The sequence below is a fragment of the Vibrio sp. 10N.222.51.C5 genome, from assembly GCF_041474575.1.
GTDB classification, from domain to species: domain Bacteria; phylum Pseudomonadota; class Gammaproteobacteria; order Enterobacterales; family Vibrionaceae; genus Vibrio; species Vibrio crassostreae_C.
Map to the genome: position 1 here is coordinate 1 of NZ_JBFRUJ010000028.1, position 44,908 is coordinate 44,908.

The window sequence follows — 44,908 nt, forward strand, 5'->3', positions numbered from 1 at the left end:
ATCCGCGATGAACCTTTTTTTTGCCTGATTATCACCCTTTATGCCCATCGATTCTCCGTGATTGACACAGTTAATCAACAGTCCGTTTAACTGTCAGTCACCCCTTATTTTTCGTACTCTAATTGCCATTGCAGCGCTATAAGAAACTGATATCATTGCCATACCTCAGCTTACGAGATAAAACCTTGCCAGATCCACTCAACTCCATACATCGTTCTTTATTCGAACAACTTCCAGGCTGCTGGGGCTGCAAAGATACTGACTCGGTCTTCGTGTATGCCAACCTTGCTTACAACCAATTGATTGGCTTAAAACCCAATGAGACTTGTACTGGCTTGACCGACTTCGACATGCCCAGTCAAACCACTGAGTGCGCACAAGATTTCAGGGCTCAAGACAAACATGTAATGGATACACGCAGTACCCTTAAGATTCTCGATATTCACCCCTATCCAGACGGACGCTGGCACGCCCATATCTTTACCAAAACCCCTTGGCTTGATGATGACGACAACGTCCAAGGCACCATCTTCTATGGCCAAGAGCTTACCGATACCGCGATCTTAGAGGTTGGTCATTGGGTTTGTCAGGCCACAGGAACAAAAGGCAATCAGGCATCGCTTGCGGGGTCAGAGCCGCGTGTGTCTAAACTGCAAAAGCGGCTGACTTCGAGAGAATCAGAGGTGCTGTTCTTACTGCTTTTCGGCAAGAAACCACAGTACATCGCGTCGACGTTAAACATTTCAATCAAAACGGTCGAAGGTCATGTCGCCAGATTGAAACAGAAGTTTGATGCACGCAGTAAAAGCCAATTGATTGAGTATGCGTTGGATTCAGGATTGGGCTCAGTGATCCCAGAAACTCTGCTCAAAAAACAGATCTCCGTTGTTCTGCACAGTAACTGATTGACTGTTCATCTGAAAATGCAGACAAAAAAATGCCGTTGATTTGATAAGTCTAATCAACGGCATTTTTAGATCTGTTAAGCAGCTAAGCGATCAAAAAGCCTAAGGCGCTAGGCGATCAATATCCCAACTGTTGTCTTGGCGAGAGAACAAGAAACGGTCGTGCAAGCGGTGTTCACCACCTTGCCAAAACTCAATGCTATCTACACGTACACGGAAACCACCCCAGAAAGAAGGCACGGGAATCTCGCCTTTGGCAAACTTCTGTTTAAGCTCTAGATACTTACCTTCTAAAATCCCGCGCGCTGAGATGCGGCTACTCTGCTTACTTGCAATCGCGGCCAATTGGCTCTCTTTTGGACGTGACGAGAAGTACTTCATATTTTCCATAGCCGTTAGCTTTTCAGCCGTGCCCGTAATATGAACTTGTCGCTCAAGTGGATGCCAAGGAAAGTGCAAACTGATTTTGCTGTTGTGCTCAAGCTGGTGCGCTTTACGGCTACCTAGGTTAGTGTAAAAAACGAACCCGTCTTTATCAACATTCTTCAGCAGAACAATGCGTTGGAATGGCTGACCATTTTCATCAACCGTAGCAACTGTCATGGCAGTAGGGTCCGTCAACTTCGCTTCAATGGCTTGCTCTAGCCATAGGTTGAATTGCTCAATCGGGTCTGCGGCCAAGTCTTTACGTCTCAATCCACCCTTAGCGTATTCGCGACGAATATCTGTCAGTTCCATTTGCTTGCTCCTTTAAATTTTTTTGTGATTTTGCGCCGTAATCCTTTGAAACACAAGTCTAAGCCATGGTTTTGTCTCACAGAAGGTGCTCTGTGTTAACAAGATCTCGGTACTCTCTCCATCATATTGATAATCTTTATACAAACCGATGACAAGCTGAGATCCGAGTGACCAAAATACTGCCTAACCTAATGACACCCTTTGTTTTATTCTCATTGTTATTGGGAGCTGCAGGGCTGACCGCAACCCACTTTATGGCAGTGCAATTCCAAGAAAAAATCGTCACTCAGCAACTCGATGAAGCAGCAAGTAAAGCCAATCTACAAATCGACTCTGAATTGGATAAATTCAAACAGATCCCGGATTTGCTCAGCCATGACCCGCGCTTGCTCTCTTATTTTGACTCAACACAACGAGCAGACAAGATTTCCGCTGCGCAGCTCAATCAATTGCTGTTTGAATGGTCGAATCAAAGCCAAGCCGACACCATCTATATTCATGACCCGAGTGGTACTGTGGTCGCTTCCAGTAATTACCAAAAACCTCGTACCTTTGTGGGTGAGAACTTCTCGTTTCGTCCCTACTTTGCTTCTGCCATTCAAGGTAACAACACACAATATGTCGCGCTAGGCGCTCGTTCGAACGTACGCGGTTATTTTCTGTCTTCACCTCTGTATATCGACAAGGAAATTGTTGGCGTTATCACCGTAAAAGTGAGCTTAGAAAATCTCGAAAACATCCTAACCAGCGACGATTTTGAGATTGTAGTACTCGACTCTAACCAAGTGGTCTTTCTATCAAGCCAAGCTCCATGGCTTTACCATTCATTGTTGCCACTAACTCAGCAACAACAAACGGATATCGCACTTCAACGCCAATACGGTCAAAGCGAAATTTCGATCATCGAAGCCTTTCGCTCTTCAAGCTCTCAATCAGAAACTAGCAACGCCAATCAATCTAGCAACCTTCAATCCAATGAAATCCGAAAAGAGCTCACCGCCAACCAGTTATTCAAGCTTGGTGCATTTAATCTTTACCCCGCTACCATCAGCAACAATCAGTACCAAGTTGTTGCCCTAAAAGAGACCAGAGCTGAACTTATTAAAATCTTGCAGATCGATGTCATCTTCGTGGTGATTTACAGCTTGGTGATGCTCATCGCTTGGTCGTGGCGCCAGACTTATCTCGCGAAAGTGGCGTTGACCCGACTCAACCAAAACCTAGAGCAAACCGTTGATAAACGCACTCACTACTTGAAGCAATCCAATCAACAGCTGCAACAAACCCTTTTTCAATACCAAGAGTCGCAGTCGAAGTTGAAACAGACAGAACAAGAGCTGACACAAACCGCGAAACTAGCGGTACTCGGTGAGCTGTCAGCCAGCATTAACCACGAAATCAACCAACCACTTGCAGCACTGCGAACCTACAGTGAAAACAGCTTAAAGCTACTGGAAATGGAACGAACCGATTTAGTGAAAAGCAATCTTGAGAAAATGATTGGCCTCAACAACACCATTACCGACATCATCGCGCGACTCAAAGTCTTTACTCGCAAGGTCACTAAACAAGAGCATCATGTGGCGAACCTGCACCAAGCGGTCAACAACGCCACCAGTATTCTCAGTGCGCTGATGATCAAGCAAGGAATTACGCTAAGGCTAAGCACGGTGCCAGATGACATCAATATTGCGATTCATCCAACCGAACTCGAGCAAGTACTGGTGAATCTGATTCACAACGCGACTCAAGCGCTGCAACATCAAGCTCTTGAACAGAAAATCTTGCAGGAGCAACAAAACCTGGAAAGCGTTGACCAACAGGCTAGCCCACAGATAGGCATCGAATGGCAACTGCATCATGACTCTTGTCAGCTGATCATTTGGGATAACGGAATTGGCATGCCGAACGATAAGCTAGAACAGCTGTTCGACCCGTTTTTTACCACCAAACCGGAAGGTTTAGGGCTAGGGCTTTCAATATCGAAACGGATTATTGAAGCGTATCACGGCACGATCAGCGCGAACCGGTTAGAGCCTTCAGGCATGGTATTCTCGCTAAACATCCCGTTATATAACGATAAGCGCTAACACGCCGTTGTTATTGTTAACGAAAAACGAATTTCACATTACTGCTAATCTCACCTACAGCTAAGGAATCGGCTTTTGCACTCTATGCCTAAACTCTATTTTGTCGACGATGAACCCGCCATTCGAGACTCGGTAGAACAAGCCATGCTCATTGAAGGTATCGATATCGTCGGCTTTCCCAATGCTATTGAGGCATTAAAGAAAATAGATACCACGCAAGCCGGAATTGTCATCACCGATATTCACATGCCGGTAATGGATGGCATTCAATTAACGCAAAAGTTGCTGAGCCAAAATCCTCATTTTCAGGTCATCGTACTTACCGGACATGGTGACGTGCAAACCGCGGTATCAGCGATGAAAGCCGGTGCTTACGATTTTCTGGAAAAGCCATTTGTGGTCGATGCCCTACTCACTGCCGTTAAAAAAGCCGCGGATAAGCTCGCACTGGTTGAAGAGAACAACCTACTGCGTAAAGAGTTGGCAATGCAAAATCAGGTTGGCCCGAAACTGATTGGTCAATCACCATCAATGCAGGCATTACGCCGAGAATTGATCACCCTAGATACCAAAACCAACCCACTTCTATTGTTTGTTGGTGATTTAGGGACGGGGAAAAGGGTCACTGCACAATACACCCATGATTTACACAGTCATCAAACCGCAGAGCTTTGCCCTGTCGCGGCGTTTAATTTGCCACGCAGTGACGAAGCGACATTCCATCAGTTTATTTTGCAACTGTTCTTGAAGCATCAAGGTGGAACACTCTATATCCATGAAACAGAAGCGTTAACTTCGCAGCAATGGCTATGGTTAGCCGCTCTAAAACCCACTCTACTTCGTGAAAACTCATGCAAGACCAATGCAACTTGTATCATTATCGCAACTACAGTAGTTCCTACTACAATTACAGGTGAACTGCGCCGATTTAATTTACTACCCTTGGCGCAAAGAACGGAAGATATTGGCTCTTTGTTCAAACACTTTGCTCGTGGTGCAGCCAGTCGCTATCAACTGCCGCCACCCGTGATTACAGAAAAAGAGATCCAGAGACTCATTGCAACGCATTGGACGGAGAACATTCGTCAGCTTCGCCAACATGCTGAACTCAGAGTGCTGACTCAAATTAAGCAGCCGTCGCTCGACAACGATACTAATGAGCAAAATGAACTCGATATGAGCATTGAAGAGCAACAACAGTCGTTAAACCAACGCACCGATAGCTTTGAACAAATTATCTTGATTGAGGCACTACATCGCCATCAAGGTCGTTTAAAAGAAGTACAACAAGAGCTGCAGGTATCGCGAAAAACACTGTATGACAAACTAAGAAAGCACCAACTCGATAAAACAGATTTCAAGAACCGATAAGTCTTAAAAAATATATAAATTCAAAGATTTAAATGAGCAAAATCTTAACATTTATCAAAAGTAAGAATACACTCAATAGGCTTGCACTTTTATTTAGCGAACAAGGACTGTTATGAGTCAGAAAAATTTCAGCAAATTGAACGAGACCGAGCTTGAGTATGTCGATGATAAAACAGCGGCACTACTCCTCAATACGCCCACCAGTGCGCGAATTATGTTGTGGGTGATCGTTCTGTTTTTTATTGCTGCTATTGGGTGGTCTGCATGGGCAGAGATCGACAAAGTTACCGTTGGCCAAGGCAAAGTGATCCCCTCCTCTCAGATCCAAGTGGTACAAAACCTTGAAGGTGGCTTGGTTAAAGAAATCTTAGTTAAAGAAGGCCAACGCGTTCAAAAAGGTCAACAACTGCTGTTAATCGATGACACACGATTCCGTTCTGACTTCCGCGAACGTGAACAACAAGTCGCGAACTTGACCGCCAACGTGTTAATGCTTTCCGCTTCCCTGACCAGTGTTGTCATCAATGAAGAATTCTCTGAAAAAGAATGGAAGAAAAGTGTCACTCTCGATTATGGCAAGCTTGCGTTCCCACCTAAATTCTATGAACTTCAACCTCAACTGGTTAATCGTCAAAAAGCAGAATACCGTCAAGATCTCAATAATCTGAGAAACCAGCTTTCCGTTTTTGATCAACAAGTTGAACAGAAACAGCAAGACCTAGTTGAGATTAAAGCGCGTGTTCGAAACCTAAAACAGAGCTACCAGTTTGCTCGCCAAGAACTGGATATCACCAAACCTCTCGCCGATGAAGGGGTGGTACCACGAATTGAATTACTTAAACTGCAAAGACAAGTGAACGACACTCGCCGAGAAATGACTTCGAGCGAGCTAAAAATTCCTCTTTTACGCTCAGCAATCAAAGAATCCATGCTCAGCCGTATTGACGCCGCACTGAACTTCCGCTCCGAACAACAAGAAAAACTCAATCAAGCCCAAGACAAGCTCTCTGCAATGACCGAATCTGCCGTTGGCCTAGAAGACAGAGTAAACCGTACCGTGGTGGTTTCTCCTGTAACAGGCACCGTTAAAACATTGGGTATTAATACTGTCGGCGGGGTTATCCAACCGGGTATGGACATCGTTGAGATTGTACCAACAGAAGACTCTCTATTGGTTGAAGCGAAAATCGCCCCGCAAGATATCGCGTTCCTACGCCCAGAATTGACTGCCATCGTTAAATTCAGTGCTTATGACTTCACTAAGTACGGTGGTCTAGAAGGCGTGTTAGAGCACATCAGTGCCGATACCACTCAAGATGAAGAAGGCAATAGCTTCTATATCGTGCGCGTGCGCACCGAAAAACACAATTTTGGACAGAACGAAGAGTTGCCAATCATTCCAGGTATGACCGCCTCTGTCGATATCATCACGGGTAAAAGAACCGTGCTTGAGTACATGTTGAAGCCACTATTAAGCGCTCAAAACAATGCACTAAAAGAGTAATGACGTTTGATGTTTGATAACGCCTTTCAATACACAGCAAATAGACAAGAGCAGAGGCTATGAAGTCTCGGATTTCGCTATTGCTGCTGGTCCTCACCTCTTTCACCTCTGTGGCGCTCAACAAGAGCGACCAACGGTGGATAGATGCAGTGACCAAAACCTACGGCGATAGAGCCGGAAAGCGAGTGGCAACATGGCGCTCAAATATGACGTCATACGACGGATTAAGTGAAAAAGAGAAGCTCAGGTCGGTGAACCAGTTCTTCAACCAGATGTACTTTGTCGATGACAACATACTGTGGGGAAAGAATGATTACTGGGCAACACCACTGGAATTTTTAGGCAGCAACGCCGGTGATTGTGAAGACTTCACAATCGCAAAATACTTCTCTTTGCTTGAACTGGGCGTCCCAGATAAGAAATTACGATTAGTGTACGTAAAAGCACTGGAACTAAACCAGTTCCACATGGTGTTAGCTTACTACTCAACACCGAGTGCAGAGCCATTAATTTTGGACAACTTAAACCCTGAAATTAAACGCGGTTCCAAACGCCCAGATCTAAGACCAATTTACAGTTTTAACGGTAAAAACCTTTGGTTGATCAAGTCGGCAGCAGGCAGCGGCAAGTTGGCAGGGAAATCTTCAAGATTGAGCTTATGGAACGACTTACGTTCACGTGAGCGCTCTCTAAAATTAAACAAACCCATTATCAATTACGATGAGTAGGTACAATGACTTTATATAAACAGCTTGTGGTCGGGATGGTTGCAGTGTTCATACTGCTGATGACGTCAGTTTTTATGATCGAATTCAATACCACCCGTGGATACTTAGAGGAGCAGCAACGCTCTGAGGTAAGTAATACCATTAATACTGTTGGACTGGCTCTCGCCCCTTACCTAGAAGAAAAGGACAAGGTGGCAGTGGAGTCTGTTATCAACGCCCTGTTTGATGGCAGTTCTTACTCAGTCGTTCGATTGATCTTTCTCGATAGCGGTGAAGACATTCTCCGCTCATACCCTGTAAAGCCAACTGGCGTACCAGAGTGGTTTACCAACCTAAACCTGTTCGAGCCTGTTCATGACCGCCGCGTGATCACCAGTGGCTGGATGCAATTGGCCGAGGTCGAGATCGTAAGTCACCCAGGCCCTGCCTACGATCAACTTTGGCAAGCATTCATCCGCTTACTGAGCATATTTGGCACGATCTTCTTGCTCGGTTTGGTGTCTATCTCTTGGATCCTTAAGCGCGCTTTACGCCCGCTCTCGTTGATCATTACCAAGATGGATCAGATCGCCAAGAATCAGTTTGGCGAACCTCTGGCTCGTCCAAAGACAAAAGATCTCACCTTGGTTGTCGATGGTATCAACCACATGTCGACTCAAGTTGAACTGGCATTTAAAAACCAAGCGAAAGAAGCTCAGAAGTTACGTGAAAGAGCATATATCGACCCTGTATCTCAGCTAGGTAACCGTGCTTACTACATGTCTCAGTTAACTCAATGGTTAGAGGAGTCGAGCTTAGGTGGTTTAGCGGTACTTAAAGCGGAGTTTATCAGTGAAGAGTACGATGAAAAGGGCTATCAAGAAGGTGATGCCTTGGTTCATCAACTGGCTGAACAGCTGCAAGCTTCAATTTCATCTCCAGATATCACCATCGCTCGTATTTCTAGTGACGAGTTCGGTTTCATCATGCCAAACATTGATGAGAGCGAACTGAAACTTGTCGCGAGCAGCATCGTAAACTGTATCCAGAGCCTAGGTTCAGACCCAACAGGCACGGCGAATCCACATATTGCTCTTGGTGTGACCTACAGCAACAAGCGTAAAACCAGTACTGAAATCATGTCGCTGGTGGATAACGCACTCTCAAGTGCCAAGGCGAATCGAGAACTTGCTTACGGCTACGTAACCGCAGACGATCACGGCGCAGTGATGGGCAAACAACAATGGCGTATGTTGGTTGAAGAAGCGATCATCAACGACCTCATTACCTTCCGTTTGCAGGCTGCAAACAATGCCTTTGGTAAAACGTATCACCAAGAGGTGTTCTCTGCGATTGAAAAAGATGGCGTGCGTTACGGTGCTAACCAGTATCTATACGCGCTAGAACAGCTTGAAATGAGCCACATTCTCGACCAATACGTTATTGAGAAGATGGTTGAAAAGCTCAATGCAAAAGAAGTAACCAGCCCAGTCGCTATTAATCTCTCGCCAAGCAGTATATCTCAACCAAGCTTCATCCGTTGGATCGGTAAGACGCTTGAACAGAATGCTTCAATCGCTCACCTATTGCACTTTGAGATTCCAGAAAACTGCTTCATCAACGTTCCGCACTACACGGCACTCTTGTGTAACACCATTCGCAACGCTGAAGCGGTGTTTGGTGTCGATAACTATGGGCGTAACTTCCAATCACTGGATTACATCAACGAATACCGCCCAAGTTATGTGAAACTAGATTATCTGTTCACACATAACCTTGATGACGAAAAACAGAAGTTCACCTTAACGTCGATCTCTAGAACCGCTCACAACCTAGGCGTCACCACCATCGCGTCTCGAATAGAAACTCAGACTCAGCTAGATATTCTGTCTGATAACTACGTAGAAGTGTTCCAAGGCTTCATTGTTGATAAATAGTTGTAAGGGTTATATCACATGCAAGATCCACTATTGAACTCACTGATCTACGTTAGCCGGTATTACGGGTTAGCTAACTCGCCCGAAGCGTTGATCAATGGGCTACCACTATCAGACGGAAAGCTAACCCCTTTCCTATTCCCTCGTTCTGCTGAACGAGCAGGATTGGTGGCAAAAGAAAACCGTTCCGACTTAGAAAAGATTCCTCACCTGATACTGCCTGCTGTCTTACTGCTTAAACAAGGCGAGGCGTGCGTTCTCAACAGCATTGATTTAGAGAAGCAAGAAGCGGAAATCATTACTGCAGAAAGCGGAATGGTGCCAATCATCATTCCTGTCGAAGAGCTGAAAGAACAATTCATCGGCCGCTACTTCTTGGTAAAGAAACAGTTCCGCTATGATGAACGTTCACCAGAGGTTCTAAAAACACGTAAAGGGCATTGGTTTTGGAGCACGATTTGGGAATCTAAAAACATCTACCGAGATGTGTTGATCGCCTCGATTCTGATCAACATCTTCGCAATTGCCGCGCCGATGTTCACTCGCTTGGTGTACGACAAAGTAGTCCCTAACCTCGCCTTTGAAACTTTGTGGGTGCTAGCGAGTGGTATCTTTGTCGTGTTCCTATTCGATTTGCTGCTCAAATTGATGCGAAGCTACTTCATTGATGTTGCCGGTAAGAAATCCGATATTCTCATTTCCTCCAAGCTGTTAAGTAAAGTACTGGGGATTCGTATGGAAGCGAAGCCTGCTTCCGTCGGTGCTTTCGCTAAAAACTTGCAAGAGTTCGAATCCATTCGTGAATTCTTTACCTCTGCAACCATTGGCTCGTTAATCGACTTACCGTTCGCACTGATGTTCTTAGCGCTAATTTGGCTAATGGCTGGAAACCTTGTATTCGTTCCCGTTGCTGGCGTGGTCATTTTGATCGTCTATGCATTGCTAATCCAAGGCCCACTGCGCCGCACCATTGAAGAAGGCTCTCGTCTTGCTTCGCAGAAGTACGCAAACTTGATTGAGAGTTTGGCAGGGTTAGAGACGGTTAAGCTGTTCAGCGCGCAAAGTCAATTCCAATTCCGTTGGGAAGAAGCTGTTGCTCACATGGCGAATTGGAATATCAAAAGCCGACGCATCACTGACAGCATCCAAAACACCGCCGGCTTTGTTCAGCAAAGTACTAACGTTGGTATGATCATCTTTGGCGTGTATCTAATTGCAGAAGGTGAACTTACGATGGGTGGCTTGATCGCAGCAACCATGTTGAGCGGCCGAGCGATTGGCCCGCTTGTTCAGCTGTCTTTGCTTTCGACTCGTTACAACCAAGCAAAGTCATCAATGACTCTGATTGAGCAAGTGATGTCGATGCCTGATGAACAAGAAGAAGGTAAACGCTACATTCACCGTCCGATTATTCAGGGCCATATCGCGCTAGATAAAGTGACGTTCCACTACCCAGATTCACCAGTGGCTTCAATTAGAGACTTAACCCTCAATATTAGTCCTGGTGAGAAAGTAGCAATCATTGGTCGTATTGGTTCAGGTAAAACCACACTAGAACGTCTGATTATGGGCCTGTACAAGCCCACAGAAGGCCATGTACGTATTGATGAAACGGATATGGAGCAACTGCATCATGTCGACGTACGACGCAATATAGGTTGTGTTCCGCAAGACAGTAACCTGTTCTACGGTTCAGTAAGAGACAACATTACTTTAGGTCGTCCTTTGGTGGATGACCGTGACGTGATGGATGCAGCAAACCGTGCAGGGGTAACCGCGTTTACTCAACAAGATCCTGCAGGTTTGGAACGCCAAGTGGGTGAAGGTGGTGCCTTGCTGTCTGGTGGTCAACGTCAGTCAATTGCCATTGCTAGAGCCTTCCTTGGCCGTCCGCCAGTGTTGTTGATGGATGAGCCGACCAGTGCTATGGATAACCGTTCAGAGATGCACATCAAACACCAACTTAACCAATTGCTACCAAGCGAGACGTTAATTCTGATTACACACAAAACGTCGATGTTGGACATTGTCGATCGAGTGATCGTAATGGAGAAAGGCTGCATCATTGCAGATGGTCCTAAAGCACAGGTTCTTTCAGACCTTAAACAAGGCCGAGTGAGAGCGGTTAGCTAAAACGCGCAATCCACCTAAATAAATCATTATCAGTAGAAAGCAAAAGGGGAGCATCAACTCCCCTTTTTCTATTTGTCAGTATCGGCACCTTAACCATACGTAACTTTGTGTTCAGCACAAAAGTCTACAAAGCAATATCCTCTTGCTCCATCTTGAATGAACATTGGATCTCGTATTGGTTGAATGAGAAAACACTTCCGCCGTGGGTTCGCTTGGTTGTGACTGTCTCATCACCAAATTGAATCGTCACTCGGGTATACACTTTTTCGTGTACCTCTACAGTGCATTCAGCAAGGTTGGTTGCAAACTCCGCTTCGAGTGTATCTAGCTGCGACTTTGTGTTTTCTATTGCGAGGTTATTCTTCTCACGTTGCTGCTCTATTTCTAGGGCTTGCTCTTCGCTTCTCTCGGTTTTAGGGCGCTTCTTAAATTCTAACTCTTGGCGAATCACACCCATGGTTTGCTCTTGAGTGTGTTTATAAGCTTCCTTCAGCTCGGCTAGCTTTTGTCGGTAACCATCGTAGCGCGCAAAGCCATGTACTTTAGTTGCGGTGTCTCCCTCAACACCTAAGAAGACACATTCTACTTTCCCGCCGACTTTGGCTTCACCACCGCTGAGCGTGCCGTGTTTTTTCAAACTGTCCATCACGATAAGGTTGTTACCACAGCGAATGTCATTACTCATACTGTGCACACCAAGTCTAAGGTCGTTGGCCGTTTGTAGCTCAGCATTCTGTGCGTAGCTTGCTGTGATAGAGCCTTTACTGAATACCTTACAACTTTTTGGCTCCCCCTCTTTAGTCGTATGGCCGATAATGCCTTTGGCGACTTTGATATCCCCCTGGGCTTGAACTTCGGCCGATTCGATAAAGCCACCAACCGTAACACTTCCGGTCGCCTTGACGATCATCCCCGGCTCGATGTTGCCAGAGACGAAGACATTACCTTTAAATTTAACATGCCCAGTTGAGACATCGACGTTGCTGATACATAAGGCGTCATCCACTTCGATGGTTCGATCTTTAATGATGGGCAATCCAGGGTGTGAGGCGAGTAGTAAATTGGGATCTTCAGGGGAGATGTAGGTGCCCTTTCCTGGCTTGATTAAACTGTCTTGCCCAGGAAGCGGTGGGATAATTCGGCCTTGAACGGTAAACCCAGCGATACCTTTGGTAGCGGGGGTACGTTTCATTAAGTGATCATTTTGACCAACGGTAATGGTTTGTCCCAAGTCTCGCATATCAATCTTGCCTTCGTCTTTGCTGCGAGGCTTCAAGACTTGGCGAGTAATATCTTCAACCAAAGCGGCAAACTTAGCATCCTTACCTTTTACTGGTTGTGTCCCTTTAGCGACGGGCTGAGTAAACTTTTCCCCGGGCTTAAGTTTGCTACTCATCATCAGAACTTTTCTGAGCGCTAACTTATTTATTCCTTTTGTTATTTGAGCTAGAGATAAGCACTGAATGATGTCGCTACCACGCAGTGGGTGTCCATTGTAGGGACCAGTGACCACGAGACTCGCCAACATCTCATCATCAGACAGTTCGACCGCAACAGTGGCATTTCGAACTTCAGCAATCAAGATTCCTTCATAAGCTTCACCCTTACCTTCTTTAGCAAGAGTAACGAAACGCAACACCTCTTCTTCGAAAAGAAAATAGTTTGATGCATTCAAAGCTTCCAAGGTTGGTGGCAGCGTCTTGTTATCAAAGCTTGCGTCAACCACAATCCCGGTTGGCAGACATGCCATTACTTGTTGCTTGTCTTCCGACAATGTAACGATGTTATCCCACATTCGAATTGAGTATCCCTAATGACTCAGTTGTTATTCAGTCTATATAATTCATTCTGCGCTGAGTATCACATTATTAGAATAATCAGCGTCACATCACTTACTTTCGATTCTGCAAACATGACTCATAAATAAGACTTACACATTTTATGATCTGCTTCGCCTTTACAAATACATAGGAAAATTTTTTCAGAATATTTCGTGCGATTGAATGTTGATTCGATGTAGGGCTAGATAGTAAAGGCGAATAGCTTTAGAAGATTAAAGGCTGTAGTGGAGAGATGAAACAGAAGTGATGTAACAGATAATCAGGGTAAAAACGGATTTGAATATGGAGCTTCAGTTTACAGTGTAAATCCAAGATTCTAATTTACACTGTAAATCTAATTTGTAGCGGTCAGTCTATTTAAATGATGGCTAGCCTATTTACACTGTAAATTTGCTAGCAAAACATCGACATCTTTACGAAACTGAATCTCTGCTTGTTTACGACCAACAAGATTAAACTGTTCAACACAAGTCCCCCACTCTTTCTGCTGAACAACCTTTGCGATGAGTAAGTCAGAAATACCTATGTTTCGATCGTTACTGAGTAGAATCAAGTTCAGTACGCTGAAGCTGATCGCATCATAACTGTTGCCACCGTTCACGTAATTTCTAACTAACTGAGTTTCAAACTCACTAACGGTGTGAACACTCTTTGGCAGCAGAGCTCGCACCATATCGGTTTCAAGTGAAACCAAAGAACCTGAAACAAGAAAACAGTAGCTACGCTCGAAGTGATTTTGAACTTGGTTTATCCAGCCTTGAGAGTTTGAGTTAAGCGCCTTAACCATCAGAACCGAGTGACAGCCACTGGCCTGATCTCGCTGGTGGCCGATGTGCACAGCTTCAAATTCACTACCACGCCAAAAAGAAATCAATTCGCTGGTCGCGCCAAAGCTTGTCGCCAGATAATCTGCTTGGCTGGTTTGCTGTGATAACTGAGCCAACATCCAACGGCCAATACCCAAACCTTGATGACGTGCTGAAACAGCAATGCGCATAACTCGAAGGCACCGACTGGTCGCCGCCTGAGTACAGCCAAATTGGTTTGCCAGTAATACAGAGGCAAGGTGACCTTGAGGCCTGCGTTTTCCAAGTTGAATTTGAGTAATCAACTCGCTGTCCAAACCACCCTCTTCCGTCACTAACATACAACCTAAACATTTATCTTGCTGCCAAGCGGCGTATAAACGGATTGCTGGATTGTTGAGAAATTGCATTAAGTCATTTGGCGAGGTCTGATAGTGCGCATCCACGAGAAGAGAAAAACATTGTTGTAGCTGCTCAGGATTAGCCAAGCATTCTGATTTTGATAACTCGCCCAAGTTTAATTGGTTGATTGCGTCAGCAGAAAAGCCTTCGATTTCATCAACCGCCGATTCAGTGACTGATGCGTCATTACCAAGTAGGAAGCAATCAAACAACCAAGCTTCTAGCGGATCGTTGCTATTCCAACGAATCGGTTGTTCGAGCTTAAAGCCTTTCCACCCCGGACGATGCTCAGAAAGCCAAGACTCAAACTTAATACTGAACCCTCGTCCACTGCCTTCGTAACCGTGTACCGTGGTCGAAAAAACCATACGGTGATAGATGTCGACCATGGATTTAAGCATCGGAATTGGAATTGTAGCCGCTTCGTCAACAAATAGAAGGTCACAATCGGGCTTGGATTTAAGTAATTCATCTGGCGCGACGAATCTCAAACTTCCCCCTTGATGACGAATGTGAGTAGCGTTTACCACTTCGCAAGATTCCAACCCTTGGCTAGCATGGGAAAATACCGGCTCTACCGCTTTCACTGAAGGTGCGGTAACAACAATATTAAACCCGTGACGCTCAACTAACAGCTGCGCAGCGGCAATACCCAATGTCGAACTTTTACCACGCCCTCTATCCGCAGTGAGAATCAAAGGACGTTTACGGTGTCCAGACACCACTTTTTTGACTAATTCAACAGCCGTGTTTTGCTGTTCAAATTTATCCAATCCGTTTTGGGCGCTTTGCATCTGAGGAAGAACGTGAGTTGCTTGAACTACATCGCAGGCTTCATTGTGTTGTGAAACAGACATCAGTTTATCGAAATGACGTTTTAACCAACGTTGACCAAAGCTTTCACTATCTTCAGAGGCATTAACTTTTGGCGGCAACACCAACAACAACCCACCACCAACTAACGAACCCAACGCGGCACTAAAACCATTCGCATCGAACTGCTCTCTAAAATCACAAACAAGAACTTGGCACTCACGACCAAGCAGTTGTTGGCCTTTTTTTACTGGAGCATGAATCACACCTTCAAATGGCGTACCGCCAACCTGGAAGATGTTCGGAGTGTTTGAATCTTGAAGGAAGGTAAAAACAGCAGAGTTTTGCCAATCAAAATCGCCATCAAAGACCACGCCGTAACGGTGATCGTTATGTTGAGCAATATTAGAAAGTGTATGTAGAAAAGTGTTGGTTGGGTTTGTCATAGTTAGCGTCCAGATTCATCTAAACACAGTTTATCACAGCCAAATAAAAAGCCGCATAAAGCGGCTTTAGAGGAGTAATGAAAAGTCGTCGACTTAGTCGAGCTTCGATTGTACGAAGGCGAGGATTTCTTCCATTGTTGCGTCATCAACTTTCTTAAGGTTCAACGCCAAGTTTGAACCCTTGCGGCTGTATGATACGCGGCCCTTAATAAGCTCAACTTTTGGAGAAGCTTTCTTCGCTGGCGCTGGCGCCAATTCAAGAATCCAACCTTCCAAAGTTTCTGTCACGTCTTTGGTTAGACGAGTTACGCCTTGAGCTTCGCTACGCTGCCATACAAAACCTTCAGAAGCATCACACTTAGTAAGCAGTGTTTGCTGCTGTTCACTCGTCAATCCACCAAACTGCTTGTGCAGTTTAACAATAGTTGGACGACCAAGGTCGCTCACATTTGGGTAAGCTTGTAGCAATTCAAGTGGCAAAGCGGCTGCTTTCAATGCACCACTCACCAAAGCTTCACTGCACTGGAACATTTTAGCCAGTGCTTTCTGATCTTCAGCTTCGCCTTTATCCAGCTTCGCTTGCATCTCTTTGCCCTTCTCGTAAAGAGAAAGCGGTTTATGAGCGTTAGCTACGTCTGATAGGAACTTAGCGTGTTCGCCGTTAATGTTTTCAGCAACATAGATTAGGAACTCTTTGTCAGCCAAAATACATGACATACGACGACGGCTACCATCAAGAACTTCAATCTTACCGTCTTTGTTCTTACGACCAACCGCAGGGTATTGCTGACCACGTTCTTTCAATGTTGTAAGAACATCAGAAAGCGCGTGCTCATTTAAGAAAGATTGCTCACGAGCGTTCTCTTCAAAAACAACCGTTCGAGTTGCCACTTCAGCCGCAGGAATTCGAACCAATTCAAATGAAACCAGATCTTCGCCAGCAACAGAAAGCTCGATCACTTGAGCCTGTTCTTTTGCCGCTGTTTGCGCTTCTTGTGGTGTTGCTACGCGACGTTTGTTTGCTTTACCAAATAGCTTTGCATTTAAGTCAGATGTTTTAATTGCCATTGTTGTTATCCCTGATTAAGTGAAGGCCAGTTGCTATGTAATACGCGCTCTAATTCTAGAGCACTTTTTTGTACTGCGTCTTGAGCAACAGCTAGAGTTTTCTTACCGCCCTCAAAGTCGCTCACCGTTAGATCGAAAACCGTGCTGTAAGTGTCAGCACAGGTTTCAAAAGCACGGCTTCTTGGAATGGTTGCCATCATTACTTGGTCATTCAACAGGTAGTTCATTTCGGTCAGAACTGACACTTGTTTCTTGTTGTCGTCTTCAAACATGGTTGGCATTAGACGAACAAATTCGAGCCCTTTCCAATCATCCGGGAACATTTCGTAAACCGTTGGTAAGTGCTGGAAGAAGTTAACCGTTGAAGCCCAATCCAAACGCTTAGCTGCACATGGAATCAGAAGTGCGTTCGACGCGTACATTGCATTCCATACTAGAGGGTCAACGTGCGGGCCCGTATCAATCATAATCACATCGAAATCATCGGCGATTTTGTCGATAAGCTTCTCTTTTAACAGACGAACAATATCAAGTGACTGATCTTGTGAAAGGCTTTGCCACGCTTCAGCGTTAAACATCGCATCTTCTGGGAAAGCAGAAATTGTCTTCAGATTTGGATACTGAGTTGGCAATAGTACGTTCTTACGAAGAAACTCTAGATCGACATCTTGGCCTTCAGGCACGTTGTCCAACATGATATCGACGGCAGAATAGATGCTGTCGTGCTCTGCCCCACTAATTTGTGGATTTAGGAACAGACGCAAAGAGCCCTGTGGGTCCAAGTCAATCAGACAGATACGGTAGCGCTTATCCAAATTCAGAGACAAACAAGCGGCTAAGTGAACTGCTGTCATTGATTTACCCGTACCACCCTTCTGGTTTTGTACGTTGATAATCCATGGCTTATTGTCAGCGTGCTGCTTACGTTCATGGAACTTCGGCACTTCTGCCGCGTCCATCAACATGTGAGCTTCTGTCAATGAAATCGAGTAATGATTAGCGTTGTTCTTTGTGAACTGATGGCCATCAGCTTCAAGTTTAGTGATCGCTTCATCGAGCTTACGACGCGTTAAACCAGAACGAGTCTCCATCATAGCTTTAGACATTGGAGGGAAATGTTCATCACTTCGCTCTTCCAAAATAATCTCAATTCGGTCAGCCTGAACTTGTTGAGTTTGTTCGGCTAGCTGATAGAGCTTATCAATCGTTTGTTCTCTTTTCATTGCCAGTTTCCGTAATGATTAACTAAGTACAAATTGTACAGCGATTAACAACAAACACAACAAAAACATGAACATACATTTATGAGTAAAAACACATAAAATAGACCGCGTTTTTACAATTTGATGAAACATCGCCTTAGACAAACACAAAAATGACTGTTTCTATCATGTATAACCTGCTATTTCTAGTCTACATTTTAAATGTTACAGCATCACTTATTTACAATGTAAATGGAATTTCAACGAAAAACCTTCGGAACGATTGAAATACAACCGTAGATTACGGTTGGTGTGATTTGCATTCGAATTTATAGATTTTCAATCCAATAAAAATTAAAAAACACTCAATGACCAAAAAATTCAAAACAGAAGAGAAGATGGGGTGTCAAAAAACAACAGAGGATTGGAACCTAACCGGAAGAATGATCATGGAGCACATCCAGTGTAAGATAATTGATAACGCCAAATTATGAAGCATGATCAAGGCGTAAACTGAGCAATATTGATCCGAGCAACTGCACATTGAAAATGATCAACCTCCGGAAAAATGATCAAGTAAACATAGTTCCGGAAGCATGTAATTTATGAACTAAGTTACGGACAAATGCTTTTGGAATGGGGATTCAACGCCTATAAGGGCTCAATGATTGAAAATTCAATCGACACAGACCAAGAATACACAAACATGACAATTTCATGATCATGCTTCCTAGTTAAGACCCACCCGCTCTAAATACATCAAAGCAATCCATTTCCAGCGGATACAGACTAAATTTTGCACTCAATAGGGTAGGAACGATAAAAAAGTATGCTCTCTTGATCATTGTTCCGATAGATTGGCCACCACAAGTGTCCACTTAGACAAGTCAAAAGCGACTTAGAAACCGATGTTGAATTCCGATCTGTGGATAAGCTGTATAAGTATAATGATCATGCTTTCGAACCAATAATGATCATGCTTACAATGACTTAATGATCATCGTTCTGATGTTCTGTGATCATGCTTTCTTAAGTTTAATGATCATAGTTTCGGAACCTTTATGATCATGCTTTCCAAGGCGGTTTATTTTAATGCTTTAAATTCAGCCACTTATAAGCAAAGTTACGTCCAGATCATTAGATCACTTAATCATTTAAGATCATATTAATCAAAAAGATCAGTTATTTAAAAGCCAATAAATTCTCTTTATTTATGATCATTCTTTCTTTATCATTCAGGAACTATAGTGAAATTACGGTTAGTGTGATACGGATCAAAAATGAAACCAGAAGAGAAATTGTTAATTAAGGCACGAAGCCACAAAGATGGTCATTTATTTGAGGTATCTGAAACAGCCGTTGAATGGATAGAACAATATCAACACTTCAAAGGTGTCACCAAAAGCATAGTTGAGCTTCTTAACCTAATTTCACTTCGTGGGTTTAGCAGTAAAGACGGGTACGTTTCCACCACTGAGATTATTGAATCAACCGATGGTCAAGTCACTCGCGCAGCCTTACAGCAAAGGCTGAGAGCTGCAGTTAATATCGGATTGTTCAAACAAATCCCCGTTCGCTTTGAAGAAGGCCTTGCTGGTAAAACCATGTTGCATCGCTTTGTGAACCCAAACCAATTGATATCGGTGCTGGGTGCCACCAGCTTAGTGACAGAAAGCGTGAAGCAAAATGAAAAGCAAAAGCGCTCTAAAGCCCTAGCTCAAACCAAAGTAAACAAGCGCTTACTGAATGAACATGGGTTGAATACCCCACCAACGATGAAAGATGAAGCGGATCAATTCATTGTTTCGCCAACCAATTGGGCGGGGATTATTGATCAAGCGTTAGCGCCACCTAGAACTCGTAAGAGCTACCAGAAATCCATGGTTTCGATCTCTGGCACTCGCGCTGTGATCGAGACACGATCTTCTAAAAATATCATGACCGTTGACGATCTGATGACGCTATTCGCGTTATTCACTCTCACCGTTCAATATCATGATCATCACCAAGATGATTACCATCTAGACGCGAAACACACGCCAAACAAAACACCACTCTACATCACTGATATTTTGTCTTTACGTGGCAAGAAAGACAGCGGCCCTGCACGTGATTCTATCCGCGACAGTATTGATCGTATCGAATTCACGGATTTCCAACTGCACGAGCTTACAGGCCGTTGGCTTAGTGAGAACATGCCAGAAGGCTTTAAGAGTGATCGTTTCCGATTCTTAGCTAGAACCATTACCGCATCGGAAGAAGCGCCTACAGAAGGCTCTGACGGCGAAATTCGCATTAAACCGAACCTATACATCCTGGTTTGGGAGCCTTCGTTCTACGAAGAGCTGCTGACGCGTGACTATTTCTTCCTATTTCCGCCAGAAATCCTGAAGCAACATACCTTGGTCTTCCAAATGTATTCGTACTTTAGAAGCCGCATGGCACGTCGTCATTCAGATAGCATGTTGCTCAGTGAGCTCAACCAGAAATTGGCGCGTAACATCGATTGGCGTCGTTTCTCGATGGATCTGATCCGCGAGCTCAGAAAGCTGGGTGAAGTCGGGGATCAAGAAGATACCTTCCTGGTTAATCTTTGGGGTTATCACTTGACGATCACCGCGTTGATCGAAAAAGGGAAAACGACCGATTATCAGGTAGATATCAAATGTAATGTGGAAGAGGTCTTACGTTACTCAAGAGCGCGTACCACTAACGCGGGTAAGCGTAATATGGCACCAACGCTGCCGAACCCACTTCGTAACGAAATGGTGTCTAAGCAGAAACTGGAAGAGCTGTCTGAGATTATCGACGGTGAGTTTGAGCCAATTCAGCGTAAAGCACCGTCGCCAAGAGGTAAATTGGGACGTCGAGTTAAGCAGCGTAAACACTCTGTTGAGATCAACGCTGACGAGATCATGATTACTCTCTCTAAATATACCTCTGCAGAGGCTCTAGAACGCAGCATAACGGCTTTATCTGCTATGACAGGGCACTCACATGCCTCAATCAAAGAAGAGTGCTCAGAGCTCATTGAGAAGCTTGATTGGTTGAGAGTAGGGGAGGACGTTATCCCATACGAAACACTGAGTCGCTTGATTGAGCTATATAACGACCGAGATAGCACCAGCAATCGACATCTGTCCATTGAACGTTTGATCTCTGGTTTAGCGGTGCGTCGTAAAGTGTGTAAACAAGTTCATGAAGGTCATTTAGACGAAAACGTGTTCCTTGCGCTCGATGAAATGGCGATTGGCCACTAGTCATTATCCTATCGCGATAAGCCTGTTTTACCGTCGCTGAATGGATAGTTTTGAACACATTAGGTGCTGATTAAAATCGCACCTAACGCTGACAAAGTGATGACAAAGTAGCGCATCTAGTTGATTATTATTTATCCCGAATAGACAACCTTTGTCCTTTCTTGTGATTAATAGATTGGCTCATATTTTGTTACATCATACTGAATAGATTTTTGCGAGTTCCCAAGGGACTCGCTTTTTTTTGCCTAAAATTCAGTCAATCATTAAAATTCAATAGCTTACATAGTTAAACGCCGAAGCATGATCAAGGCTCGATCATGCTTTCTACGGATCTAGCTCTGGTGAGATTCTGATTTGATGCTTGATCGAGAAGGGCTTGATCAGTGGAGATGGCGTTGAATAATGCCTTGATCATCGTTTCGGGGATGGGTTGCCATAAAGCGTACATGCGACTCGATCAATTTCTCAGACTCTGCTTTCCAACGTGGTTCTTGCTGTTGGTTCGTAAACTCCAAAGCCAATACACACAAGTGTTGTAGCCGCTGTGTACACCACTCTTGCAATCCTGCTTCTGATTTTGGGTCACATGACACCGCTTGCAGCTTACTGTAGGCAAACATTAGGTATTGGTAGGCTTTATCTTGATGGCTTGAGCTGCTGGCCTCCTGCGAAGCCAACTCCGGATTCGATGAATCCGCGAGGTGGCGATAGAAAGTAAAGATTCTCAGGCATCCGTCTAGCCAACATGCGATGCCTTTGCTCTGCTCATCCGTGATCAATGGCCCCCAGAGCGCATCTGGAGGCGTTAAGATCAAAGGTTCTAACCGGTCCACTTGATCATGCTTTCGGTCTTTGTACCAATCTCCGATCCGCTCTAACCAAGTGTCTAGTTCATTCATGCAACGTTATCCCACTGTTTTACAAAGTGATTATCAGAAACTTGTTTGATTTCATGCTGTATTTCACTGCTCTGCTCTCGAATACGATCAGCGTCTATTGAATAGTTTGGCTCATTTTTGACGAGTTCGCCAAATGGCAGATCGGGATCTGGTACCGCAGAGATCAACAACTTAGTGTACGGGTGTTGTGGATTGGTCAAGATCGACTGGGTTGATCCCCACTCGACGATCTGCCCTTTGTACATCACCGCCGTCTCTTCAGCGATGTAATGTGCCGTGGCAAGGTCGTGGGTTATATACAAAAAGCCGATGCCTAACTCTTGCTTCATTTTTTGCATCAAGTTCAACACGCCAAGTCGAATCGAAACGTCCAACATCGAGGTGGGTTCGTCAGCAAGAATAACCTCAGCGCCAACGGCCAGTGCTCTCGCTAGGTTAACCCTCTGTCTTTGGCCTCCACTGAGCTCGTGCGGGTATTTGGCGAGCGTTTCGATGGGTAACTCCACCAGCGTTAATAACTCTTTGAGGCGTTCTGTGAGAGCCTGTTTAGTGGCTACCTGTTTATGGATCTTAAGTGGGCGCGTTAAATGGTGCTCAATGGTGTGAGTGGGATTAAGTGAACCAAAGGGGTCTTGAAACACCATTTGCACACGGCTGCGATAATCCAAGATATCTTTACGGCTTTTCAGCGTAGAGATGTCTCTGCCTTTGAACAGTATCTCTCCCTCTGTCGCAGGGTAAACCTTGGTCATCAATCGTGCGCAGGTGCTTTTCCCGCAGCCTGATTCTCCGGCTAAGCCGAAAATCTCGCCTTAGCCTATGTGAAAGCTAACGGATTTGATTGCATTGAAAGAGGGGAAAATGAGAGTTGGATCAAACCACATTTCTTATGGGGAATCTTTTAAATATAATTGCAGAAAATGGCTTTGGCAAAGTTTAAATGAGGCATTTATTAATTAGCTTTGTGAAGCGTCGGAATCATCACACTTCAGTACAGAATTTCTTAACAAGCGAAAAAGCATTTGCTACAGATTACCTGTCCATTACATGGTGCTTTTCGGAGGAAAACATGTCCATTAATTCTATCAACCATGATGAAATGACAAATATTGCAAACAAGTGGGATGCTGAAGAAGAAGAAGTATCTTTCAAACCAGAAAAGAAAATGAAGTCTGCTGAAGCTCGTCGTCGTATCGAGACTCTAAGAGAAATTAGAGAAAGCGGTTTGAGTCTGGAAGAAGCGAGGGAGCTAGGTCTTATTCACTAATAATCCCCATTGCATTTAGAAGGGTGGCACAACGCCACCCTTTGATTTATAAGTGTTTTTTAATGTTTCCTATCCAGATTTAATCAACTCCTTGATTCTTTGGCTCACTGTTCTGTTTAGCCTAACCCTTTTGATATTACGCTTTTCAGATGAAAAACACGCACATGGCATACTCTTGAGCTAAGTTGTTTGACAGTCATAATCAACGCCACTAATTTTAAAGTTAAAGCAAAAATATGCGATGTCGTTGGTAAGGAGAAGGCTATGTCTAATTCTGTGGCTCAAGCTAAAGAAGTGCTGTTTTACGAACCCGAAGATCCGAACGGATACCTGTCAAATTTTGCCGCTTGTCCTATCAAGGTAGGTGATCAAGTTTGGGCAACCAGCGAACATTATTATCAAGCGATGAAGTTTGCCTCCGAAGCGCTACGTAATACCATTTTGGAAGCCAGTACACCTGCTGAAGCGTTCTCTTTAAGTCGTGACTACGAAGACCAAGTTCGCGAAGATTGGTATGACATTCGTGTTGAAGTGATGCAGTTTATTGTGACGGAGAAGTTCAGACAGAATCCACAGTTTGCGCTGTTTCTTACCAATACCGGAGATTCGGTGATCAAAGAACATTCGCACAAAGACCACTTCTGGGGCGATGGCGGCGATGGAACCGGCGAGAACCATTTGGGTAAGATTCTGATGGCAGTGCGTCACCAGCTTCGCACTCAGCAACTGCATTTAATTGCTTCGCACTGATTCGTCGATTCAGATAGCGGCATGCTTATCATTACTCCTTAGACGCATTTAAAAGGCCGCCCTGCTATCTAGTATGAAGCAGGGCGGCCTTTTCGGTTTTAGAGAGTCAGGCATCAACGAGAGTTAACGTACGTGACTAAGCTATGCGTTGATAAGTTCTACGTTACGCTGGTGCTATAAGTAACTCTGTACGATGTCGTCAAGCTGTCCATCGTCTTTCATTTGGTCTAGGCGTTGGTTGATGAAGCTTTGCAGCTTAGGATCCATCTCAGGGTCAAACGCCAAATGGATAGGGTAGTTATTGATGACAGAACCAAACTCATGCATCTGGTAATCATCAATACTCAGTTTTTGCTCGTTTAGGTTGTATTTGATTCGTGATTCCATTTCCACAAACACGGTGTCGCCAGGTGCTCGGTTCAGGACACGAAACGCAGCAGTGTAATCTTTTACTCGAATCTCGTTGAGCTTGCCCTGTTGGATATAAGGTTCCAAGTTCGGATACTCAAATCCTTTCAGCAATACCACGGCTTTCCCATCGAGATCATCGATTGTATTGAACTCAAATGGCTTTTTACCGCTGCTGAGTAATACGTGTTTTACATTGTAAATCGGGTCTTCAGATAGGTTCGCAGATTGAATATTCCCCCAACTAGGGCTGCCATAGGTAACCCAGTTTGGATTCTCTCTCGCATCGAGCTTGTCGATCATTCGATTAAAAGGGTAGGTGTGGTAGTTGATCTCATATTGGCTGTCATCAAACACGGCTTCCACAATATCTGAAACAATTCCTCTGTGAGATGACCCGTCAGTTTCGATTTGAAAAGGTTGCGCTTGGCTCGCAATAATGTAGTAGTGAAGAGGTTCGCTTGCAGAAGCATAACTGCTTGAAAACAAACTGACTATGGATGCAACGATAAGATGTTTTTTCATAACCTTCCCTAGTTATTTGATGAATGACTACTATTATACTAGTTGAGTAATTGTAGTTTGCTAGGATAACAATAATGGTAATTTGTGTATGGTGACAAAAGGAAAACGCTACGTTGGACTCTCCCGACAGTTGATCGGGATGATAATAGCGATCAGTACCTTATTCACAGTTATAGTGACAGGTCTCGGGTTGTATGTAGAGTACCAAAGTCGAGTTTCTTTTATCAGCTCTCAGATCGAGCAGGTCAAGGCTGGCTACCTTTCTGGTTTAACGGCAAGTTTGTGGGTTGAAGATCGAGAGCAATTGTTTGTGCAAGCCGAAGGCATCTCTCGCCTCCCTTCGGTCAGTTACCTTCTTATCGAAAGTCCCGATGAAAAAATTCTAGAGTTAGGTCAAAAGACCGAAGGCCAATCTTATTCTCAGTCTTGGGAAATGGTGCACCAGATGGGCGGCACAGACTTCCCGTTGGCGACGCTCACGGTGCAATCAGACTTGAGCATGATCCTAGATGACTTTGAAGAACGAGTGTTATTGTTGCTCGCCTTCGAAGCCGTTAAAATCTTCTTGTTGTCTCTCGTATGTTTAACCATCGTCTATCGTCTTGTCGTAAAACGTTTGATGACTATGTCTTCCCAAATCAACCAACAACAGGTCGAAGACAACAAACCGCGCTTTATAACGCCAACTCACTCTACTTACAAAGATGAGATATCGACTCTAGAGAGTAGCTATAACCGATCGGTAGAACGTATTCGTCAACAATATCAAGAGCTGGAAAAAGCCAAAGACATTGCTGAGGTGGCCAACCGCAATAAAAGTGAATTCCTTGCCAATATGAGTCACGAAATCCGTACACCAATGAATGGGATTATCGGGTTGTCGTCTTTGCTCTCTGAAATGGATATGCCGAAAGAGCAAAAAGAGTACATCAACATGCTCAACACCTCTTCGCTTACGTTGCTCGACTTAATCAACGACATTCTCGATTACTCGAAGATCGAAGCGGGGCGACTAGAGCTTCAGCAAGAGCCGATGAAAATGATGGGCATTGCGGCCGACGTTGAATCAACCTTTCGAGTGAAAGCCGAACAGAAAGGGCTTCGATTCCAATTAGCGATCGACCCTAAGATCCCAACCATGGTGATTGGCGACGGTACACAACTAAGACAAGTCCTAAATAACTTAGTAGGTAACGCGATTAAATTTACCGAGCATGGCCACGTCACGCTCTCGCTTCGTTTGGAAGAGGTGGTTGAGCCTGAGCAAAAACTCAGAGTGAGGTTCGAGGTTGTCGACAGCGGTATCGGTATTGCAGAAGACAAACAGAAATCGGTGTTCGATAAGTTTCAACAAGCCGACGGCAGTACCACACGTATTTATGGAGGCACAGGGCTTGGTCTAACAATATGCGAGAAGATAGTGACATTGATGGGCAGCAAGCTTGAACTCACCAGTGTTGAAGGTAAAGGCAGTACCTTCTATTTTACGGCTGACTTTGACCCGTGTTTAGAAGCCGATGAAAGCAATATCGATTTCAATAAGGTTTCGGTTCTGCTTGTGGATGATAGCCAGCTGAACATGCGTATAACGTCTACACAGCTTCAATCCTTTGGCGTTAAGTCTGAGTGCTGTGAAACGGCAAACCAAGCGTTAGAGTTGGTTTCAGAGTCTGTGGCTAAGTCATCACCTTATGATCTCGTTCTGATAGACAAAGTAATGCCGTCCGTTGATGGCTTTCAACTGGCGAGAAGCTTAGTTGAACGCTTTGGTAGCGAGTGTCCCAAGTTAGTGATGATCTCTGCTGACCCTAGAAAGCTAGATGAAGCTCGTGCTAAACAAGTCGGTTTTGTTGCCTACATTGCGCGTCCTTACCAAGATAATCAGCTTAAATGGACCATCAGTGAGGTACTCGCGAGAGCGGCTGATACTTCAGTCTTTACCTATCCGAACAGAGGAGAGGTTGCGTTTAAAGACAATGAACCTGTGCCGTTAAGTAAACCTGCAGCGGTTGTTAAAGATGCTCCCATTGTCTCTGTAAACGCCACACCAGCCGATAAACAAGCTCCAATTCAAGCAGAGTCAAAACCTGTCGCAGTTGCCGGAGAATTTAGTGGTACAGTTTTAGTTGTTGAAGACTCGCGAGTAAACCAACAAGTCGCCAAGATGATGCTCAAGAAGCTTGGCTTTGAGGTTGATATTGCCGACAACGGTGAAATTGGTGTCGAGAAATTCAAAGCCAACGAATACGAGATGATTTTTATGGATTGTCAGATGCCGGTTCTCGATGGCTTCGAAGCGACCAAGCAGATCCGAGCGCTCGAAGAAGGGGCTGCAAAGCATATTCCAATCATTGCGCTGACGGCCAACGTCGTGCAGCGAGACAAGCATTTGTGCTTCGATGTAGGCATGGATGAGTTTTTACCTAAACCGGTTAACCAAGGCAAACTGAGAGAGATCGTAGCGAGTTTCTTGTCGAAAGAGACGGAATCAAACAAAGAACATGAGCAGCAAATTGTTTAGTTGAGTATCTCTAATCTTACTTTCATTAAAAGAGTAATGAGGCGAATTAGACATAGTCTTTTATGCCGTTGGTTATATTTGAAGTATCGTGTGAAAGAAATGATAAAGGTGGCCTGAAAAGACCACCTTTTTTGTATGTGTCGGTTTGAACTTAATCTCTATCGATTGCGAACGCAGACCATGCTTGACGTGTCGGCATGACTTCGACTCGGTTAATGTTGATGTGATCTGGCAAGGTTGCGATATAAAACATCTGCTCGGCAATATCCTCTGCTGACAACGGTGTAGTGCCTTGGTAAAGGTTGTCTGAAGCCGTCTGGTTACCTTTAGTTCTTACAAGAGTAAATTCCGTTTCTGCAATACCAGGGGAGAGGTCAGTCACTCGTACCCCTGTGCCTTGTAAGTCACAACGTAGGTTGTAACTGAACTGCTTTACGAACGCTTTGCTGGCACCATACACATGGCTTCCTGGGTAAGGCCACTGTCCGGCGATTGACCCAACATTGATGATTGAGCTTCCTGCGCCTTTTTTAATTAACGTAGGCAACAGCGCATGAGTAACATTAACCAAGCCTGTGACATTGGTATCGATCATAGTGTGCCAGTCTTTCAAGTCCACATCAGGCGCGCCTTCTGGTGCCAAAGCTAACCCAGCATTATTGACCAATGCGGTAATCGATGAAAATTCAGCGGGTAATGAATCAATGGCTTGTTTTACGGCGTCTGCGTCTCGAACGTCGAGTTGAATTACATGCACAGGCACCGTTAATTCTTCCTTTAGGTCGAGTAGCCTTTCGATTCGACGACCAGACAGCACTAACGACCAGTTATCTTCTGCGAAACGTTTTGCTGCCGCTTTGCCGAAACCAGAGGTTGCCCCTGTAATGAACGCTATCTTATCCATAAATACATCCTTCTAATTTGAAATTAACATAAGTAGTGCCATGCCGATCAAAATCGGCGCGGTCGTTGTTTTTGCAGACAAGTTCGGTACTGATAGATACAGTTTTTGCCCCAGTACATTGCCAATCAAAGCTGCCGGTAATAGCCATAAACCTGTGATGAACGATTCTTGGTTAAATGCGCCAATCCATATGAAGCCGATCAGTGAAATCGCTGAACTCAGCAGAAAAAACACAATCGCGGTGGCTCTCTGTTCACTGGTTTTAATGGTCAGGTTCATCAAATACGTCACTAATGGCGGACCTCCTGAAGAAGCGGTGGTCATGCTAAACCCCGAAATGGCTCCCGCCCAAAACGCGTGTCGTTGGTGCAACCAAGTGAGGCGTAAGTCCAAAATAATCAGCGTGCCAGCGACCAAAGACATCATCGCGATAAAGGCCTTCAAGCCTGATTCCGATATCGTGCTAATGAAATACAGCGAGAAAGGCACCGCAACCAACATGCCAATACACAGCGGCGCAATAAGCCGGATATTGATGGTGGTTTTACTTCGCTTGAGCAGAGGAAAGGCACTTAAAAAGTCCAACAAGATAGCGATGGTTACCGCTTGCAATGGTGGAACAATAAAGCTGAGGGAAAGCGCTACGATAATCGCAAACCCAAATCCTGAATAGCCTCGAACTACTCCTGCAAACAGAATCAATGTCATCGCTAATCCTAATTCCACTCTTGCTCACCTCTTTGCTTTTGATATTGCTGCTGCGTTAATTAGCGTTCGATGAGACCTGTCTCGTCTGCCTTTCAATCTATTCACACCTAAGAGTTTTGAATAGAGCCAGATCGACGATTGGATTGGGTCAGGCTGTTTGTTGGATCGGGGATGAGACTTGGGCTGATGTACTGGCCCAATGTTTTGTTGAAACTGACACTATGACCTCCGCCCTGTTTGGGATGAAGATTATTCCATCCGATAGCGCAGCCTTTTCAATGTCGTGTTTTGTGTCTTTCATTCTCGAAGACGAGCCAAGCACGAGCGGCTGTGAATCTAGTGTTGTTAATGGAGACGATGAAATGGAAGTATCAACAGAACAGCTTGTGAACCAAGATATTATCGACCTCGACAAGAGCGTATTTCATTCTTGGTCGATTCAAGAAGCAGCGGAGCCTATCGCCATTGCGGGTGGGCAAGGATGCAAAATGTGGGACTATGAAGGTAAAGAATACCTTGATTTTAGTAGCCAACTGGTTAACACCAACATTGGTCATCAGCATCCACAAGTGATCAAAGCGATTAAAGATCAGGCTGATTCATTAGTGACCGTTGCCCCTGCGACCGCCAACCTCACTCGTGGTTTGGCGGCTAAGCGTATCTTGTCGAAAGCGCCAAGCTCGTTTAAGAAGGTGTTCTTTACCAATGCAGGGGCAGATGCCAACGAAAATGCGATTCGCATGGCGCGACAATTCACAGGGCGCGACAAGGTGCTATCTGCTTACCGTTCTTACCATGGCAATACAGGTACTGCTATTGCTGCGACGGGGGATTTTCGTCGAATTCCAAACGAGTATAGCCGTGGGCACGTTCACTTCTTCAATCCATTTCTCTATCGAAGCGAATTCAACGCGGCGACTGAGGCAGAAGAGAGTGAGCGTGCCCTGCAGCATTTAGAGCGAGTGATTGAATGCGAAGGACCAACGGCGATTGCGGCGATTATCCTAGAGACGATTCCGGGAACGGCTGGTTTTCTCATTCCGCCCAAAGATTACCTTATCGGCGTGCGTGAGCTGGCAACCAAACATGGCATTCAGTTGATATTCGATGAAGTCATGGTCGGCTTTGGCCGCACGGGTAAGTGGTTTGCGTTTGAGCACTTTAATGTAGTGCCGGATCTGATTACTTTCGCGAAAGGGGTGAACTCGGGTTATGTGCCGGCTGGTGGCGTGGTGGTCAGCGAACCGATCGTTGAGTACTTTAAGTCAAACTTCTTTATGGGCGGCTTAACGTACTCTGGTCACCCTTTGGCGATGGCTTCTATCGTTGCAACGCTCGATGTGATGGAGCAAGAGGGCATTGTCACACACGCTGATAACGTCGGTAACAGCGTTTTAGGGCCGCTTCTACTGAGCCTTCAAGAGTTGCACCCTATGATTGGTGATGTGCGCGGCAAAGGGATGTTCTGGGCTGTAGAGCTGGTGGAAGATCGTGAAAGTAAAACACCTTTGAGCAATGAAAAAATGGGGCAATTGAAAGCGCAATTGACCAAGCGAGGCCTGTTGACCTTCATTGTGAATAACCGCATTCACGTTGCGCCACCTTTGGTTATTCAGCCAAGCGAGATAAAGAAAGGCGTTAAGATCATTGATGAAGTGTTGTTTGAACTTGCTTCTTAATTCTTCAATAAGATAGCTAGCACAGCAACCAAGGCACTTTGGCAAAGGATTCCCCGTTCTTTTCAAAGTGCTTATTTTTCCTGAGTGCTTGGCTTTTGAGTGTCTAGCTTCCAATTGGTTAGGTATAGTCGAAAAAGAGCATCGATTGATGCTCTTTTTTACGTCATTGTCTTGAATAACAACGTCTACATAACCCTTTGTGATGCTAGCTCTTCATTACCTCTGACAGCTCTTTGATGCCGGGGGCGATCAAGTCTTTGTCGATGGCGTGAAAGCCCAACCTGAAATAAGAATTAGGATCAAATTCGGATGAAGTTTCATTGCTCAACTTGGTTTCAGGATCGGTCATGAAGTGAGAATACCCTGTCTCAATCAAAATCCCTTTTTGTGCGGCTCGTGACGCTAAGCGTTGGCTATTGATGTGACTGGGCGTTTGTAGCCACAGAGAGTTGGCCTGCTCGCTTTGAGCCAGTCGCTTGCAGTCAGGTAAGTACTTCAAGACAGCATCGTTGATCAGCTTCCAGCGCTGGCGAGTGTTTTCTCTAAAGCGCCTCACAAAGCTGTCGTAGTAGCCTTGTTCAATAAAGTGTGCTACTTCCATCTGAACACGGCTTGGCGCATGTCGGTACATCAAGCGACGCAGTATTCTAAGGTCGTAGATTAACTCTTCAGGTGCCACGATGTAGCCTAACCTCAAGCCGGGTGCCAGTAGCTTAGAGAAGCTGCTGACGTAGATGACTCTCCCTTCCTTGTCATTGGCTTTTAGCGCGGGTTTAGGATTCCACTCCACGTTGCACTCGGCGTCATAGTCATCTTCGATAATTACCGCGTCATTGGCTTTGGCCATTTCAAGTAACTGAGTTCGACGCTCATCACTCATGGTGACGCCGGTTGGAGCTTGATGGCTAGGCGTGACATAGAAGTGATCACACAGTGAAGAGTGCTCATTGAATCTCAATCCTTGTTCATCCACTTGATGCGGGTGTAACTGCGCGCCAGAGAGATTGAAGATGTGATTCGCTTCTTTGTAGCCGGGGTTCTCGACTCCGACTCGACTCTGATGGTTCATGAGCAAAGTCGAAATCAAATACAGCGCATTCTGCGAACCTAAGGTTATGAGGATCTCATCACTTTGGGCATGAATACCGCGCTGTGGGAGCACCCTTGTGCGTATCTGTTCGACCAGCATGTCGACGTCTTTATCGACCTTGTCGCAAAGCCAGCGGTGATCATGTGGGTCTGAGGTGACCTTTCTTGTCGCTTCTCGCCATTGAGCTAATGGGAAGTCATTGATAGAGGGTTGGCCAAAAATAAATGGGTATTGGTAACAACTCCAATGCGAGGGTTTGACGATGCGTGGGTATTGGCCCAATTGCAGCTTAACGCGTTTGCTCCAATCCGGTGCATTGTCGCTGTCGGCTGATTCAAAATGATCCAAACTCGCGTCGATAGTATCACTCGGATTTTGATACTTTTCTGAAAGGTAATAACCACTGCGAGGCTTACTGATGAGGTAGCCATCGTCGAGCAAACTGTCGTACACCAAGGAGACAGTATTGCGTGAAACACCCAATTGGCTAGACAGCTTACGACAAGACGGAAGCGCTTGTTCAGCCGGAAAAATACCATTCAATATCGCCGTCACCAAATAGCTACGTACTTGTTCTTGCAGGCTTCTTTTGGAATCAAACTCGATGAAACAATTGTGATTTATCGCCATGAGATACAGTCCTTATTCTCAGTGAACCTCAGTCCAATTTGTATAAAAGAGCAAGAAATGCGCCAGAGTTCATATTGATGTTCTAGGGACAGCTTTTGCTCTCTCTCAACCCCGAAAATTACGTTGTCCCAAACTAGAAAAGCGCTCTGTCCCAACCTGAAAATTAAATTGGCTCTACGTCTTCGATGCATTCCGTTCATAAAGTAAAGGCAGGCAAATAATCTCGATAAGGAAAGCGTATGAAACAGGGAATGACGATGAAGGCATGGGTTTCAACAGCGGCAGCGACCGTTGTACTGGGTTGTTTTGGAGTCGCACAAGCATCGGAGCTTGCAGCCATCGAAAAGCAAGGCTTCATGAAAGTGGCGACAGAAGATAACTACTCTCCATTCAACTATATCGACCGCGGTAAGCCTGCGGGGATTAACAAAGATTTGCTTGATGAGTTACGTGAATATTCGAAGTTCGATATCGAACAAGAGATCTTACCTTGGACAGGACTACTCGCTTCGGTATCTGCGGGTCAATATGATGTGGCGTTAACTGGCGCGATCATTACCGATGCTCGCTTGAAGGCCTTTGATTTCACTCCACCTATCGCTTCAGCGCAGCATTACTTCTTAACCAGAGCTGACGCGGAAGATATTAATACGGTAGCCGATTTAGATGGAAAAACAGTGGGCTTACAAGCGGGCAGTGCTTTGCTAGAAAGGCTTCCAGAGCTCGAAGTGATGCTCGAAGCACAAGGCAAGTCTTTGGGTAAAGTGGTGCAGTATCAATCCTACCCAGAAGCGTATTCCGACTTGGCAATCGGCCGAATAGACTACGTGATCAACAGCGTCGTTTCCGTTAACGAGGTGGTGAAATCCAAGTCGAAGGTGTTCAAAAAAGGCGAGGCGGTGTCTGGTCCTGGTTTCGTGAGCTGGCCTGTTCCTAAAGAGAACCCTGAGCTTTTGGCATACCTAACGGAGTTTTTCCTGCACCTAGAGCAAACAGGAAAAATGGCGGAGTTGCAGAAGAAGTGGTTCGGTGAGTCGTTCGACCAACTGCCTTCAGAGGCCATCACTTCCGTTGAGCAGTATCACAAGCTAACAGCAGTCCAATAGATGGATAAGCATGCGCTGACACAAACAGTTAACGGCTGTTTGTGTCCATGCCAATGGGTTCAAAGCGGTTTAACCCATGAGTCATTTGCGCAAAACCTATCGAAAGAAGTCGCTTATCAAAGAGGTCGTTTATGGATTATTACGCTTGGGAACAGTTGCTACAGGGCGCGTGGGCTACGGCATGGATATCGGCAGTCTCGATTGTATTAGGTGTCGTCATCGGGCTAGTCATTGCTTTAATTCGAATGATGAAAATCCCGTTTGTGGATCAAATGCTGGGTATCTATGTCAGCTGGGCACGAGCAACGCCTTTGGTGACACTGGCTCTGTTTATTTTCCTTTCTTTTCCGTCATTTGGCATCAATTTAGATAAACACGTTTCTGCTATTTTAGCTCTCACACTCAATACATCGGCATTCAATGCAGAGATTTGGCGCAATGCCTTTCTTAACTTTTCAAAAGGACAAATGGAAGCGGCAGAAGCCATTGGTATGAGACGTATCACTTATTTTCGCCGCATCATGTTCCCGCAAATGGTGATCATGAGCCTACCAGCGCTAGTCAATGAGATGTCGTTCTTAATCAAAGGCAGCCCAGCGATTGCGGTGATCGGCATCGTCGACCTAACTCGTGTCACCAATCGAATCTCTGCGGTTACCTATGAACCACTTGGGCCGATTCTATGTGCCGGTGCCATTTACATGTTGATTATTGGCGTGTTGGTGAAGTTGCAAGCGGTGGCTGAAAACCGAGCTACTTATCTGCAGTAGTAAGTGTGGCTATCAGTAATCTACCTCAGTCACAGCTATCAACAACAACCACAGTTTAGCCGTCATGGCTACTTGGTCAGAAACACCATTTACCTGCTTGTGATGCGTTATTGAGCGGGTAAGTTTAAGGAGTAAATATGGAAGAATGGAATATTATCTGGCAACAAAAAGAGCTGTTTGCTTCAGGGTTTGTGACCACATTTTATCTTTTTGTTTCGTCTTCAATCTTGAGTTTCATCATTGGCATCGGTTTGTTGTATTGCCTCGAAAACTCAAAACTTGGTGTGAAGTACACCATCAATAGTTTGATAGGCATGATGCGCACCTTGCCGTTTCTTATCTTAGCGTACCTGCTCTATTACGGGTTGCCGCAGGTTGGTATTCGACTCGATGCGATTACAGCGGGAATCATCGCGCTAAGTCTCTATCACGGTACCTATTTTTGTGAGATTTTCCGAGGTGTTCGTAAAGGATTAGAGCCAGGTTACATCGAAGCGGCGCACGCTTATGGCTTCTCTAAATTCAAAACATTTACCCGAGTTATTACCCCAAATGTGTTGTTTAAGTCGGTTCCACTGATCACGAACCAACTCATCATCTGCTTAAAAGACACTGCGTTTCTTAGCATCATCACCGTCGCAGAAATTACCGCGGCCGCCAACAGCATTCAATCAACGTACTTCATCCCATTGAATGCGTTCATCATTGCTATCGCGCTCTACTGGGCCGTGAGTATTGCACTTGAAACCATCACCAAACGAATCCAAACCAAAGTTGAACTTAGAGGGCTTAGCCATGCTTAAACAATCAGAGATTATTGAAACGGAAGCACCGATTAACCCTTCTTTGGGCGTGAATTTGGAAGTGATTGAGTACGAACCACTATTGGAAGAACGAGAGACGATCATTAAGGTTGAAAACCTGTCGAAACAGTTTGATGGCATCGAAGTACTGCGAGACATCAACCTCAACATCAACAAAGGCGATGTGGTGAGTATTCTCGGTTCGTCTGGGTCGGGGAAATCGACGCTATTACGTTGCATGAATTGGCTAGAACAGCCAGAGCGCGGCACGATTTTTATGGGTGATGAGCGTATTGGTATCAACTCTGAAACGGGTAAACCACTCAAATATAAAGAGCTGGCGAAACTCAGAGAGCGCCTTGGTATGGTTTTCCAAAGCTTCAACTTGTGGCCGCATTTAACCGTGTTGCAAAACGTTATGGAAGCGCTCGTTCACGTTAAGAAGATAGCGAAATCAGACGCCGAAGAGATGGCACGTAAGCAACTCGATAAGGTTGGTATGTCGCACAAACTAGAGAACTACCCAAGCATGTTATCGGGTGGGCAAAAGCAACGTGTCGCTATTGCCAGAGCTCTCGCGATGGAGCCGGATGTGTTGCTGTTTGATGAACCAACGTCAGCACTCGATCCTGAATTGGTCGAAGAGGTGTTGTTGGTGATGAAGAAACTGTCGCAAGAGGGCTACACCATGGTGGTTGTGACACATGAGATGGAGTTTGCGCGTCAGGTATCGGATCAGGTGGTATTCCTTGAGAAGGGCATCTTGATTGAGAAATCCAACCCTGAGAAGTTCTTCACTAACCCAGATTCAACAAGGGTAAGGAAGTTCCTCAAGCTTGATTCATGAGCTAGATGATTCGCGCACCTTAATGTTTGATTGTTAAAAAACTCCGACTGAATCAGTCGGAGTTTTTGTATTTGTGTTGCTACCGCATTAAGAGGATGTGGTACTAGCCAATGCTATCAATGTGGATCACTACTGAGTCTGGTCGCCAGTATTCCAGTTCGCAGTCCATCAACTCGCCATCTTGCTTGTAGTTCACACGGCAGATCTTCAGCACCGGTTGACCCTCAGCCAAATTTAGCGCCTTAGCGACATAGGCTGGGGCTGAAGTGGGAATTACATCAAAACGCGAGCGTTGGGTCTCGTAGCCGTATTTTTCTCGGTAGATGCCTGTTAGTGACATGGTGAGGTTTTCCGACAAGACACCATCAAATAAGGGCGCTTTCAGTACATTTTCAACAAACAGCACTGCTCTACCATCAATAAAACGCAAGCGCTCAATCACGTGTATCGGCGTTATCTGTTCTATCTCTAATGCTTTGGCGTAATCGCCCGCGGCCATCTCTGTGCGGGTGCTCAGCAGCCTTGTTTCTGCAATACGATGTTGTTCGCGAATCATTTGATGAAAGTGAGAGCGAGACAGCGGGTTGTAGCGAATTCGTTCGGGTGACACATACCAGCCTCGCCGCTCTTCTCTGTATATCAGACCTTCGGTTTCTAATGACACCAATGCATCTTTGAGCGTGATTCGTGTGGTGGAAAACAGCTCGCTAAGGTTTCTTTCTGATGGCAGTTTTTGCCCTTCAATGAAGATACCTGATTGAAGCTGCTCTCGAATACTCGCCTTAATTCTTCCTAACTGTGTCCCTGATTGCCCGGTGCCCAATGTTCTCATTACTGATCTAGTCCATAAGTTCGTGTGCTTAATAAGGTAAACCATGGAGTTAACAGGAATGTGACAGTAAACAATGGCTTATTGTCATATGAGTGAAATATAACTGCCACGTAAATGCACTCGAACTGTCAAATAACTTACGGCAAACCGTCACATTCCGGCTATAGCATACAAAACGAACTTACTGACCTAGTCCAGAAGGATAGAGACAATGAAAACTTTGCTTAGCCGTTCAACTGTATCGCCAGCTAAATTAATCGGTTCACCTGCAAAATTAATCGGCGCAACGCTAATAACGGCAGCACTTTCAATGCCAGCGATGGCGAAGGATGCTGATCTTGAGTCACTGATTGAAGCCGCTCAAAAAGAGGGTGCAGTTTACAGTGTGGGTATGCCAGACAGTTGGGCAAACTGGAAAGGCACATGGACTGACCTGAAAGCAAACTACGGTTTGAAGCATCAGGATACCGATATGAGCTCGGCTCAGGAGATCTCGAAATTTGAAGCAGAGAAGAAAAACGCAACCGCTGATATTGGTGATGTGGGTTTCGCATTCGCACGTGTGGCCGTAAAGAAAAACGTCACTCAGCCATACAAACCAACCGCTTGGAATGATATTCCAGACTGGGCAAAAGACAAAGATGGTCATTGGGCTCTGGCTTACACTGGCACCATCTCTTTCATTTCCAACAACAACCTTGTTGAAGATGCACCGAAAACTTGGAGTGACTTACTAGAAGGTGACTACAAAGTCACAGTGGGCGATGTCGGCGTAGCAGCGCAAGCCAACAACGCGATTCTAGCGGCTGCATTTGCTAACGGTGGTGACGAGTCAAACCTAAAACCGGCGATTAAATTCTTTGGTGAATTAGCGAAGCAAGGCCGTCTGTCTTACACCGACCCAAGCATCGCTAACCTTGAAAAAGGCGAAGTGGAAGTGGCAATCATGTGGGATTTCAACGCACTGAATTACCGCGACAAGATTGACCGTGAGCGCTTTACCGTCAGCATTCCACAAGATGGCTCAGTGATTTCTGGTTACACCACCATCATTAACAAATACGCACAAAACCCGAACGCGGCGAAGTTGGCTCGTGAATACATCTTCAGCGACCAAGGCCAAATCAACCTAGCAGAAGGTTACGCACGTCCAATCCGTAGCAACGTTACGCTACCTCAATCAGTACAAGACAAGCTGATCTCGAACGAGCAATACAGCAACGTTCATCCCGTCACTGACTTCTCAGCATGGGAAAAATCAGCACGTCGTCTGCCGCGCCAATGGCAAGAAAGCGTATTGATTCACCAGCAGTAATCCCGCTTAACACACCACCTGTAACGGGTGGCTTATAGAAACAAGCAACAGAGAATAGACCATGAGCAATAAGGTTATCCTTGTTGTTCTAGATGGACTGAATTATCAGGTAGCCCGTGATTGCATGGGTTACCTGAACGGTCTTCTAGAACTAAGCGATTTGCAGACAAAACAGGGCGATATGCATGAGAAACAGGGCGATTTGCAGAATAAACAGAGCACTTCGCAGAGCACGCAAAAAAACAAGCTGCGCGCCACGCTTTACCCTGTGCAGTGTGAGCTGCCATCTATGTCCCGTCCACTGTATGAGTGCATTTTAACTGGGGTTCGCCCTGTCGAGAGTGGCATCGTCAACAATCAAATCGTGCGTTTATCGAATCACGAGTCGGTATTTAGCTTGGCGAAGTCGCAGAACAAAGTGACGGCTGCAGCGGCATATCATTGGGTGAGCGAGTTATATAACCGAGCGCCATTTGATGCAGTACGTGACCGTTTCACCAACGATGAAACCATGAACATCCAACACGGTTGTTTCTACCACTGGGACCACTACCCAGATGAAGCCTTGTTCTTGGATGCTGAGCACCTGCGCGTCACTCATCAGCCTGATTTCTTATTGATTCACCCAATGAACATTGACGACATGGGACATAAGCACGGGCTGGATTCTCGCCAGTACCGTAATAGTGCTCGTGGCGCGGATATCTACCTATCGAACTACCTTGAGAAATGGGTAGATGATGGTTATCAAGTGATCATCACCAGTGACCATGGCATGAACAATGACCTGTCTCATGGTGGCATTCTGCCTGAAGAGCGTGAAGTGCCTTTCTTTGTGATTGGCGATAAGTTTACACACCAAGCTTGTGCAGTGAAACAGACCGACATCTGCGGCAGCGTGTGTCAGCTACTCAACTTAGATCACGATAAATCTTACACTCAGGAATTGTTGGCCCTATGAGCAGTTCTGTAATCACGCAGAGCGATGGCTCTGCGCTTAAACCCAAAACCAAATCTTTGTTTCAACGCTTCAAGCCCGCTTTGTGGCTTGCGCCTTTCGCATTGTTTTTCTATCTGTTCCAACTGGCACCTATGGTTTGGGTGCTGATCAACAGCTTCTTCTATGACGACGAACTCTCTCTCGAAAACTACGCTGAAGTGTTCGATTCTGCCTTTATGATGCAGGCTTTTGGCAACAGTTTATGGTTGTCGATTTGGTCGAGCATTGTTGGCTTAGCGATTGCGACTCTGCTCGTTTCTTCACTGCGCCGCGTTGATTCTAAAATCCGCGATGCGGTGATTGCTTTCACCAACATGAGCAGTAATTTTTCTGGCGTTCCGTTGTCTTTCGCTTTCATCATCATCCTTGGGACCAACGGTGCGATTACCTTGTTGCTCAAGCAGTATGGATTACTAGGTGATTTCGACCTGTACGGTAAATGGGGCTTGCTGGCGATTTACATCTACTTCCAGATCCCATTGGCGGTGTTGTTGCTGTATCCAGCGTTCGATACCCTGAGTGACGACTGGCAAGCAGCTTCGGCATTGCTTGGCGCGAAAACTTGGCAGTATTGGACAAAAATCGCGCTGCCTGTGCTATCTCCTGCCTTGTTCGGCACCTTCATCATCTTGATTGCTAATGCGATTGGCGCCTACGCGAGCGTGTATGCGTTGACCTCGGGCAACTACAACGTGATTACGATTCGAATCGCGAGCTTGGTATCGGGCGACTTGTTCTTAGAACCAAACCTAGCTGCGGCAATTTCAGTGATTCTGATGGCGATGCTGGCCTTCATCACCGTGATTAACCAATGGCTGATCAGCAAAAGCTACGCAGGGAAGAGAAAGTAATGAACACCGTAAATACACGTTTTCATAAAACCGTGGTCTATTCGATTGTTGGCATCATGATGATCCCGATCTTGGCGACCTTTATCTACTCGATCTCTTCTCGTTGGGGCGCGACGATCCTGCCGGATGGCTTCACGTTAGATTGGTATATCAACCTGTTGACGGATCCTCGCTTCTTACAAGCCTTTGGTCGTTCCCTGTTTATCTGTGTGGCGGCGCTGTCATTGAGTGTGGTGTTGGTTCTGCCTGCGATTTTCGTTGTGTTTTACTATTTCCCGAAACTCGACAAGGTGATGAATATCCTGATTTTATTGCCGTTCGCGGTGCCGCCAGTAGTGTCGTCAGTCGGCTTGCTTCAGCTGTATGCAGACAGCGAAATCTCACTGATAGGCACGCCGTGGATTTTGATTGGTACTTACTTCACCATCGCGCTGCCATTCATGTACCGCGCGATTGCCAACAGCTTTGAAGCGATTAACTTGCATGACTTGATGGATGCAGCACATCTGCTCGGTGCAAGTACCACCAAGGCGTTCTTGTTGATTATTCTGCCAAACCTTAAGAAAGGCTTAATGGCGTCATTGTTCTTGTCGTTCTCGTTCCTATTGGGCGAGTTCGTGTTCGCCAACATCTTGGTGGGTACACGTTACGAGACACTGCAAATCTACCTATACAACATGCGTCAAACCAGCGGCCACTTCACGTCAGCCCTTGTGATGACGTACTTCCTGTTTATTTTCTTACTGACTTGGTTGGCAAGTCGTTTCAGCCAGGGAACAAAATAATGAGCTATGTAAATGCGAAAAACCTCACCAAGCGCTTTGGTGACAACACGGTGTTTGAAGATATTGAATTTTCCATCGAGAAGGGCGAATTCATTACTCTGCTTGGCCCAAGTGGCTGTGGTAAATCGACTCTACTGCGCAGCTTGGCAGGCCTGAATCCTGTTGATGGTGGCGAGATCTGGGTCAACGGTGAAGAGATTACTCACCAAGTGCCACAACAGCGTGGCATCGGCATGGTGTTTCAATCTTATGCGCTGTTCCCAAACATGACGGTTGAAGGCAACATTGCGTTTGGCCTTAAGATGAAAAAGCTTGCTGCCGATGAAATTAAACACGAAGTCGCGAAAGTGATTGGGCTGGTGGACTTAACGGGCAAAGAGAAGTTTTACCCGCATCAGCTATCGGGTGGTCAACGCCAGCGTGTCGCCTTGGCAAGAGCCTTGGTGGTCAAGCCGCGTATTCTGCTACTTGATGAGCCACTTTCGGCGTTGGATGCGAAGATCCGTAAACACCTTCGCCAACAGATTCGAGATATTCAAAAAGAGATGAACCTGACCACGATCTTCGTGACTCACGATCAAGAAGAAGCGATGATCATGTCTGACCGCATCTTCTTGATGAATAAAGGTGAGATCGTACAAGCCGGCACACCCGAAGAGATCTACACTCAACCTGCTAATGAGTTTGTTGCTGGGTTCATGGGGCACTACAATCTGGTGCAAGCGAACAAAGCCAAGCAACTTTTCAATATTGAAACAGAGTGGAAAGTGGCGATTCGCCCTGAATCTATCTACGTGAAAGAGCAAGGCCGACAGTATGGCGAGCATATCTCTGCGCCGAAAACGGGCACAATTCGTAACCACCAGCTCTTGGGTAATGTGATTCGCTACCAAGTGGACGTCGATGAATGTGAATTAACTGTCGATTTACTTAACCGTTCCTCTGAGCGACTGTTGGCAAACGGCAGCCAACTTGAACTCCTGTTTAACCTTAACGAAATTCAACCTGTGAGAGCCTAAGATGTTCAAACCTTTGTATGTATTTGATATGGACGAAACGCTGATCAATGCCGATGCAGCGATGCTTTGGAATGAATTCTTGGTTGAAAAGGGCATTGCCACTGCGCCCAACTTTATTGATGAAGATAAACGCTTAATGGGCCTGTATTCGGAAGGCAAACTGAACATGGAAGATTACCTCACGTTTTCCATGCAGCCATTAGCCGATATGCCAACAGAGCAAGTCACCGCCTTGGTGGAAGAGTGTGTTGAACAGCATATTTTGCCTAAACAGTTCAAGCAGTCGAAACCTTTGATTGAGCAGTTAGAGCGTGACGATATCGACATGTTGATCATCTCAGCCAGCGTCACTTTCTTAGTAGAAGCGGTCGGCCGTAAGATTGGTATCGAGAATGCACTCGGTATTGATTTGATTGAAAACCAAGGCCGTTTTACTTCTCAAATATCAGGCGTACCAAGCTATCGTGAAGGCAAAGTGACGCGTTTAAAAGAGTGGTTAGACAATCAAGAAACCAATTACTCAGATATCCACTTTTATACGGATTCAATCAACGACTTACCTTTGTGTGAACATGCCGATTTTGCCTATCTGGTGAACCCATGTCCGCGTTTAAAAGCGTTAGCCGATCAACTGAACTGGTCGATTCTCAACTGGGATTAACGCTGATCCCATCTTTGAATTATGTTCGCTTTAGAACGAAAAAAGCCGCTGATGAAAGCGGCTTTATGATTCGTATTATTCTATTTCTAGTTTGTAACCTATCCCGTAAATGGATTTGATGTAGTCACATTTTTCATTTATCGAGACCATTTTTTTGCGTAAGTTTTTAATATGGCTATCGATAGTGCGATCACTGACCACTCTTCTATCGTCGTAGATTTTATCAATCAATTGATCGCGACTATAAATGCGGCCAACATTTTGATAAAGAAGGTGCAAAAGCCGAAACTCAGCTGGCGTTAAACTTAGCTTAATACCACATAGGACGGCGGTCATACTCAATTCATCAATATCAATGGCGTTCGTTGCTGACGTGGCTTGGGGCTTGTTGGAACGGCGCAAAATATTTTTCACCCTCACGACTACTTCTCTCGGGCTGTACGGCTTACATATATAATCATCTGCACCCAATTCAAGCCCAACGAGTCGATCGATCTCTTCGACCTTGGCTGTCGCCATAACCACTGGGATGTCACTGAACGTTCTCAGCTCTCGATAAATATCCAACCCGTCTCGATTGGGTAGCATGAGGTCGAGAATAATGAGTTTAGGCGATGCTTGCTTTACCCAGTCAATGACAAGGTTACCATCGATAATATGATGACTTTCAAGGCCAGAGTGCTCTAAGTACTCACACAGTACACTTGCTAATGCAGGCTCATCTTCGACGACTAAAATCACGATTTTATTTCCTTTGGTAACGCTATGATGATTCGTAGTCCACCCAATTCTGAGTGGTCGGCAGTAATGTGTCCTTGGTGCGCTTCAACGATATTTTTACAGATAGATAAGCCAAGTCCAGAACCGCCACTTGAGCGACTGCGCGATTTATCAACGCGGTAAAGCCTCTCAAATAAACGTGGAAGTGATGCATCAGGTACACCTGGATCACTGTCTTCAACGTTGATAATAATACTATCACTAATGTCGGTAACATCTATCGATACATGCCCATTATCGCTAGTGTATCGTGCGCTATTTTCCAACAGATTCACAAACAGTTGTGTCAGTAATCTCTCATCACACGAGGTAAACAGTGGCGCCGAATGGTCATAGTGCTTTGTTAATGTGATGTTTTTTTGTTCTAAACGGATCGAGTTTTGAACGATCACAGAATCAATCAGTTTATCTATATCAACGTTGTTTTTAACATTGAGGTTAAATCCGATGTCATACAGGGAGAGTTGGTGAAGATCCTCAACGAGTTGACCCAGTGTGATGATTTGTTGATGTAACGAGTCGATGTATTTTGGTTCAGGTGATCGAATACCGTCTTGTAGCGCCTCTAGTTCACTTCTAAGCACGGTGATAGGCGTTCTAAGTTCATGTGAAATATCTGATAACCACTGTTCTCTAAGTGTTTTCTGTTTTCTTAGTGTCTCGACAACACCGTTGAATATTCCGATGAGATCGGACAATTCATCATTGCCGCTTTTTTTAATGTAGAAATCGAGATCGCCATTTTCGATAGATTTGGCACCTTTCGACAAAGCACGCAATGGTTTCAAAAATCGCCTAACAAGAAACAAAGAGATAAGGAATGAAAGCAACACGGTAATCGATGCGATAGTGCTTACATGCGTCGTTTGTTGTTTGAAAAAGCTTTCTGCTAAAGGCCCTGATATTTCATCCATCTGGACGATGGAGATATACCCAATAACTTGATCATCCAGTGTTATTTCGACTAGCGCTTGATGCTGACCATCTTCAAGGTGATGTAGGTTTTCAGGCGGTCCAATTATGGCTCGCCCGTCTTGATCTAAAATGTTGAGTCGTTGCCAAATAGGTTGAAGGCCTGGCGCTTCCGGCTCTCTTAATGGTGGTGGCGATGGGTGTCTGTCACGAGGATGTGGTCGTGAGGGGCCGCCAATGCTACTGGCGATTAAATGTGGTTCACGCTCTAGCCGCCTCCATTTTTCGGAAGGTGAGTAATATTGCTTTAAGTTATTGGCGAGTTCTTGAGCTAGGGCAATCTCATTATTATTTGTGAAATCTTGGAGCCCTCTTTGAAAACTGGAGTTAATAAAATAGGTCAGTACAAAGAGCATGGTCACGCACACCATTAGTATTGAAACAAACAGTTTGGTGAAAATTGATATGCGCACGTTCTCTCCAGAAATTAAAGTGAATTAAGACGATAGAGTGAGTTAAGACAATAAAATGAGATAAACCAATATTAGCCCTCGATCGTGTGGGAAATATGGACATTGATTTCTTTATTCATCTTAGGCCATGTACATAGACAGAACCTTAAG

35 protein-coding genes and 1 pseudogene are annotated in these 44,908 nt (G+C 45.2%); 22 read left to right on the forward strand and 14 right to left on the reverse strand.

The annotated features are described in order from the left end of the window. Nucleotides 1–122: 122 nt before the first annotated feature. Complete coding sequence (locus AB4558_RS09705; RefSeq protein ID WP_372073586.1) at nt 123–905, forward strand: PAS domain-containing protein; 783 nt, start codon at nt 123–125, stop codon at nt 903–905. A 102-nt stretch (nt 906–1,007) separates the two neighbouring features. Here AB4558_RS09705 and pdxH read toward each other — a convergent pair whose 3' ends face one another. After that, a complete protein-coding gene (gene pdxH / locus AB4558_RS09710) occupies nt 1,008–1,643 on the reverse strand; it encodes a pyridoxamine 5'-phosphate oxidase (protein WP_017061203.1) in 636 nt (211 codons plus the stop codon). A gap of 167 nt (nt 1,644–1,810) precedes the next feature. On the opposite strand from pdxH, the gene AB4558_RS09715 reads away from it, so the two are divergent. The 6 genes from AB4558_RS09715 to AB4558_RS09740 all read left to right on the forward strand — a co-directional run bounded on the left by AB4558_RS09715 (nt 1,811) and on the right by AB4558_RS09740 (nt 11,385). Then, on the forward strand, nt 1,811–3,733 hold the full coding sequence (locus tag AB4558_RS09715) for an ATP-binding protein (RefSeq protein WP_372073588.1): 1,923 nt from the start codon (nt 1,811–1,813) through the stop codon (nt 3,731–3,733). Nucleotides 3,734–3,817: 84 nt separating this feature from the next. Beyond that, the gene (locus tag AB4558_RS09720; protein WP_017065145.1) at nt 3,818–5,104 is read left to right on the forward strand and encodes a sigma-54 dependent transcriptional regulator; all 1,287 of its coding nucleotides are present in this window, start codon (nt 3,818–3,820) and stop codon (nt 5,102–5,104) included. Nucleotides 5,105–5,216: 112 nt separating this feature from the next. Further along, the gene (locus AB4558_RS09725) at nt 5,217–6,608 is read left to right on the forward strand and encodes an HlyD family type I secretion periplasmic adaptor subunit (RefSeq protein WP_017061206.1); all 1,392 of its coding nucleotides are present in this window, start codon (nt 5,217–5,219) and stop codon (nt 6,606–6,608) included. Between the two features lie 59 nt (nt 6,609–6,667). Beyond that, the gene (locus AB4558_RS09730; RefSeq protein WP_019823329.1) at nt 6,668–7,336 is read left to right on the forward strand and encodes a transglutaminase-like cysteine peptidase; all 669 of its coding nucleotides are present in this window, start codon (nt 6,668–6,670) and stop codon (nt 7,334–7,336) included. A 5-nt stretch (nt 7,337–7,341) separates the two neighbouring features. Further along, nucleotides 7,342–9,252 carry a LapD/MoxY N-terminal periplasmic domain-containing protein gene (locus AB4558_RS09735; RefSeq protein WP_017061208.1) on the forward strand — a complete coding sequence of 637 codons (1,911 nt, stop codon included), beginning with the start codon at nt 7,342–7,344 and terminating at the stop codon, nt 9,250–9,252. Between the two features lie 18 nt (nt 9,253–9,270). Beyond that, nucleotides 9,271–11,385 (forward strand): type I secretion system permease/ATPase, encoded by a 2,115-nt coding sequence (locus tag AB4558_RS09740; protein WP_372158744.1) that lies wholly within the window; start codon nt 9,271–9,273, stop codon nt 11,383–11,385. Between the two features lie 124 nt (nt 11,386–11,509). Here AB4558_RS09740 and AB4558_RS09745 read toward each other — a convergent pair whose 3' ends face one another. The 4 genes from AB4558_RS09745 to AB4558_RS09760 form a co-directional block, all read right to left on the reverse strand. Next, entirely contained in the window at nt 11,510–13,180 is a 1,671-nt protein-coding gene (locus tag AB4558_RS09745; RefSeq protein WP_372158747.1) for a DUF342 domain-containing protein, read from the reverse strand. 419 nt (nt 13,181–13,599) lie between these two features. Further along, the gene (locus AB4558_RS09750) at nt 13,600–15,693 is read right to left on the reverse strand and encodes a GNAT family N-acetyltransferase (RefSeq protein ID WP_372158748.1); all 2,094 of its coding nucleotides are present in this window, start codon (nt 15,691–15,693) and stop codon (nt 13,600–13,602) included. A gap of 93 nt (nt 15,694–15,786) precedes the next feature. Next, the gene (locus AB4558_RS09755) at nt 15,787–16,761 is read right to left on the reverse strand and encodes a ParB/RepB/Spo0J family partition protein (protein ID WP_017061212.1); all 975 of its coding nucleotides are present in this window, start codon (nt 16,759–16,761) and stop codon (nt 15,787–15,789) included. Between the two features lie 5 nt (nt 16,762–16,766). Beyond that, nucleotides 16,767–17,984, reverse strand: coding sequence for a ParA family protein (locus AB4558_RS09760; protein WP_017061213.1), 1,218 nt, complete (start codon nt 17,982–17,984; stop codon nt 16,767–16,769). A 1,259-nt stretch (nt 17,985–19,243) separates the two neighbouring features. Here AB4558_RS09760 and AB4558_RS09765 point away from each other — a divergent pair. After that, a complete protein-coding gene (locus AB4558_RS09765; protein ID WP_017071247.1) occupies nt 19,244–21,223 on the forward strand; it encodes a replication initiator protein RctB domain-containing protein in 1,980 nt (659 codons plus the stop codon). Between the two features lie 380 nt (nt 21,224–21,603). Here AB4558_RS09765 and AB4558_RS09770 read toward each other — a convergent pair whose 3' ends face one another. Together AB4558_RS09770 and AB4558_RS09775 are read right to left on the reverse strand one after the other, a co-directional pair. Continuing rightward, on the reverse strand, nt 21,604–22,122 hold the full coding sequence (locus AB4558_RS09770; RefSeq protein WP_017061216.1) for a hypothetical protein: 519 nt from the start codon (nt 22,120–22,122) through the stop codon (nt 21,604–21,606). Next, nucleotides 22,119–23,006 (reverse strand): annotated as a pseudogene (locus AB4558_RS09775) (ABC transporter ATP-binding protein). The gene AB4558_RS09770 and the pseudogene AB4558_RS09775 overlap by 4 nt, the downstream one beginning before the upstream one ends. Nucleotides 23,007–23,191: 185 nt before the next feature. On the opposite strand from AB4558_RS09775, the gene AB4558_RS09780 reads away from it, so the two are divergent. Both AB4558_RS09780 and AB4558_RS09785 read left to right on the forward strand, forming a co-directional pair. Beyond that, nucleotides 23,192–23,389 (forward strand): hypothetical protein, encoded by a 198-nt coding sequence (locus AB4558_RS09780; RefSeq protein WP_017070170.1) that lies wholly within the window; start codon nt 23,192–23,194, stop codon nt 23,387–23,389. A gap of 189 nt (nt 23,390–23,578) precedes the next feature. Next, nucleotides 23,579–24,139 (forward strand): NADAR family protein, encoded by a 561-nt coding sequence (locus AB4558_RS09785; RefSeq protein ID WP_372158751.1) that lies wholly within the window; start codon nt 23,579–23,581, stop codon nt 24,137–24,139. A 174-nt stretch (nt 24,140–24,313) separates the two neighbouring features. Here the strand turns inward: AB4558_RS09785 and AB4558_RS09790 are convergent, their stop codons facing one another. Further along, entirely contained in the window at nt 24,314–25,072 is a 759-nt protein-coding gene (locus tag AB4558_RS09790) for an ABC transporter substrate-binding protein (protein WP_136974558.1), read from the reverse strand. Between the two features lie 88 nt (nt 25,073–25,160). Between AB4558_RS09790 and AB4558_RS09795 the strand changes: the two genes are divergently transcribed. After that, nucleotides 25,161–27,593 carry a response regulator gene (locus AB4558_RS09795; protein WP_372158754.1) on the forward strand — a complete coding sequence of 811 codons (2,433 nt, stop codon included), beginning with the start codon at nt 25,161–25,163 and terminating at the stop codon, nt 27,591–27,593. 151 nt (nt 27,594–27,744) lie between these two features. Here AB4558_RS09795 and AB4558_RS09800 read toward each other — a convergent pair whose 3' ends face one another. After that, nucleotides 27,745–28,497, reverse strand: coding sequence for an SDR family NAD(P)-dependent oxidoreductase (locus AB4558_RS09800; protein WP_017061222.1), 753 nt, complete (start codon nt 28,495–28,497; stop codon nt 27,745–27,747). A gap of 12 nt (nt 28,498–28,509) precedes the next feature. After that, nucleotides 28,510–29,205 carry a sulfite exporter TauE/SafE family protein gene (locus tag AB4558_RS09805; RefSeq protein ID WP_017061223.1) on the reverse strand — a complete coding sequence of 232 codons (696 nt, stop codon included), beginning with the start codon at nt 29,203–29,205 and terminating at the stop codon, nt 28,510–28,512. A gap of 362 nt (nt 29,206–29,567) precedes the next feature. Between AB4558_RS09805 and AB4558_RS09810 the strand changes: the two genes are divergently transcribed. Beyond that, nucleotides 29,568–30,884, forward strand: coding sequence for an aspartate aminotransferase family protein (locus AB4558_RS09810; RefSeq protein ID WP_017065135.1), 1,317 nt, complete (start codon nt 29,568–29,570; stop codon nt 30,882–30,884). A 205-nt stretch (nt 30,885–31,089) separates the two neighbouring features. On the opposite strand, the gene AB4558_RS09815 is transcribed toward AB4558_RS09810, so the two are convergent. Beyond that, nucleotides 31,090–32,604 (reverse strand): PLP-dependent aminotransferase family protein, encoded by a 1,515-nt coding sequence (locus AB4558_RS09815; protein WP_372073596.1) that lies wholly within the window; start codon nt 32,602–32,604, stop codon nt 31,090–31,092. A gap of 239 nt (nt 32,605–32,843) precedes the next feature. Here AB4558_RS09815 and AB4558_RS09820 point away from each other — a divergent pair, with 239 nt between their 5' ends. From AB4558_RS09820 to AB4558_RS09835, 4 genes are all read left to right on the forward strand, one after another. Next, nucleotides 32,844–33,710, forward strand: coding sequence for a transporter substrate-binding domain-containing protein (locus tag AB4558_RS09820; protein ID WP_017061226.1), 867 nt, complete (start codon nt 32,844–32,846; stop codon nt 33,708–33,710). Between the two features lie 131 nt (nt 33,711–33,841). Further along, nucleotides 33,842–34,480 (forward strand): amino acid ABC transporter permease, encoded by a 639-nt coding sequence (locus AB4558_RS09825; protein WP_102332331.1) that lies wholly within the window; start codon nt 33,842–33,844, stop codon nt 34,478–34,480. 137 nt (nt 34,481–34,617) lie between these two features. Further along, on the forward strand, nt 34,618–35,283 hold the full coding sequence (locus AB4558_RS09830) for an amino acid ABC transporter permease (protein WP_017061228.1): 666 nt from the start codon (nt 34,618–34,620) through the stop codon (nt 35,281–35,283). Next, complete coding sequence (locus AB4558_RS09835; RefSeq protein ID WP_372073598.1) at nt 35,276–36,130, forward strand: amino acid ABC transporter ATP-binding protein; 855 nt, start codon at nt 35,276–35,278, stop codon at nt 36,128–36,130. Before AB4558_RS09830 ends, AB4558_RS09835 begins: the two co-directional genes overlap by 8 nt. A 103-nt stretch (nt 36,131–36,233) precedes the next feature. Here the strand turns inward: AB4558_RS09835 and AB4558_RS09840 are convergent, their stop codons facing one another. Next, complete coding sequence (locus AB4558_RS09840; RefSeq protein ID WP_372057683.1) at nt 36,234–36,962, reverse strand: UTRA domain-containing protein; 729 nt, start codon at nt 36,960–36,962, stop codon at nt 36,234–36,236. 211 nt (nt 36,963–37,173) lie between these two features. Here AB4558_RS09840 and AB4558_RS09845 point away from each other — a divergent pair, with 211 nt between their 5' ends. The 6 genes from AB4558_RS09845 (at nt 37,174) to AB4558_RS09870 (ending at nt 42,593) form a co-directional block, all read left to right on the forward strand. After that, nucleotides 37,174–38,277, forward strand: coding sequence for an ABC transporter substrate-binding protein (locus AB4558_RS09845; protein WP_372073600.1), 1,104 nt, complete (start codon nt 37,174–37,176; stop codon nt 38,275–38,277). Between the two features lie 61 nt (nt 38,278–38,338). Beyond that, the gene (locus tag AB4558_RS09850) at nt 38,339–39,238 is read left to right on the forward strand and encodes an alkaline phosphatase family protein (RefSeq protein WP_137001617.1); all 900 of its coding nucleotides are present in this window, start codon (nt 38,339–38,341) and stop codon (nt 39,236–39,238) included. Beyond that, on the forward strand, nt 39,235–40,128 hold the full coding sequence (locus AB4558_RS09855) for an ABC transporter permease (RefSeq protein ID WP_372158760.1): 894 nt from the start codon (nt 39,235–39,237) through the stop codon (nt 40,126–40,128). Before AB4558_RS09850 ends, AB4558_RS09855 begins: the two co-directional genes overlap by 4 nt. Next, nucleotides 40,128–40,913 carry an ABC transporter permease gene (locus AB4558_RS09860; protein WP_004732591.1) on the forward strand — a complete coding sequence of 262 codons (786 nt, stop codon included), beginning with the start codon at nt 40,128–40,130 and terminating at the stop codon, nt 40,911–40,913. The genes AB4558_RS09855 and AB4558_RS09860 overlap by 1 nt, the downstream gene beginning before the upstream one ends. Then, nucleotides 40,913–41,932: an ABC transporter ATP-binding protein gene (locus tag AB4558_RS09865; RefSeq protein ID WP_017091955.1), complete on the forward strand. Its 1,020-nt coding sequence runs from the start codon at nt 40,913–40,915 to the stop codon at nt 41,930–41,932. Before AB4558_RS09860 ends, AB4558_RS09865 begins: the two co-directional genes overlap by 1 nt. Nucleotide 41,933: 1 nt before the next feature. Next, nucleotides 41,934–42,593: an HAD family phosphatase gene (locus tag AB4558_RS09870; RefSeq protein WP_102320939.1), complete on the forward strand. Its 660-nt coding sequence runs from the start codon at nt 41,934–41,936 to the stop codon at nt 42,591–42,593. A 75-nt stretch (nt 42,594–42,668) separates the two neighbouring features. On the opposite strand, the gene AB4558_RS09875 is transcribed toward AB4558_RS09870, so the two are convergent. Together AB4558_RS09875 and AB4558_RS09880 are read right to left on the reverse strand one after the other, a co-directional pair. Continuing rightward, nucleotides 42,669–43,334, reverse strand: a complete 666-nt coding sequence (locus AB4558_RS09875) for a response regulator (RefSeq protein ID WP_010432275.1) — start codon at nt 43,332–43,334, stop codon at nt 42,669–42,671. Beyond that, on the reverse strand, nt 43,331–44,701 hold the full coding sequence (locus tag AB4558_RS09880) for an ATP-binding protein (RefSeq protein ID WP_372073605.1): 1,371 nt from the start codon (nt 44,699–44,701) through the stop codon (nt 43,331–43,333). The genes AB4558_RS09875 and AB4558_RS09880 overlap by 4 nt, the downstream gene beginning before the upstream one ends. Nucleotides 44,702–44,908: the final 207 nt, after the last annotated feature.

Coding starts and splice junctions, on each gene's coding strand:
- AB4558_RS09755 (WP_017061212.1), bottom strand. CDS start 16,761: ATGGCAATTAAAACATCTGACTTAAATGCAAAGCTATTTGGTAAAGCA.
- AB4558_RS09795 (WP_372158754.1), top strand. CDS start 25,161: ATGGTGACAAAAGGAAAACGCTACGTTGGACTCTCCCGACAGTTGATC.
- pdxH (WP_017061203.1), bottom strand. CDS start 1,643: ATGGAACTGACAGATATTCGTCGCGAATACGCTAAGGGTGGATTGAGA.
- AB4558_RS09880 (WP_372073605.1), bottom strand. CDS start 44,701: ATGCTCTTTGTACTGACCTATTTTATTAACTCCAGTTTTCAAAGAGGG.
- AB4558_RS09870 (WP_102320939.1), top strand. CDS start 41,934: ATGTTCAAACCTTTGTATGTATTTGATATGGACGAAACGCTGATCAAT.
- AB4558_RS09720 (WP_017065145.1), top strand. CDS start 3,818: ATGCCTAAACTCTATTTTGTCGACGATGAACCCGCCATTCGAGACTCG.
- AB4558_RS09810 (WP_017065135.1), top strand. CDS start 29,568: ATGGAAGTATCAACAGAACAGCTTGTGAACCAAGATATTATCGACCTC.
- AB4558_RS09825 (WP_102332331.1), top strand. CDS start 33,842: ATGGATTATTACGCTTGGGAACAGTTGCTACAGGGCGCGTGGGCTACG.
- AB4558_RS09760 (WP_017061213.1), bottom strand. CDS start 17,984: ATGAAAAGAGAACAAACGATTGATAAGCTCTATCAGCTAGCCGAACAA.
- AB4558_RS09800 (WP_017061222.1), bottom strand. CDS start 28,497: ATGGATAAGATAGCGTTCATTACAGGGGCAACCTCTGGTTTCGGCAAA.
- AB4558_RS09815 (WP_372073596.1), bottom strand. CDS start 32,604: ATGGCGATAAATCACAATTGTTTCATCGAGTTTGATTCCAAAAGAAGC.
- AB4558_RS09830 (WP_017061228.1), top strand. CDS start 34,618: ATGGAAGAATGGAATATTATCTGGCAACAAAAAGAGCTGTTTGCTTCA.
- AB4558_RS09855 (WP_372158760.1), top strand. CDS start 39,235: ATGAGCAGTTCTGTAATCACGCAGAGCGATGGCTCTGCGCTTAAACCC.
- AB4558_RS09740 (WP_372158744.1), top strand. CDS start 9,271: ATGCAAGATCCACTATTGAACTCACTGATCTACGTTAGCCGGTATTAC.
- AB4558_RS09845 (WP_372073600.1), top strand. CDS start 37,174: ATGAAAACTTTGCTTAGCCGTTCAACTGTATCGCCAGCTAAATTAATC.
- AB4558_RS09725 (WP_017061206.1), top strand. CDS start 5,217: ATGAGTCAGAAAAATTTCAGCAAATTGAACGAGACCGAGCTTGAGTAT.
- AB4558_RS09730 (WP_019823329.1), top strand. CDS start 6,668: ATGAAGTCTCGGATTTCGCTATTGCTGCTGGTCCTCACCTCTTTCACC.
- AB4558_RS09860 (WP_004732591.1), top strand. CDS start 40,128: ATGAACACCGTAAATACACGTTTTCATAAAACCGTGGTCTATTCGATT.
- AB4558_RS09780 (WP_017070170.1), top strand. CDS start 23,192: ATGTCCATTAATTCTATCAACCATGATGAAATGACAAATATTGCAAAC.
- AB4558_RS09765 (WP_017071247.1), top strand. CDS start 19,244: ATGAAACCAGAAGAGAAATTGTTAATTAAGGCACGAAGCCACAAAGAT.
- AB4558_RS09835 (WP_372073598.1), top strand. CDS start 35,276: ATGCTTAAACAATCAGAGATTATTGAAACGGAAGCACCGATTAACCCT.
- AB4558_RS09770 (WP_017061216.1), bottom strand. CDS start 22,122: ATGAATGAACTAGACACTTGGTTAGAGCGGATCGGAGATTGGTACAAA.
- AB4558_RS09865 (WP_017091955.1), top strand. CDS start 40,913: ATGAGCTATGTAAATGCGAAAAACCTCACCAAGCGCTTTGGTGACAAC.
- AB4558_RS09735 (WP_017061208.1), top strand. CDS start 7,342: ATGACTTTATATAAACAGCTTGTGGTCGGGATGGTTGCAGTGTTCATA.
- AB4558_RS09750 (WP_372158748.1), bottom strand. CDS start 15,693: ATGACAAACCCAACCAACACTTTTCTACATACACTTTCTAATATTGCT.
- AB4558_RS09790 (WP_136974558.1), bottom strand. CDS start 25,072: ATGAAAAAACATCTTATCGTTGCATCCATAGTCAGTTTGTTTTCAAGC.
- AB4558_RS09840 (WP_372057683.1), bottom strand. CDS start 36,962: ATGAGAACATTGGGCACCGGGCAATCAGGGACACAGTTAGGAAGAATT.
- AB4558_RS09805 (WP_017061223.1), bottom strand. CDS start 29,205: ATGACATTGATTCTGTTTGCAGGAGTAGTTCGAGGCTATTCAGGATTT.
- AB4558_RS09850 (WP_137001617.1), top strand. CDS start 38,339: ATGAGCAATAAGGTTATCCTTGTTGTTCTAGATGGACTGAATTATCAG.
- AB4558_RS09820 (WP_017061226.1), top strand. CDS start 32,844: ATGAAACAGGGAATGACGATGAAGGCATGGGTTTCAACAGCGGCAGCG.
- AB4558_RS09745 (WP_372158747.1), bottom strand. CDS start 13,180: ATGTGGGATAACATCGTTACATTGTCGGAAGACAAGCAACAAGTAATG.